The 57,671-nt window shown below is 47.9% G+C and carries 52 protein-coding genes and 1 tRNA gene (2 of these 53 running past the window's edge); 28 read left to right on the forward strand and 25 right to left on the reverse strand.

Annotated elements, in window-relative coordinates; translation table 11 throughout:
- Window positions 1-447: the beginning of an asparagine--tRNA ligase gene (asnS, locus tag P2H89_RS21150; RefSeq protein WP_275830602.1), read on the reverse strand. The gene continues 993 nt to the left of window position 1, outside the view; 447 of the gene's 1,440 nt are visible here — the first part of the coding sequence; the start codon lies at window positions 445-447; its stop codon lies beyond the left edge, outside the window.
- 137 nt (window positions 448-584) lie between these two features.
- Here asnS and P2H89_RS21155 point away from each other — a divergent pair, with 137 nt between their 5' ends.
- The 3 genes from P2H89_RS21155 (at window position 585) to P2H89_RS21165 (ending at window position 4,536) form a co-directional block, all read left to right on the forward strand.
- Window positions 585-1,568 (forward strand): 2-hydroxyacid dehydrogenase, encoded by a 984-nt coding sequence (locus P2H89_RS21155; protein WP_275830604.1) that lies wholly within the window; start codon window positions 585-587, stop codon window positions 1,566-1,568.
- Between the two features lie 111 nt (window positions 1,569-1,679).
- Window positions 1,680-3,800 (forward strand): ferrous iron transport protein B, encoded by a 2,121-nt coding sequence (feoB, locus tag P2H89_RS21160; protein ID WP_275830607.1) that lies wholly within the window; start codon window positions 1,680-1,682, stop codon window positions 3,798-3,800.
- A gap of 127 nt (window positions 3,801-3,927) precedes the next feature.
- Window positions 3,928-4,536: a hypothetical protein gene (locus P2H89_RS21165; protein ID WP_275830609.1), complete on the forward strand. Its 609-nt coding sequence runs from the start codon at window positions 3,928-3,930 to the stop codon at window positions 4,534-4,536.
- Window positions 4,537-4,772: 236 nt separating this feature from the next.
- Here the strand turns inward: P2H89_RS21165 and P2H89_RS21170 are convergent, their stop codons facing one another.
- On the reverse strand, window positions 4,773-5,918 hold the full coding sequence (locus P2H89_RS21170; protein ID WP_275830611.1) for a hypothetical protein: 1,146 nt from the start codon (window positions 5,916-5,918) through the stop codon (window positions 4,773-4,775).
- Between the two features lie 252 nt (window positions 5,919-6,170).
- Here P2H89_RS21170 and P2H89_RS21175 point away from each other — a divergent pair, with 252 nt between their 5' ends.
- Window positions 6,171-6,713, forward strand: a complete 543-nt coding sequence (locus P2H89_RS21175) for a hypothetical protein (protein ID WP_275830613.1) — start codon at window positions 6,171-6,173, stop codon at window positions 6,711-6,713.
- A gap of 21 nt (window positions 6,714-6,734) precedes the next feature.
- Here the strand turns inward: P2H89_RS21175 and P2H89_RS21180 are convergent, their stop codons facing one another.
- The 3 genes from P2H89_RS21180 to P2H89_RS21190 are packed head-to-tail and all read right to left on the reverse strand — an operon-like array spanning window position 6,735 to window position 8,919.
- Window positions 6,735-7,352 carry an HAD family phosphatase gene (locus P2H89_RS21180; protein WP_275830615.1) on the reverse strand — a complete coding sequence of 206 codons (618 nt, stop codon included), beginning with the start codon at window positions 7,350-7,352 and terminating at the stop codon, window positions 6,735-6,737.
- Between the two features lie 58 nt (window positions 7,353-7,410).
- Window positions 7,411-8,367, reverse strand: a complete 957-nt coding sequence (locus tag P2H89_RS21185; protein ID WP_275830617.1) for a hypothetical protein — start codon at window positions 8,365-8,367, stop codon at window positions 7,411-7,413.
- 60 nt (window positions 8,368-8,427) lie between these two features.
- Window positions 8,428-8,919, reverse strand: a complete 492-nt coding sequence (locus P2H89_RS21190) for a GNAT family N-acetyltransferase (protein ID WP_275830620.1) — start codon at window positions 8,917-8,919, stop codon at window positions 8,428-8,430.
- A 497-nt stretch (window positions 8,920-9,416) separates the two neighbouring features.
- Between P2H89_RS21190 and P2H89_RS21195 the strand changes: the two genes are divergently transcribed.
- The gene (locus P2H89_RS21195; RefSeq protein WP_275830622.1) at window positions 9,417-11,000 is read left to right on the forward strand and encodes a hypothetical protein; all 1,584 of its coding nucleotides are present in this window, start codon (window positions 9,417-9,419) and stop codon (window positions 10,998-11,000) included.
- Between the two features lie 89 nt (window positions 11,001-11,089).
- Here P2H89_RS21195 and P2H89_RS21200 read toward each other — a convergent pair whose 3' ends face one another.
- The 5 genes from P2H89_RS21200 to P2H89_RS21220 form a co-directional block, all read right to left on the reverse strand.
- Window positions 11,090-12,232: a methionine aminotransferase gene (locus P2H89_RS21200; RefSeq protein WP_275830624.1), complete on the reverse strand. Its 1,143-nt coding sequence runs from the start codon at window positions 12,230-12,232 to the stop codon at window positions 11,090-11,092.
- A gap of 48 nt (window positions 12,233-12,280) precedes the next feature.
- Window positions 12,281-12,673, reverse strand: a complete 393-nt coding sequence (locus tag P2H89_RS21205) for a RidA family protein (RefSeq protein ID WP_275830626.1) — start codon at window positions 12,671-12,673, stop codon at window positions 12,281-12,283.
- 18 nt (window positions 12,674-12,691) lie between these two features.
- A complete protein-coding gene (locus P2H89_RS21210; RefSeq protein WP_275830627.1) occupies window positions 12,692-13,426 on the reverse strand; it encodes a 3'-5' exonuclease in 735 nt (244 codons plus the stop codon).
- 110 nt (window positions 13,427-13,536) lie between these two features.
- Window positions 13,537-14,649: a mannose-1-phosphate guanylyltransferase gene (locus tag P2H89_RS21215; protein ID WP_275830629.1), complete on the reverse strand. Its 1,113-nt coding sequence runs from the start codon at window positions 14,647-14,649 to the stop codon at window positions 13,537-13,539.
- A gap of 12 nt (window positions 14,650-14,661) precedes the next feature.
- Window positions 14,662-15,642: a KpsF/GutQ family sugar-phosphate isomerase gene (locus P2H89_RS21220; protein WP_275830631.1), complete on the reverse strand. Its 981-nt coding sequence runs from the start codon at window positions 15,640-15,642 to the stop codon at window positions 14,662-14,664.
- A 472-nt stretch (window positions 15,643-16,114) separates the two neighbouring features.
- Here P2H89_RS21220 and recQ point away from each other — a divergent pair, with 472 nt between their 5' ends.
- Together recQ and P2H89_RS21230 are read left to right on the forward strand one after the other, a co-directional pair.
- Entirely contained in the window at window positions 16,115-18,409 is a 2,295-nt protein-coding gene (gene recQ / locus P2H89_RS21225) for a DNA helicase RecQ (RefSeq protein ID WP_275830633.1), read from the forward strand.
- A 284-nt stretch (window positions 18,410-18,693) separates the two neighbouring features.
- Window positions 18,694-18,769 (forward strand) — tRNA-Phe (locus tag P2H89_RS21230).
- Between the two features lie 56 nt (window positions 18,770-18,825).
- On the opposite strand, the gene P2H89_RS21235 is transcribed toward P2H89_RS21230, so the two are convergent.
- Window positions 18,826-19,944, reverse strand: a complete 1,119-nt coding sequence (locus P2H89_RS21235; RefSeq protein WP_275830635.1) for an acyltransferase — start codon at window positions 19,942-19,944, stop codon at window positions 18,826-18,828.
- A gap of 145 nt (window positions 19,945-20,089) precedes the next feature.
- Between P2H89_RS21235 and P2H89_RS21240 the strand changes: the two genes are divergently transcribed.
- Entirely contained in the window at window positions 20,090-21,487 is a 1,398-nt protein-coding gene (locus P2H89_RS21240) for an aminopeptidase P family protein (RefSeq protein ID WP_275830636.1), read from the forward strand.
- A gap of 85 nt (window positions 21,488-21,572) precedes the next feature.
- Here the strand turns inward: P2H89_RS21240 and P2H89_RS21245 are convergent, their stop codons facing one another.
- Both P2H89_RS21245 and P2H89_RS21250 read right to left on the reverse strand, forming a co-directional pair.
- A complete protein-coding gene (locus P2H89_RS21245) occupies window positions 21,573-22,628 on the reverse strand; it encodes an NADH:flavin oxidoreductase/NADH oxidase (protein WP_275830638.1) in 1,056 nt (351 codons plus the stop codon).
- 88 nt (window positions 22,629-22,716) lie between these two features.
- A complete protein-coding gene (locus P2H89_RS21250) occupies window positions 22,717-23,505 on the reverse strand; it encodes a hypothetical protein (RefSeq protein ID WP_275830640.1) in 789 nt (262 codons plus the stop codon).
- A gap of 514 nt (window positions 23,506-24,019) precedes the next feature.
- Between P2H89_RS21250 and P2H89_RS21255 the strand changes: the two genes are divergently transcribed.
- Together P2H89_RS21255 and P2H89_RS21260 are read left to right on the forward strand one after the other, a co-directional pair.
- Window positions 24,020-26,581 carry a hypothetical protein gene (locus tag P2H89_RS21255; protein WP_275830642.1) on the forward strand — a complete coding sequence of 854 codons (2,562 nt, stop codon included), beginning with the start codon at window positions 24,020-24,022 and terminating at the stop codon, window positions 26,579-26,581.
- Window positions 26,582-26,774: 193 nt separating this feature from the next.
- A complete protein-coding gene (locus P2H89_RS21260; protein WP_275830644.1) occupies window positions 26,775-26,966 on the forward strand; it encodes a YtxH domain-containing protein in 192 nt (63 codons plus the stop codon).
- Between the two features lie 199 nt (window positions 26,967-27,165).
- Here the strand turns inward: P2H89_RS21260 and P2H89_RS21265 are convergent, their stop codons facing one another.
- The 3 genes from P2H89_RS21265 to P2H89_RS21275 are packed head-to-tail and all read right to left on the reverse strand — an operon-like array spanning window position 27,166 to window position 32,866.
- On the reverse strand, window positions 27,166-28,767 hold the full coding sequence (locus P2H89_RS21265) for a T9SS type A sorting domain-containing protein (RefSeq protein WP_275830646.1): 1,602 nt from the start codon (window positions 28,765-28,767) through the stop codon (window positions 27,166-27,168).
- Between the two features lie 27 nt (window positions 28,768-28,794).
- The gene (locus tag P2H89_RS21270; RefSeq protein WP_275830648.1) at window positions 28,795-31,212 is read right to left on the reverse strand and encodes a hypothetical protein; all 2,418 of its coding nucleotides are present in this window, start codon (window positions 31,210-31,212) and stop codon (window positions 28,795-28,797) included.
- 1 nt (window position 31,213) lies between these two features.
- Window positions 31,214-32,866: a hypothetical protein gene (locus tag P2H89_RS21275; protein ID WP_275830650.1), complete on the reverse strand. Its 1,653-nt coding sequence runs from the start codon at window positions 32,864-32,866 to the stop codon at window positions 31,214-31,216.
- Window positions 32,867-33,180: 314 nt separating this feature from the next.
- On the opposite strand from P2H89_RS21275, the gene P2H89_RS21280 reads away from it, so the two are divergent.
- The 3 genes from P2H89_RS21280 (at window position 33,181) to P2H89_RS21290 (ending at window position 35,859) form a co-directional block, all read left to right on the forward strand.
- A complete protein-coding gene (locus P2H89_RS21280) occupies window positions 33,181-33,834 on the forward strand; it encodes a DsbA family protein (RefSeq protein ID WP_275830652.1) in 654 nt (217 codons plus the stop codon).
- A 111-nt stretch (window positions 33,835-33,945) separates the two neighbouring features.
- Complete coding sequence (locus P2H89_RS21285; RefSeq protein WP_275830654.1) at window positions 33,946-35,037, forward strand: amidohydrolase family protein; 1,092 nt, start codon at window positions 33,946-33,948, stop codon at window positions 35,035-35,037.
- 156 nt (window positions 35,038-35,193) lie between these two features.
- On the forward strand, window positions 35,194-35,859 hold the full coding sequence (locus P2H89_RS21290) for a DUF1579 domain-containing protein (RefSeq protein WP_275830656.1): 666 nt from the start codon (window positions 35,194-35,196) through the stop codon (window positions 35,857-35,859).
- Between the two features lie 213 nt (window positions 35,860-36,072).
- Here the strand turns inward: P2H89_RS21290 and P2H89_RS21295 are convergent, their stop codons facing one another.
- Window positions 36,073-36,495 (reverse strand): DUF1761 domain-containing protein, encoded by a 423-nt coding sequence (locus P2H89_RS21295; RefSeq protein ID WP_275830658.1) that lies wholly within the window; start codon window positions 36,493-36,495, stop codon window positions 36,073-36,075.
- A gap of 134 nt (window positions 36,496-36,629) precedes the next feature.
- On the opposite strand from P2H89_RS21295, the gene P2H89_RS21300 reads away from it, so the two are divergent.
- Together P2H89_RS21300 and P2H89_RS21305 are read left to right on the forward strand one after the other, a co-directional pair.
- Window positions 36,630-37,664: a histidine kinase gene (locus P2H89_RS21300; RefSeq protein WP_275830660.1), complete on the forward strand. Its 1,035-nt coding sequence runs from the start codon at window positions 36,630-36,632 to the stop codon at window positions 37,662-37,664.
- A 1-nt stretch (window position 37,665) separates the two neighbouring features.
- Window positions 37,666-38,421 carry a LytTR family DNA-binding domain-containing protein gene (locus P2H89_RS21305; protein WP_275830662.1) on the forward strand — a complete coding sequence of 252 codons (756 nt, stop codon included), beginning with the start codon at window positions 37,666-37,668 and terminating at the stop codon, window positions 38,419-38,421.
- Between the two features lie 57 nt (window positions 38,422-38,478).
- Here the strand turns inward: P2H89_RS21305 and P2H89_RS21310 are convergent, their stop codons facing one another.
- On the reverse strand, window positions 38,479-38,886 hold the full coding sequence (locus P2H89_RS21310) for a hypothetical protein (RefSeq protein ID WP_275830664.1): 408 nt from the start codon (window positions 38,884-38,886) through the stop codon (window positions 38,479-38,481).
- A 254-nt stretch (window positions 38,887-39,140) separates the two neighbouring features.
- Between P2H89_RS21310 and P2H89_RS21315 the strand changes: the two genes are divergently transcribed.
- Window positions 39,141-39,779, forward strand: a complete 639-nt coding sequence (locus P2H89_RS21315) for a DUF5606 domain-containing protein (RefSeq protein ID WP_275830666.1) — start codon at window positions 39,141-39,143, stop codon at window positions 39,777-39,779.
- 88 nt (window positions 39,780-39,867) lie between these two features.
- On the forward strand, window positions 39,868-41,592 hold the full coding sequence (locus tag P2H89_RS21320; RefSeq protein ID WP_275830667.1) for a M3 family oligoendopeptidase: 1,725 nt from the start codon (window positions 39,868-39,870) through the stop codon (window positions 41,590-41,592).
- Between the two features lie 289 nt (window positions 41,593-41,881).
- On the opposite strand, the gene P2H89_RS21325 is transcribed toward P2H89_RS21320, so the two are convergent.
- Together P2H89_RS21325 and P2H89_RS21330 are read right to left on the reverse strand one after the other, a co-directional pair.
- Window positions 41,882-42,301, reverse strand: a complete 420-nt coding sequence (locus P2H89_RS21325; protein WP_275830669.1) for a transcriptional repressor — start codon at window positions 42,299-42,301, stop codon at window positions 41,882-41,884.
- Between the two features lie 31 nt (window positions 42,302-42,332).
- Window positions 42,333-42,983, reverse strand: coding sequence for an SCO family protein (locus P2H89_RS21330; RefSeq protein WP_275830671.1), 651 nt, complete (start codon window positions 42,981-42,983; stop codon window positions 42,333-42,335).
- A gap of 126 nt (window positions 42,984-43,109) precedes the next feature.
- Between P2H89_RS21330 and P2H89_RS21335 the strand changes: the two genes are divergently transcribed.
- The 6 genes from P2H89_RS21335 (at window position 43,110) to P2H89_RS21360 (ending at window position 47,911) form a co-directional block, all read left to right on the forward strand.
- On the forward strand, window positions 43,110-43,502 hold the full coding sequence (locus P2H89_RS21335) for a MerC domain-containing protein (RefSeq protein ID WP_275830673.1): 393 nt from the start codon (window positions 43,110-43,112) through the stop codon (window positions 43,500-43,502).
- Between the two features lie 71 nt (window positions 43,503-43,573).
- Entirely contained in the window at window positions 43,574-44,170 is a 597-nt protein-coding gene (locus tag P2H89_RS21340; RefSeq protein WP_275830675.1) for a NifU family protein, read from the forward strand.
- A 293-nt stretch (window positions 44,171-44,463) separates the two neighbouring features.
- On the forward strand, window positions 44,464-45,000 hold the full coding sequence (locus tag P2H89_RS21345) for an SRPBCC family protein (RefSeq protein WP_275830677.1): 537 nt from the start codon (window positions 44,464-44,466) through the stop codon (window positions 44,998-45,000).
- Window positions 44,997-45,638: a nicotinamide riboside transporter PnuC gene (pnuC, locus tag P2H89_RS21350; protein ID WP_275830679.1), complete on the forward strand. Its 642-nt coding sequence runs from the start codon at window positions 44,997-44,999 to the stop codon at window positions 45,636-45,638. The genes P2H89_RS21345 and pnuC overlap by 4 nt, the downstream gene beginning before the upstream one ends.
- Window positions 45,639-45,667: 29 nt before the next feature.
- Window positions 45,668-46,207 (forward strand): ATP-binding protein, encoded by a 540-nt coding sequence (locus P2H89_RS21355; protein WP_275831087.1) that lies wholly within the window; start codon window positions 45,668-45,670, stop codon window positions 46,205-46,207.
- 36 nt (window positions 46,208-46,243) lie between these two features.
- Window positions 46,244-47,911 (forward strand): glycosyltransferase family 39 protein, encoded by a 1,668-nt coding sequence (locus tag P2H89_RS21360; protein ID WP_275830681.1) that lies wholly within the window; start codon window positions 46,244-46,246, stop codon window positions 47,909-47,911.
- Window positions 47,912-47,941: 30 nt separating this feature from the next.
- On the opposite strand, the gene mtgA is transcribed toward P2H89_RS21360, so the two are convergent.
- The 4 genes from mtgA to P2H89_RS21380 all read right to left on the reverse strand — a co-directional run bounded on the left by mtgA (window position 47,942) and on the right by P2H89_RS21380 (window position 51,744).
- Window positions 47,942-48,646 (reverse strand): monofunctional biosynthetic peptidoglycan transglycosylase, encoded by a 705-nt coding sequence (gene mtgA, locus P2H89_RS21365; protein WP_275830684.1) that lies wholly within the window; start codon window positions 48,644-48,646, stop codon window positions 47,942-47,944.
- A gap of 108 nt (window positions 48,647-48,754) precedes the next feature.
- Window positions 48,755-49,345 (reverse strand): hypothetical protein, encoded by a 591-nt coding sequence (locus P2H89_RS21370; RefSeq protein ID WP_275830686.1) that lies wholly within the window; start codon window positions 49,343-49,345, stop codon window positions 48,755-48,757.
- 107 nt (window positions 49,346-49,452) lie between these two features.
- Entirely contained in the window at window positions 49,453-50,094 is a 642-nt protein-coding gene (locus P2H89_RS21375; protein WP_275830688.1) for a LysE family transporter, read from the reverse strand.
- A gap of 123 nt (window positions 50,095-50,217) precedes the next feature.
- The gene (locus P2H89_RS21380) at window positions 50,218-51,744 is read right to left on the reverse strand and encodes a GH3 auxin-responsive promoter family protein (RefSeq protein WP_275830690.1); all 1,527 of its coding nucleotides are present in this window, start codon (window positions 51,742-51,744) and stop codon (window positions 50,218-50,220) included.
- A 181-nt stretch (window positions 51,745-51,925) separates the two neighbouring features.
- On the opposite strand from P2H89_RS21380, the gene P2H89_RS21385 reads away from it, so the two are divergent.
- Window positions 51,926-52,489, forward strand: coding sequence for a M23 family metallopeptidase (locus P2H89_RS21385; protein WP_275830692.1), 564 nt, complete (start codon window positions 51,926-51,928; stop codon window positions 52,487-52,489).
- Window positions 52,490-52,777: 288 nt separating this feature from the next.
- Window positions 52,778-53,587: a hypothetical protein gene (locus P2H89_RS21390; protein WP_275830694.1), complete on the forward strand. Its 810-nt coding sequence runs from the start codon at window positions 52,778-52,780 to the stop codon at window positions 53,585-53,587.
- Window positions 53,588-53,702: 115 nt separating this feature from the next.
- On the opposite strand, the gene P2H89_RS21395 is transcribed toward P2H89_RS21390, so the two are convergent.
- A complete protein-coding gene (locus P2H89_RS21395; protein ID WP_275830696.1) occupies window positions 53,703-54,869 on the reverse strand; it encodes a glycosyltransferase family 2 protein in 1,167 nt (388 codons plus the stop codon).
- A gap of 340 nt (window positions 54,870-55,209) precedes the next feature.
- Between P2H89_RS21395 and dnaN the strand changes: the two genes are divergently transcribed.
- The 3 genes from dnaN to P2H89_RS21410 all read left to right on the forward strand — a co-directional run.
- Window positions 55,210-56,325: a DNA polymerase III subunit beta gene (dnaN, locus tag P2H89_RS21400; RefSeq protein ID WP_275830698.1), complete on the forward strand. Its 1,116-nt coding sequence runs from the start codon at window positions 55,210-55,212 to the stop codon at window positions 56,323-56,325.
- 125 nt (window positions 56,326-56,450) lie between these two features.
- Window positions 56,451-56,861 (forward strand): DUF2007 domain-containing protein, encoded by a 411-nt coding sequence (locus P2H89_RS21405; protein WP_275830700.1) that lies wholly within the window; start codon window positions 56,451-56,453, stop codon window positions 56,859-56,861.
- An 87-nt stretch (window positions 56,862-56,948) separates the two neighbouring features.
- Window positions 56,949-57,671 carry the 5' portion of a sterol desaturase family protein gene (locus P2H89_RS21410; protein WP_275830702.1) on the forward strand. It continues 96 nt past the right edge of the window, so only the first 723 of its 819 coding nucleotides appear in the window; the start codon lies at window positions 56,949-56,951; the stop codon falls past the right edge of the window.

Below are 57,671 nucleotides of genomic sequence, written 5' to 3' on the forward strand. Positions count from 1 at the left end.
CTCGTGGTAGAATTTGTGAACGGCATAGGCGAGGGAGTGGCGTAAACGAAATACGGCGCCAAAGGTATTGGTGCGGAAACGCAGGTGGGCGATCTCGCGGAGAAATTCGAGGCTATGTTTTTTAGGCTGTAGGGGATATTTTTCAGCATCACTGTCTCCTAACACTTCAACGGCAGTTGCCTTTACCTCAACCTTTTGGCCCTTACCCTGCGAAGCGATCAACTGACCGACAATTTTCAGAGACGCACTGGTCGTAATACGTTTGAGGGTGGCTTCATCCAGCAAGCCCAACTCAACCACGATCTGGATATTATTATTGGTAGATCCGTCATTAAGCGCTATAAACTGGTTGTTACGGAAAGTGCGTACCCAACCCATTACTATCACTTCCTGGCCCGTTGCTTCGGTGGCCAATAACTCTTTGATCTTTACCCGTTTGTTAAACATGATTTTTTGCTTAATACGATTACCAATAGTGCCAATTTTTGGCAGTTGGCAAAGATAAGGATTGGGCGGACAATCTTATATCAGATAACTTTGGCTATACCTGAATCAGCTTTATCCATCAACCTGAGGATCAAATCATGAGAATAGCTTTCTTTTCCACCCAATCGTACGACCGGACCTTTTTCAGCCGCTATAATAATGGACACGAATTGGTGTTTTTCGATGCTCCCCTGAATGAGCAAACGGTGAGTCTGGCCACAGGTTTCGGCGCTGTTTGCGCTTTTGTGAACGATGTGCTCTCGGCCCCGGTGATTGCTCAACTGGCTGCCCAGGAGGTAAAGCTGATCGCGCTCCGGTGCGCCGGCTATAATAATGTGGACCTGCATGCCGCTTCCCAACATCAGCTTCCGGTAGTGCGGGTACCCGCCTATTCGCCTTATGCCGTGGCGGAACATGCGGTAGCTATGATCCTGACGCTGAACCGAAAAATACACAAAGCCTACAACCGGGTGCGCGAAGGCAATTTTTCGTTGGAGAGGTTAACCGGATTCGATCTCCACGGCAAGACAGTGGGGGTTATCGGCACGGGCAAGATCGGGCAGGTTTTTATCGACATCATGTTGGGTTTTGGCTGCCGGGTGCTGGCTTTTGATGTGGTCGCCAACCGCGACCTGGAAGCAAAAGGCGTTGAATACCGCCCCCTGGTAACGCTGTTGCCCGACTGTGATATTATTTCCCTGCACTGCCCCATGAATGAACAGACAAAGCAGATCATAGGTGCCCAAACCCTTGGCATGATGAAAAAAGGCGTTATGCTGATCAACACCAGCCGCGGCGGTCTGGTGGACACCCGGGCTGCCATCGATGCCTTGAAAAGCGGCCAACTGGGCTATTTGGGCATCGATGTGTATGAGCAGGAAGAAAAGCTGTTCTTCCACAACCTCTCGGAAGTGATCATTGAGGACGAGGTGATCATGCGGCTGATGAGTTTCCCCAATGTACTGGTGACTGCCCACCAGGGCTTTTTCACCGAAGAGGCGTTGACTCAGATCGCCCAAACTACCTTGCAGAGTATCAATGACTTCGAAGCGGGTAAACCTTTAGCGTTTAAAATTGGTTAATTGTAGGCAGCCAGGGGGCTTTTTTACTCAATTCGTAAAGACCCTCACCTGCAATTCGGTAATTTCGCGGCCTTGTGCGCTCCGGCTTGGAGTGCCAGGTTATTATTTATCATGAGGGATACGATTCAAATTGCATTGGTAGGCAACCCCAACAGCGGCAAAAGTTCGCTGTTCAATGCCCTGACGGGGATGAACCAGAAAGTGGGCAACTTTCCCGGGGTGACCGTAGATAAGAAATCGGGCAAAACAGCCCTTTCCGACGCTATGACTGCCACCATTATCGACCTGCCGGGTACTTATAGTTTGTATCCGCGCCGGGAGGATGAATGGGTAGCTTACCGGGTACTCATGAACCAGGATAAGGAGGTGCAACCCGAAATGGTGTTGCTGATCGCCGATGCCAGCAACCTGAAGCGTAACCTGCTTTTTGCCTCGCAGATCATCGACCTCAAAATACCTGTGGTGATCGGGTTAACCATGATGGACCTGGCCAAACAAAAAGACATCAAGATCGATGTGGCCGAACTGGAGCGTGAACTGGGCGTACCCATCATTCCCATCAACCCCCGCAAGAATAAAGGTATTCCCCAGCTTAAAAAAGCGCTCGAGCAAACGGCCCAACACCTGTACAAGGCACCGGTCCGCGATTTTATCAATAATGAGGCGTTGGCCCCCGCTGCCGTGAAGGAGGTTAAAGAGGTGGTGGCCGACCTGAGTGATTACGAAGCGATCCATTATCTCATCAACCATGAATCTTTTGCGCTCGACAGCGGGATGCAGGAAAAGATCGAATCGATCGAGGTTTCGAACAAATTCAACCATACCAAAACGCAGGCTGAAGAAATCCTGCAGCGGTATCAGCGCATAGGGGCCATCCTAAAACAATCTGTTTCGGAACCCACGGCGCTTCAAAAGACGTTGTTTACCGAGAAACTGGATGATATTTTATTGCACCGCCGCTGGGGATATCTGATCCTGATATCGGTGCTGTTCCTGCTGTTCCAGAGCGTTTTCTGGCTGGCCGAGTACCCGATGACCTTTATCGAGTGGTCGTTTGCCGAGATCAGCGGCTTCTTCAGCCGCGTGTTGCCGGAGGGCTGGTGGAGCGACCTCTTCATCAATGGCCTCATTGCCGGCATTGGGGGTATCGTTGTGTTCATACCCCAGATCATGATCCTTTTTGGCCTGATCACTATTTTGGAAGACACCGGATATATGGCCCGGATCAGCTTTCTTACCGACAAACTCATGCGCAAGGTGGGCCTTAACGGTAAAAGCGTGATGCCGATGATCAGTGGTTTTGCCTGTGCGGTGCCAGCCATTATGAGCGCCCGGAACATCGAAAACAAAAAAGAGCGGCTACTAACCATTTTTGTTACTCCTTTAATGAGTTGCAGTGCCCGACTACCTGTGTATACGATCCTGATCGGCCTGGTGATTCCCAAACAAACCTTATTGGGTTTTATCGGCTTACAAGGCCTGGTGATGATGGGCTTATACCTGCTGGGACTGGTGATGGCGCTGGTAACGGCTTATATCGCCAAATGGTTTATTAAGATCAAAGAGAAAAGCTATTTTATCCTGGAATTGCCGATCTACCGTGCGCCGCGCTGGAAGAACGTCGTGGTGACCATGGTGAGCAAGGCGAAAATCTTCGTGGTGGATGCGGGTAAAGTGATCATCGTGATAAGCCTTATTTTATGGGCATTGAGCTCTTACGGACCCAAGGATCGTATGGCTGCTGTACATACTAAATATGAGCAACTGGCGCAGCAACAACCGGAAAAGGCCGATGAGCTGGAGCGCGAGAAAGGCACCGAACTGCTCGAAAACTCCTATGCCGGTATTCTGGGCAAAAGCATCGAACCGGCTATTAAGCCGCTGGGCTACGACTGGAAGATCGGGATTGCGCTGATCACTTCTTTTGCGGCGCGGGAAGTATTTGTGGGCACCATGGCTACCTTATATAGTGTTGAAGGGGGAGCCGATGCCGATGAATCGACGCTTACTGAAAAGCTTCATGCTGCCACCCGTTCTGATGGCAGTAAGGTATATACTTTGGCTACGGGCCTTTCGCTGATGATATTTTATGTTTTTGCCATGCAATGTATGAGTACGCTGGCAATCGTAAAACGCGAAACGCAGAGCTGGAAATGGCCCATTCTACAGCTGGTGTACATGACGGGCCTGGCCTATGTTATGAGTTTGCTCGCTTTTCATCTCTTCAATTAGAGCGTTCTATACATTACGGATTGACTTAAGGGGTTTGCGTTATGTCAATAACCCCTAATGGCTTGTTGTTCCATACAACATTCATTTGGCGCCTGCCGTTAATATGGCTACCCTAAATCCCGTCCTTATGAAAAAGATAGTTTGTATCTTTTTTGCATGTGTGTGCGCTTTTGTTTCTCCTGCACAAACTCCGGCCGCCTGGTTTCATTATGCGGAGGAGTTCCATTTCGTTAAAGAAGTACCTGCAACTTCCATGCAGGGCAAGAATTTCCGGTATGAGATCGCGGTAAAATCAAACCCCTCCGATTCGCTTTCCAAAGTGCGGATCCATGGCATTGGTGTGGGCAGTAGCGGCGAGCCATTGACTGGAAATGAGTTTACCATTGAGACGCGTGAAGAACAGGATTGGACGGTCTATACCGTGGTGGGCACGGTACGTGCCGATGCTCAGCAATTATGGTTCTATGCTTCGGTAAATGGTAATGGCAATTTTTACTTCGACGACATCAGTTTTTACCTGGAAGAGTCGCCCGGCAAATGGAAGCAGCTCACTTTATTCAATCCTTCGTTTGAGGAAAAGCAGGCAGATATTTTTGCCGGATACCAAGTGAACAAGCGAAGATCGGCTACGGTGCAAACGATGCTGAGCGCAGAAGTGGTGAAAACCGGTCATCATTCTTTGCTGGTGAAAACCCGCGGCGCTGCCCCTGCTATGGCCACTGCGCTTAGTGAATAAATTATCATCAACGAGACTTTATTGATATTCCAAACCCAACAATCAACATGAAAGGAGCCCACCTGGAGCTCCTTTCTCTTTTCTACCCATTCAAACTTTGATGAAAAACAAACCAACCGCGTCCATAATATTTTGAAAATGCCTGGCAAGTGGTGCGTGTTTCAACACCGCTTAAGGCAGGCTTTGGCCGGAACTGCAAGTCAGATGCCGGTTTCAGCGGCCCCCTGGCCGAAGGATTAACTAGCGGCCTGCTCGATCCTCCGGCGTAGATCGGGATACATCCTGCGCATCAGGTTATTGAGGACTTCTTCTTTCGACGGACCGAAATTGCTGTTCCGATTGCGCACCAGTAACCAGTCATTGTCGTCGAGGGCGCGTGAATCGCCGGTGTAAGTTGCATAACTATCGTCCCAGCTAAGGTTTTGGGTCAACAGCCCCTGGTCTACATTCTTGTTGTTGACGATATCGCTTACCCGGTAATCGAGGGCGCCATTGACGGTAAAGGTGCGGCGAGTTACATGCAGGGTGGCATTCACGGTTTTATACACCGGCTTACCGGCTGAGTCCTTACCGATCTCGATGCTGCGCGATACGTTACGACTAAATTTATAGGGTAGGGATCCGTTGGCATCAATATTCCTCCACCTTACATCCACCACCCAATCGGCTTCGATGTTTTCACGGTCGGCATCGCGGTCGGTATAAAAACGGGCGGGTACGATATTGGCATTCCGTCCGCCCAGTTCACGCACCAGTGATTCCTGGTAATCTTCGGGACGGTAGCGGAAGCCGGTATTGCCCCAGGTATTGAAAAAGAGGTTATCGTTCTCAATGCGGTTCACGACTACATTCACCACGCTTTGTTCGTATGAGCGGGCCATCAACTCTTTGGCATCCTTGTATCCATTTACATACCTGTTGGTTTTGCCGAAGGCTTCATTGGCCTGTAAACTCTGTTCGCGCGTATTACCGGCAAGCAGGTTATTCCCTTTTTCATAATAATAGGCGGCAGCGTCTTCGCGCACGTCCTGCATTTGTTGCAGATAGCTGCGGGGTTGAACAAAGTTCAACAATACCGGGGCCGATTGGGCGCTGGTATACATCTGTTGCAAGGCATCGTACTCGCGCAGTATCTTATCCCAACGGTTTTCGTCGGTTCCGGTGCGATATACTGCCGCGGCCTGTTCGTGCCTTTCAACGGAAAGGGCATACAGACTTTTCACGTCCTGCTGAGCCTTGGTATTATCGGGATGCTTGATCAATTCGTTCACGGCTGCAAACAATGGTTTGTCTTCTGTAAAGGAAGCGTGGAATTTCAACGTACTGCGGCAAGCTGTAAACAGCACTGCGGCAACGGATATAGCGGTTATCAGGCGTATCATAATTTGGTTCTCCTTCCCTACTATGACCGGAAACGGGCTCAAAAGATTGTTAGGGGTTTCTTAAAAGCAAAAGATGTTGTTGAGGTGATTGAAACTCAGCAGATTATTAATTCCCGGGAGCAGGGCAGGTTTTTAAGGTGAGAGGCTCCGGGTAAAAAAATGCCGGGTTAGGCGGTGGTTTTGACCATTGGTAGAATTGGGCGGTGTGGGATTCGGCGAATGGAGTAGTTTGGTAGTAATATGAAACCGATTATGAAAAAGATCGCCTTTGTTTGCCTGTTGGCTTTTGCGGGCTCCTCTTCTTTTGCGAACCATACCGTTGCTGCTGCCGATAGTATCCCCGCCAATGATAAAGATGTGCAATCGATCGACGCCATCCTGGGTGCTTTGTATGATGTGATCTCCGGGCCTGCGGGTCAAAAGCGCAACTGGGATCGGATGCGTACTTTATTTCTGCCCGAAGGAAGGCTGGTAGCTACGGGTGTGAGGGCAGATGGCAGCATTGGAAAAAGGATAATGAGTGTGGAGGATTATATCAACTCTTCGGGGCCTGTGCTGGAAAAGAATGGTTTCTTTGAGCAAGAGATCGGTCGTAAAACAGATCAGTTTGGCGGTGTTGCCCAGGTTTTCAGCACCTATGAGTCGAGAAAAACCTTGGCGGATGAAAAGCCGTTCATGCGGGGCATCAACAGCATTCAATTGTGGTTTGACGGCAAGCGCTGGTGGGTGCTGTCTGTTTTCTGGCAATCTGAAACTCCTCAACTACCCATACCGGCTCAGTATCTGAAACAGTAATTCTTGCAGGGTGAGTTATCCTCAACCCAGCTTTACTCCTAACATTTTAAGTTCGGCTTTAAACTGTTCCGGCGACCTGAAGTGGATGACGTTCATGCCAAGGTCTTTGGCGGGATGCAGGTTGCGCAGGTTATCGTCGATATAGATTGCTTTTGAGGGCTCGATTTCAAAACGGCTCAGCAACGTTTCATAGATGGGCAGGTAGGGCTTGCGTGTTTTTTCATCGCCCGAGACTACGATGCCTTCAAACCAGTGCAGGAATTCGTAGCGACTGAGTGCTACGGGAAAGGTTTCGGCACTCCAATTGGTCAATGCATACAGCCGGTAACCGGTATGGTTCTTCAGGTAGTGGAGCACATCTACGGTTCCCTGGATGGCGCCACCCAGCATTTCTTCCCAACGGCCATAGTATGCCCGGATATTCGCTTCATGCTCCGGATGTTGTTTTACGAGCAGCTCGGTTCCTTCGGCGAGTGAGCGGCCAGCATCCTGTTCTTCGTTCCAGTCGCTGGTGGTGATGTTTTGGAAGAACCAACGCATATCTTCTTCCTTATCGAAGAGGGTCTTGTAAACGTATTCCGGATTCCAGTCTATCAATACTCCGCCGAGATCAAATACGATCGTGTTAATGCTGCTCATAGTTGCCATCATTGAGCAGCGAATTTAATTGATTCAATGCAATGGCCGGACAAGGGCATTATTTATCATGGGGATATAATATTCTATTAAACCATGTTACGCACTCATCGGCATCGAGGAGCGAAAATGCATGGGGATGGCGTGTTCCATTTGACAGGTACCCTTTGCCCAATGCGGTGACCAGCTCTGCTTTTTTGTTGCCCATCTTATTCAGAGCAACGATACAACCGGTGAGGTCGGCGAGATTGAGCCAGGCCACACTGGTTTGCCGCTCCCTGATAAACCAATTTATGTCGGGATCGCAGTACAAGCGTACGGGCATATTTTTCAGGTAATGGGTGTTGCCTCCCTGCGCAGCATCTGCCGTATAGGCCGACTCCTTTTCATAGTTGGCTGCCTCCTGCTGGGGTGTGCCGCCAAATATCTTCCTGAAGCGTTCGGTGATCATGGTCGCTTCACTATTGAGACCAACCCCTTCCTTCATCGCACGGTCGTACCCATTGTAAAGTCGTTTAAGGTCAAGCGGCGGATCGACCCCAAAAACGGCTGCTGGCTTTACCAGCGAATCGCGCCCGGGCTTTTGTGTTGTCTCTGCATAGCACATCGCATAGAGGCCACCAATGGAATGCCCGCCGATCACCAGTTTGCCATCCGGGATCCTGTACTTTTTCATGGCTTTCGTAACGATGATTTCCAGCCTGCGCTGCACCAGGCCCATGGTTTCGGTTGCGTTGGGAAGTATAAGAAAGGGGATCAATACGGTATATCCTTTGGCAACGGCTGCGTCGTGTAGCCTGGTTTCTTTCATCATTTCCTGCGGCGGGGTCATGAATCCCGGGATTATCACCAATAAGCCTTTGGATGGCTGTAGCGGTTGAAGCGTGAAATAGAAACTCTCCAGCTTGTCATTGGCCCCGGTGGTTGCTACAGTATCGATGCTATAGGCCGTAGACTGTGCGGTGCTTCGGGTAAAAACCAGCAGTAAGACAAGTGCGGTCAGTACTTTGATTTTCATGTGAAGGCCTGGTTGGTTAAGGCGATTTACGGCAACACCCATCAATTGGTTGGCCACGTGCTACAAACCAACCCTGTCGCTGCGTCTTTCCAGCATTACAGTGGTTCGCCAGATGCCATCGAGCTGTGCGATACGCTCGCGGTAGCCGATGTAGCGAAAGCCACATTGTTCATGAAGGTGTATACTGGCCTTGTTTTCTTCATGGATCACGCTCAATAGCGACCAGATGCCATTGCGTTCGCTTTTGCGGATCAGTTCCATCAGGAGAACCCGGCCAATTCCCTGTCGTTGGTGGGCGTGGGCGACATACACGCTCACTTCGGCGACTCCCTCGTAACAGGACCGGTTTGAAACGGGTGAAAGGGCAGCCCATCCGGTAATTTCATCTCCTTGCCTGGCGATAATGCGTGAATGAGGGTGGTATTTATCATCGAACTCCGGCCATTCGGGAACGGAGGTCTCAAAAGTGGCCATACCGGAAAGGATGCCCTGGCGATAAATATCCAGGAGTATTGCGGCCTGACTGGCAAGCATCGGTTCAATAGTGATCATGCTCCTAAATTAGAATTCCGGCCACAAATAACCGTCGGTCCGAAGCATTTTTGATGACGATTTAATGTGTTGGAGGCAATGTAATTGACGGAAAACGAAGAAGTGGGACTGCAGAAAATACGATATGGCCAAGCATTTTTGCTGATTTTAAAGAAAAGTTAACATGGGATTTAATTATTCCCCTATATTCGCGGGGCCTTAAAAGAAAAAAGGTCCACTGTAGAAACAGCTGACCTCTAACGATTGCTTGCCATATGAAAAAAGGTAATAAAATCTATCTCAATTTGTAAGGGTGAATGTATTTTTGCTCAATTTCACCCCGGCCTCTAACTCACTTGCCTGCGATACTCAAAGCCTCATCTTGTTCTTTGTTGATACAAAAATAAGATGAGGTTTTACTTAATTCAAAACATCTTAAGAGGGATTTGATTATGCCTACGGGGTGATGTTAGCGCAGAAGCCGTACTGGCGCTGTGTTTCAGGAAAATTACATGATGATGGCCAACAGATTAACAGATACCTTATTCCAGTTAGTTCATTCTTTGGAGAAATCGGAGAAGCGACATTTCAAGCTCTATATAAAAAGGAGTTCGGGCAATGAAGACCTGAAAATCATACAGTTATTTGACGCCTTAGATAAACTGAACGAATATGATGAGAAACTCCTCCTGAAAAAAATTCCCTCGATCCAGAAACCTCAGCTCAATAATCTCAAGACGCATTTATACAAACAACTGTTAGCAAGCTTGCGCCTGTTGAAGACTGCGGATAATGTGGATCTGCAGTTGACAGAACAGTTAGATTATGCCCGTATCCTCTACACCAAGGGTCTCAAGATCCAAGCACTGAAAATACTGGAGCGTGTAAAGGAAATTGCACGCACCAACCAGAAGTTCAACTTCCTGGCCCAAGTGATTTCGCTAGAGAAGAAGATCGAAACGTTGCACATTACACGAAGCTCGCAGGAGAAGACGGATGAGTTGGTGGAAGAGTCGCTGGAAATTGCAGGTCATATTGACCGGGTGACGCGACTGAGCAATCTTGCATTGAAACTTTATCGCTGGTATATCAGAAACGGTCACGTTCGCAACGAGGCCGACGAAAAAGACATCAAAGAGTTCTTCGTTAAAAACCTTCCTCCCAGCGACGAGATCACTGGTTTCTACGAAAAGCTGTACCTATATCAAAGCTATTGCTGGTATGCTTTCGTACGGCAAGACTTTCTGATGTATTACCGCTATAGCCAGAAATGGATTGATCTGTTCGACGCCGACCCCTTCATGATCACGGTTGAGACCGGTCACTACATCAAGGGCATGCACAACCTGTTGAATGCACATTTCGACCTACGCAATTTTGAGCTGTTCGAGATCACCCTGCGTAAGTTCAGGGAGTATTCAAAAACAGATGTGGCGAATATTCACGACAATTTCAGAACGCACACTTCAATTTATATCAACAGTGCGATCCTGAACTGGAACCTGATGCGCGGTACCTTCAAAGAAGGTTTGACGGAAGTGCCCCAGATCGAACAAGACCTGGAGACCTATCAGCTTTACGTCGATGGTCACCGTATCATGGTGTTCACTTACAAGATCGCTACTCTTTATTTTGGCAGCGGCGACTACGACCGTTCGATCGATTACCTGCAAAAGATCATTCACGGCAATACCGAGATCCGCAGCGACCTTCAATGTTATGCACGCTTGCTGCACCTGATGGCACATTACGAACTTGGCAACTTTGAATTGATGGAATCTTTGACGAAATCGGTGTACCGGTTTATGGCCAAGATGGGCAACCTGACCGTTGTTGAGGAAGAGATGTTCCGTTTCCTTCGTCACTCATTTGGCGTATCGCCGCGTCAACTGAAGCCCGAGCTGGAGAAGTTCCTGGACAAGATCAAGCACCTTGAGAAAGATCGCTACGAAACCAGGGCTTTTGCCTACCTGGATGTTATTTCCTGGGTGGAAAGCAAGGTATCGGGCAAACCCATGAGTGAGATCATTTACAACAAATACCTCCAGCGCCGTAAGCGCCGCTATGTAACACTGAATGCAGATCAAAAGAAGACTGCTTAAGTTTCAGCCGGTTGCCTGATCACCGTGCTCTTCTTCCCGGCACGATTGCCTGCTATTACTTTTACCGTAACTGGCCTCTATCGATTGCTCTATATCTTCCTCAACCTTTCTACTGCCTGCTCCAACGTGGCTTCCTTCTTGGCAAAGCAGAAGCGAATCACTTTATTATCTTTTCCTGACTGGTAAAATGCAGAGACCGGTATGGTGGCGATGCCGAATTCCTTTGTTATGCGAATGGCAAAATCCTTATCGCTTTCATCGCTGATCCGATCGTACTGGTAACACTGGAAATAGCTGCCGTAGCTCGGTAATGGCGTAAAACGAGTCTTTTTCATGAGGGAAGCAAAATAGTCGCGTTTATGTTGCATTTCGGAAGAAAGCCGCAGGTAAGTACCGCTGTTCTTCAGGTAGTCGGCCAGGGCCACCTGCGACGGAGTGTGACAGCTGAAGCAGTTGAACTGGTGTACTTTCCGGAACTCTTTGGTGAAAGCAGCAGGCGCTACACAATAGCCCAGTTTCCAACCGGTGCAGTGGTACACCTTCCCGAAGGAGAAACATACAAAGCTGCGCTGCAACAGGTCGGGATAGCGTAATATGCTTTGATGCGGTATGTTATCGAAGATCAGGTGTTCGTATACTTCATCGGACAGGATCAGGATATTGGTGTCTTTTACCAGTGCCTGCAGCTGATGCATGTCCTCCTCCCGTAGCACCGCCCCCGTGGGGTTGTGGGGAGAGTTGATCATGATCATTCGTGTGCGTGCAGTGATCTTGCTGCGTACCGCATCCCAATCAATGCGGTAGTCGGGAAATTGCAGGTCGACCAGCACCGCCCGGGCGCCATTTACCTCGATATTGGGAATATAACTATCATATCCCGGCTCAAACACGATCACTTCATCACCGGGTTGCAATACGGTCGTCAGTGCCGTGTAAATGGCATACGTACCACCGGGTGTGATAGTAATTTCTGTATCGGGATTTACTTTGGTATTGTAGAGGAGCTGTATTTTCTCAGCAATGGATTCGCGCAGGGGCATCCAACCCGGCATAGGCGCATACTGGTTAAATCCATTGTGCATGGCCTTGTTAACAAGTGCGGTGAGTTCTTCGGGCATGGGGTAATCGGGAAACCCCTGTCCGAGGTTTACTGCCTTATGTTCTGTTGCCAGGGCACTCATGACCGTAAATATAGTAGTGCCTACATTGGGTAGCTTAGATTGGATATGCAAGGTACCAGGTGAATTGAAGTGATAGGTAATGCGGTGCTGCTGCTTTGTTTATTCGCTCAATATGGCTGTGGCTTCGATCTCGATCAGGTATTCCGGATCAATCAACCCTTTTACCTCGATCATTGATGTGCAGGGCTTGATGGTGCTGAAAAACTCTCCATGTGCCTTTCCATATTCTTCCCAACGGCTGATGTCCGTGACGAACATGCGGGTACGCACTACATCTTTGAGGCCTGCGCCTGCCTGCTGCAGCACTTTTTCGATCTTGCTCAATATGAAATAGGTTTGTGCGTAAGCATCTCCTTTGCCAATGAGCTGGCTATTTTCATCAACCGCTACAGTGCCTGTTACTTCGACAATGTTGCCCATCTTTACGGCACGACTGTATCCTACAATATCTTCCCATTTAGCGCCGGAAGATATGTTGATTCGTTTTGACATGGTATACTAATGGTTTGGTTACGCGGTGACCTGAGTTTGCTTGATCTCGACATTTTCCGGTTGGATGAGGCTTTCGCCATTGAAGCGTAGGTAGACCTGAGCTACGGTGATCACATCCTTTTGGCAGTATGTTGCGATGCGTTCGAGATCATTCTGTTTCCAATAAACCTCGCCCACCATTTTACCATCAATATCGTCCTTGGGAGTAGGGATACCGAGGGCATGGGCCAGCAGGTTTAAGGAGGTAAAGCTTTTGAAATCGCCGAACTTCCACAGCTCCATGGTATCGAGGTGGGCTATTTCCCAGGGCTTTTTACCGCTGATATTAAGTACCGGGGGAATTTGAAGTCCATTAATGATGAGGCGTCGGCAGAGATAGGGGAAATCGAATTCCTTTCCGTTGTGGGCGCACATGTATTTTTGCTGGTCAACTGCCCAGCGGCGCAACATATCTGTAAACTGTTGCAGGAGTTCCTTTTCATTGTGGCCGTAAAAGGACTTCAGGATAATTTTCTTCGTTTCGCCATCGCCATGGATGATGCCCACACTGATGCAAACGATCTTACCGAACTCGGCATAGATGGCCGCCCGGTTATAGACCGACTCTACCGTTTCCTCCTCTTTATTACGGATGAGATAATTGGCTTTGATCTCCCACAATTCTTTCCAGTCGTGCGGCACGTCGTCGTACGAGCGGTATTGGGAAACCGTTTCGATATCGAGGAATAGAATGTTATTGATCGCTGTGAGCATGGTAATTACTATGCAAATATCGGTGAAAAGGTAATCAACTTTAGTGAAGTTACAATTCACCCATTCTGCACATGCTGTGTAGCGGAATCAATATGGCTGTGGAGGCAGATTTACAGGAACTTGTCGCCCTTGTTTCGTTTTACTTCGGCCACGTATTCCTTGATCTCCTGTTCTTTGTCTTTTTTACAGATAAGGAGCACATCTTTGGTGTCTACCACGATAAAATCTTCGATGCCCTGCAACACTACCAGCTTGTCGTTCCTGGAGTGCACCATATTGTTGTGGGCGTCGAATACCATTACCTGGTCGCCGGCCACTGCATTGCCGAGATAATCTTTTTCGAGGTTCTCGTAGGCACTGTTCCAGGTGCCGAGATCGCTCCAGCCAAAGGAGGAAGGAATGAGGTAAACGTTATCAGCCTTTTCCATGATACCATGATCTATGGAAATATTGGTACAAAGCGGGTATATATTATTAAGCGCAGGTATTTCCTGTGTTGTATTGAACTTTTCTTTTTCCGCCGCAAAGACTTCATACATCTCCGGCAGGTGTTTTTCGAATGCTGCAATGATGTTCTTCACCTGCCATACGAAGATGCCGGCATTCCAGAGAAACTCTCCACTGGACAGGAAGGTTTTGGCCATTTCCAATTTGGGTTTCTCTGTAAAGGTTTTCACTTTATACACATTATCCGACACGGCATGTTGTTCATATTGGATATAACCATATCCTGTGTTGGGATAGGTGGGCTTTATGCCCAGCGTGATGAAAGCGTTGTGCTTATTAACAAAACTGAGTGCCTCAAGACATACTTTAGTGAAACCGATTTGATCCAGTATCAGGTGATCGGAAGGAGCTACGATGAGCGATGCCTGGGGGTCAAGTTGCTGCAGCTTGAAGGAAATATAAGCAATACAGGGGGCTGTATTTTTTCTGGAAGGCTCACCGAGTATATTTTGCAAGGACATCTCGGGCAACTGGTGCTTAACAATATTGATGTATTCGTTGGAAGTAACAACGAAAATATTCTCTTTGGGAATGAATGTGGCAAAACGCTCGTAGGTAGACTGGATCAGTGTTTTACCGGTATTCAGAATATCCAGGAACTGTTTGGGAAAGTTGGTACGGCTCATGGGCCAGAAACGGCTACCAATTCCCCCTGCCATTATTGCTACATAGTGATGCTTATTGCCACCCACTGCGGGTGATTGTGTCTTTGTCATAGTTTCAAAAGTCTAAATAAGGCCCTCTCTTACGAGGTCGTGCAAGTGAATAAATCCAAGGTAGGTGGACCCTTCGGTCACTACCAGTTGTGTTATATCGTACTGTCTCAAAAGGTCCAGAGCCTCCACTGCCAGTGCGTCGGGACTGACTGTTTTCGGGTGTCCGGTCATGATGTCGGCTGCTTTTATCTCCTCTAACTGGATCGTTATGCTTTTTTCCAGCATACGACGCAAGTCGCCGTCCGTAACAACGCCAAGTAGTTGATCATTAGTATCAACTACCGCTGTGGCGCCCAATCTTTTTTTAGAGATCTCAACGATGACCTGCTTTAAGGAAGCAGTGGATAGTACTTTGGGGCATTCGTTGTTGGGATATAGGTCCGACACGCGCAGGTATAACTTCTTTCCAAGGGTACCGCCAGGATGGAAGCGGGCGAAATCATCCGACCCAAATCCCTTCATCTCCATCAATACGACTGCCAATGCATCTCCCATCACGAGCTGCGCAGTTGTACTGGAAGTGGGAGCCAGGTTATTGGGACAAGCTTCCTGCGATACGGTGGTATTGAGTATCATATCGGCCTGCCTGGCGAGGTAGGCATCTAAATTACCCACCATTGCGATAAGCGGGTTACCAAAATTGCGCACCAGTGGCACCAGTACTTTTATTTCGGGACTTTCTCCGCTTTTACTGATAATCATCACTACATCGTCCTGTTGGATCATGCCCAGGTCGCCATGTATCGCATCGGCCGCGTGTAGAAAGATGGAGGGGGTTCCGGTTGAGTTGAGCGTTGCAACGATCTTCTGGGCAATAATGGCGCTTTTGCCGATGCCGCTGATCACGAGCCGTCCTTTGGATTCATAGATCACCCGAACTGCTTTCTCGAAATCGTCGTTGATCATGGGCTTCAGGGAGGCTACAGCCTCGGCTTCGCGGATGATCGTTCTTGTTGCAACTGCTTTAATATCAAGGGTAGACACTACAGACATAGTTAATAAATGACAAACCTACTTGAAAATTGTTGGCCTGCAAAACCATTACAATAAGGTAAAAGACAGGCTGCGGCGGTTTTGACCCTTATCCGCAACCGCTAAACAGTTGTTAGTCACGGAATCACTAAAATTCAGTATTTTATATGATTTACAAAGGAGTAGGGCTGAAAAAACTAAACTTAGGGAATATATCATATTTGTTAAAGCGGGCGTTATCTATTGACGATCGGGCAAAATGAGTTAAATTCGCCACCCTTTGAAACAAACCCGGTCCCCATTGTATGCAGGGGACAATTCTAACCAACGCTAACCACCGATCTGACGACCTGGCCAAACATGAGACGTTACTATTCCATCCGCCCATAGCGGGTGTATTGTGTTTATCTGAGAGCTACCATTAACATTAAAACCTTACGCCTTATTCTATGCATAATTACGTCACTTATTGTGTGAAGGAAATCATATGAGCATGGGAACAACAACCAAGAAAACGGCATCGAAGGCTGAGAAAGCATCAAAAAGCGGCGCTGTTAAAAAAAATGGGACTGCCAAGTCCAAAGAGACCATTTCAACTTCTTACCTACTCGAAGCCCTGCAGGAACACTTCGGCTTCAGCGTTTTCAAAGGAAACCAGGAAGCAATCATCAAAAGTTTATTGAGCGGGAAAGATACTTTTGTTATCAAGCCCACCGGCGGAGGCAAAAGCTTGTGTTATCAACTGCCGGCTATGATCAGCGAAGGGGTGGCTATTATTGTAAGCCCTTTGATCGCATTGATGAAGAATCAGGTAGATCTGGTACGTGGCTACAGCAGCAAAGATGATGTGGCACACTTTCTCAACTCCACGTTAAGTAAAAAAGAGATCCGGGAAGTGCAGGATGACCTTACCAGTGGTCGAACCAAAATGCTGTACGTTGCTCCGGAAACACTCACCAAGCAAGAAAATCTCGAGTTCTTTGCGGAACTCAAAATATCTTTTTTCGCCGTCGACGAAGCACACTGTATTTCCGAATGGGGGCATGATTTCCGTCCGGAATACCGCCGCCTGCGGGAAATGATGACGCAAATTAATCCCGATATTCCGGTGATTGCACTCACTGCTACTGCAACGCCCAAAGTGCAGAGTGATATCATCAAAAATCTCGACCTTCGATCCCCATCGATCTATATATCCTCGTTCAATCGTCCGAATCTCAACTATGAGATTCAACCCAAGATCAAGAAAGATCAGACGATCAAGAGCATGGTGCGTTTCATCGTGTCGATGAAAGGCAAGAGTGGAATCATTTATACGCTCAACCGCAAAACAACGGAAGAGCTGGCCGATATGCTGATGGCCAATGGCATCAAGGCGGTTGCATACCATGCCGGGCTCGATAGCAAATTACGCGCTGAACGCCAGGACCTGTTCTTGACAGAAGAGGTTCAGGTGATCGTTGCCACCATCGCTTTTGGCATGGGTATCGATAAGCCGGACATCCGTTTCGTGATCCACTACAATATTCCGAAGAGTATCGAGAACTACTATCAGGAGACCGGCCGCGCCGGTCGTGATGGCCTCGAAGGCAAATGTATTCTCTACTACTCGCACAAGGACGTGGCCAAACTGGAGCACCTGATGCGTGATAAGCCTTTAAGCGAACGTGAAGTAGGTGCACAGCTGATCAATGAGACCGTTGCGTATGCCGAAAGTGGTGTATGCCGCAGAAAGGTGTTGATGAGCTATTTTGGTGAAGAGTATACCGAGAAGAATTGCGGGGAATGCGACAACTGTCTGCATCCCAAAGAAGAGGTGGAGGCAAAGGACAATGCCGTAAAAGTGTTGAAGGCGGTAAAGGCACTGGACGAACGTTTTGCAACTGATTATACTGTTAATATTATCATCGGCCGACTTACTCCCAATATCAGCATGTTCCGTCATGAGGGCATTGCGGAATTTGGTATAGGTAAAGACGAGCCCGATCATTACTGGAGCACGCTGATCAGGCAATTGCTGTTGGCTGGCTTGCTGAGCAAGGAGATTGAAGATTATGGTGTGTTGAAGATCACCAAAGCCGGTGAGGCTTTTGCCAAGAAGCCAAAATCCTTTAAGATCATTCTCAACAACCTGTATGAGGAGGCGAATGCCGATGATGATGAGGGAGCTGAAAGTCCAACGGGTACCGGAGCAACCGATGAGAAGTTGTTTGAAATGCTGAAAGAACTGCGTCAAAAGGAAGCCAAAAAGAAGGCCCTGCCTCCTTTTGTGATCTTCCTGGAGACTTCTTTACAGGACATGGCAACACTTTACCCAACCAATTTACAGGAGTTGGAAAAATGTTCTGGTGTAAGTAAGGGTAAGGCCATTCGCTATGGCAAACCTTTCATCGAAATGGTGGCGAAATATGTGGCAGACAACAATATCGAGCGGCCCGATGATTTTGTGATGAAGAGCGTTGTGAACAAGAGCGGCAACAAAGTTTATATTATTCAACAAACGGATAAAAAGATACCGCTCGAAACCATTGCCCGCAATAAGAGCTGGCGGATGGATGAGATGCTGGAAGAAATGGAGACCATTGCGGCGAGTGGTACCAAGCTGAACCTCGATTATGCCATCGACGAAATGTTGGACGAGCATGAACAGGAGGAAATCCTTGAGTACTTCAAGGGTTGCGAAACCTCGTCACTGCAAGTTGCCGGGGAAGAATTAAGCGACGGTAACTATACCTGGGAGCAGTTGAAGATCATGCGGATCAAGTTCCTCGCACAGTATGGCATGTAATGCCATTTCAAATCAGGAGATTGATGATTAGTATAAAGTTGTGGCTTTGCCGGCCACAACTTTTTTTATTTAATAATGTGCTATTCCGTACGTGTAGTACGATTTGATTGTTTAGCTGTATAGCGTCAGAAGAGGTTATTTCAGCGTATGCAGGGTGACTAAATTTTCGAAACAAAAGCAGAAAAAATCAATAATTAATTTTTTGATTTACACAGAATTGCTATTTTTGCAACCCCAATCAAGCAAATGGATGACAAATCCCCAAGTTTGAAAAAGGCAAAGGAGGTGCGGTAGCTCAGTCGGTAGAGCAAAGGACTGAAAATCCTTGTGTCGGCGGTTCGATCCCGCCCCACACCACCAACAGAATCAAGCGATTACAGCGAAAGCGGTAATCGCTTTTTTGTTTGTGAAATGTATTAATTGTTTGTCTCTGAGGAAATTGTGGCGGGCTTTGATGTAGGTAACCTGGAGGATAACCTGTCATGTTCAAAGTATTTCTTCAATGCTATGAATTTTGCTTCAAATAGATAAAAGCTCACTGCAGCTACGATGTAGGTGATTCCAAAACTTATCAGAAAGAATACAGGTACGGGTATGGTTGGCTTAAAGTACGTTTGAATCAGAAAAAAGCAAAGCGGATGATATACATATAAGCCATAACTTATTTTACCGGAAAACTGAAAAAACCTGCTGGTCAGTATACGACTAACCCATGAAGTGCCCTGCAGTGCAATAACATATCCTACAAGACAAAAGCAGCTTAAAGAAAGCAGGTTATACTTCACCACCTGCACAACGACCATCGCCTGACCCGTAACTTTTACCCACAGTACAATCGCAGGCAGCAGCACAAGGACAAGGCCAACGATAAACTTTTTGGCATTACCCTTAAGCTTTCCTTCCAGCTCCCATACCGCCAACAGAGCGCCCATGGCTAGCTCATCCATACGGGTAAACGTAAAGTAAAAGACTTCAAACCCTTTATTTATCAATACAAGGCGACATATGAATGCTATGATCAATATGCCGGCAATAGCAATCTTGAGACCCTTTTTGTTAAAAAAATAAACCAGGCAGGGCCACAGAAAATAAAAATGTTCCTCCACCGCAAGCGACCAATAATGCGAGGGCACAACAGCGTCCCAGTTAAACGTCATGGCAAAGTTCTGCAGATACACCCAGGCATAAAATTGCTTCCCTGCAGGAGCAATGGGTATATTTTGCAACAGTGGCACCAGAAAATAAAAGAGGAAAAGAAATAAATAGTACAGCGGAAAAATTCGCAATGCCCTCCTGATGTAAAAATCAGAAAAAAAGCGGGCCGATCCCTTTGTCGCCATTAATATGCGGGTAATAAGGAAGCCGGACAATACAAAGAAAATAGAAACACCGGTTTGCCCAAACGAAGCGTATTTGGCAATCGCCTGGTAAATCGCACTATCTGATTTGAAAGCTACTACAAAGTGCATGTACATTACCATCAGCGCCGCTACCGCCCTAATGCCATCCAGTTGTCGATAATATTGAATTTTCATCTGCTGTTGCCCGAAGATAGATAAAAATACCTCGAAGATAAAGGTAATGGGGCAGGGAAAACCTGAACAAATAATTGACAATAATGGCCTATCAGGGGTTAATTACCAGGCACACGAAATCAAAAAAAACTCAATAAATTGCCGCATGCATTTCAAATTATTCGAACAAGCGGTATACAGCAACCGGCGCCAGGCGCTGATGCAGCAAGTGGGCAATGGCCTCATTGTATTGATGGGCAATGAAGAGACGGGCATGAACTATAAGGATAACTGGTACCCCTTCCGGCAGGACAGCAGTTTCCTTTACTACTTTGGGCTGGACGTGGCCGGACTGGTAGCAATCCTTGATCCTGAAAGCAGTGAGATCGTGATCTTTGGCAACGAACTTAGCATTGACGACATCGTATGGACCGGCCCTTTACCCTCTTTAAAAGAAATGGCAGGCTCCGTTGGCGTAAATAAAACAGCTCCTTATAATGATGTGGCAGTGTGGATCCGCAAAGCGCAGGCGTTGGGCCGGGCAATACACATCCTTCCCCCCTACCGGGCGGAAAACAGGATCCGACTGGGTGAATGGTTGCAGGTGCCGGTACAGGATGTAGACCGCCAGGTTTCTATAAAACTGATCAAAGCGGTGATTGGGCAAAGGGTGATCAAAGAAGCGATCGAGGTGGGAGAAATTGAAAAGGCCGTTACCATTAGCGCCGACATGCACCTGGCAGGCATTCAGTATGCCAAACCGGGTATGAAGGAGTTCGAAGTGGCCGCCAAAGTACAGGAAGTTGCTTATGCCGCAGGCGGCCGCCTTTCGTACCCGATCATTTGTACCATCAACGGTGAAACTTTGCACAACCATTATTATGGCAACACCATTGCCGAAGGGCAAATGCTATTGCTGGATGCCGGCGCGGAGAATGATCTGCACTATGCGGGCGACCTTACCCGCACTTTCCCCGTTGGCAATAAGTTTACTACCGAGCAAAAGGAGGTGTACAATATTGTTATCAACTCTATGGACCATGCTATCAGTTTGCTGAAACCCGGCGTACGTTTCCGCGACGTACATGCGGGTGCCTGCGAAAAGCTGGTTGAAGGCCTCGCGGCCATGGGTATCATGAAAGGCAATGCTGCCGAGGCAGTAGCCGCCGGTGCACACACTTTATTCTTTCAATGCGGCCTTGGCCATATGATGGGCATGGATGTGCACGATATGGAAGATCTGGGAGAACAATATGTGGGCTATTCCGACGACCTGCAAAAAAGCAAAGAGTTTGGCTGGAAGTCCCTGCGCCTGGGCCGTGCTGTTGAACCCGGTTATGTGTTGACCATCGAACCCGGTGTATATGTTATCCCTTCGCTGATCGATCAATGGGCGGCTGAGAAAAAGCACAGCAGCTTTATTAATTATAAGGCACTGGAGTCGTTCCGGAACTTCAGCGGTATCCGCGTCGAGGATAACTTCCTCGTTACTGCTGAAGGTAGCCGTAAATTAGGAAAGTACTTACCCAAAACAGCCGACGAGATAGAAGCACTTCGTCAATAATAAAGTGGGTTGGGCAATGCCTCATTAATTTTATCATACGCCTGGTAAGAGAATAATAGTTCTTTACCGGGCGTTTTGCTGTTGGTTAGTTCTTTGCCCGCAGGTATTGCGAAGGCCAGTCGATTTCCACACCCAACTCCTTCGCTGCGTGGAGCGGAAAATATGGATCTCGTAAGGATTGGCGTGCTATGATAACAAGATCGGCCTGCTCGGCGCCAATTATGTCTTCGGCCTGTTGTGCCGTTGTGATCATGCCCACTGCGCCGGTCGGTATACGGGCCTCTCTTCTTAGTTTTTCTGCGAAGCGTACCTGGTAACCGGGCGCTGTTGGTATGGTAATACCGGGTACAATGCCACCTGTTGAGCAATCGATCAGGTCAACTCCCCGCTCCTTCAATATCCCCGCCAATACAACTGAATCCAACTCATTCCACCCTCCATCGGCCCAATCGGTAGCAGATATGCGTACGAGTAAGGGCAATTGAGGCGGCCAAACTTCTTTCACAGTCTCCACCACTTCAAGTAGAAAACGAATCCGGTTCTCGAAACTTCCACCATATCGGTCGGTTCTTTGATTGGCTAACGGGGACAGGAACTCATGGATAAGATATCCATGGGCTGCGTGTAACTCCAAAACCTGGTAGCCAGCCTCCGCAGCCCGTGCCGCGGCAACCTTGAAATCACGGATCACTTTGTTGATTCCGTCGAAGTCCAGGGCAAGCGGCACTGGGTCGGTTGGTCGAAAGGGTATGGCAGATGGTGCCACTGTTTGCCATCCGCCCGCTTCGGGAGAGATCTGTTGGCCACCCTTCCACGGACTTTGCGAGCTCGCCTTTCTCCCCGCATGCGCAAGCTGTATCCCCGGCACAGCGCCCTGCTCCCGGATGAAAGCAGTGATCGATCGTAACTTTTCAAGATGTTCCTGCTTCCAGATCGTCGGGACTGATCCGTCCTTCGGGCGATATGGCAGATGCCTCCTGGATGATGAGGCCGGCCCCACCAACTGCCCGGCGCCCAAGTGCACCAGGTGCCAATCGGTAGCAAAACCGTCAACAGAAGAGTATTGGCACATCGGCGATATCACTATCCTGTTGCGAAAAGTGATGCTCTTTAATGTGAAGGGTGAAAAAAGTGCTGCCATGGCGTACGTGTGTGCCGCCAAAGGTATTACAAATAAAAAAGCCCCTTCCGTTTTCGGAAAGGGGCCTCTCTTTATAAAAATACGTTCCTTATTGGTATTCGTACTTAACCTGGGTTGTACCATCGGTTGAGGTAAGTGGGTAACCGCTTCCATCGTAAGTATAGGTATTGCTGAAGCCGAAATCGCCTACCTGACCGGGCCAGTCGTAAGTGGCCGTTTTCAATTCATTCTTCGAGCTGAACATTACTGAGAAACCTGCTTCGTCCAGAATATACTTAGACAATTGGGGGAAAGGAGACTTTTTATCACCAAATGTAAATACAGCGCTATATTCCAAGATGCTTCCTGTTTCTGTTTGAATCTTGGTGACATTGCCGTTGGTATAAGTAAGGTTCAGGTTCATTACATATTCTTCATCGTCTTCTTTGATAACACGTTTCATCTTGGTTACCTGACCATTCGCCACAGTGTAAGTAACGCTGTTATCGGTTATCAGTTCATCGGGCTGCGCTCCATGGAGCTCCCATGTTTTCATAGTGCCGCTTACCGGTACATTGTTTGAATAAGCATACGTATACTCAATTTTAGATTCTTCGTCGATAATCTCGAGCTTCGTGAGATTACCAGCTGCATCGTAGGTAAACTTCGTTTGCTCTTTTCCATCTGCACTGCCATAGTTGGTAAGCCTTTTGTTGCCGTCATAGGTAAAATTATAGACGGTGGTTGTTCCATTTTCCGTTTCTGTGAGCTTTTTGATCAGCTTGGTAGAAGGGTTGTTGCCGCCGCCACCGGTGTTATCGTCGTTGTCCTTGTCTTTCTTACAAGAGGTGAAAACCAGCGTCGCCAACATACCTGCTACTACGAATAATTTCTTCATGATTTTTTGTTTTAAATGGTTGTACTTATAAGGTCATTTGCATTGAAGCAATTGGAGCGCAATATTAGCTGGCATTTGTAGCCTCCAAAAGTCATTTAGGTATGAGCTGTGAAAAACCGGTACTCAACTGGCATATTTCCCGACCATACTTCGCAGTTTTAATCTTTGCCGGTAATTGTGTTGGAGGATCATCTCCAAAATAAATGCTAAACCGGCGTCAAAGCATTGTAATAAGCAAGCCAGTTCATTATCTTGTTGACAGTTGCCCCACTTAATAATTCCAAGCTGCTGGTTATGAAACGAATAGAGCTGAAGGGGGGCCATGGTGTTCGTGCCCTATTGAAGTCAGGATAGTTTATCCATTGCATTTTCCACGTTAACACCGCTTTTTGCTAATGTTTTGCAAACATTTGCAACTTTGATAAACCCCTAACAGCTTGCATCGTCTAACCAATGTAACTTGATCTTAATAATTAAACCCAACGGGGATTTTTCACACGAAAACTGCCTCTTTATGAAATCTTTTTTTACCTATTTATGCGTGCTGGGCGGATTGGTTCTGTCTGGTTTTTCCGCGAATGCCCAGGACGCTTGGCCCAAGACCTTCACCACGGCCGAAGGCTCCGTGATAAAAATGTATCAATGGCAGCCAGAATCTTATACTGGAAATAATCTTCAGGCCAAAGCCGCGGTATCGGTGCTGGAAAGCGGCAAAACCGATCCTGTTTTCGGGATGACCTGGATCAAAGCCAGTACCTCCAACAACGGTAGCCGGGTACAGGTGGAAAAGGCATCCGTAGAAAACCTTAAGCTGCCCGGTGATATCAGCGATGACCGGCTCGACAGCTACACGGAGGCCCTCGAGCAGCAGATCAATCGTGGCAATATTAATTTTGCCCAAACTGATCTTCAATCCTCTCTCGATCTGAACAACCAGCAAACGCAGCTGTCGCAGCAGATCAGTAATAATCCTCCGAAGGTGGTGTACAGTAATACGCCCGCCATCCTGGTTTCGATCGATGGAGCACCTAAACTTCAACGCAATAATGATTGGGATGTTGAAGCAGTTGTGAACACCCCTTTTACGATCGTCAAAAACAATGACGGCCGGTTTTATCTCTATGGCGGAAAGCATTGGTATGCTGGATCAGCGGCTACCGGCCCTTATTCGCTGACCACGCAGATTCCGCAGCATTTCAATAAAATCGCACAACAGGTAAATGATGCGGATAAAGACAATAACACCGAAAAAGAAACCGACGCAAATACGATGTACAAGATCGTCGTGAGCACCGAACCGGCCGAGCTGATCCAATCGAATGGCGAAGCCAATTTTGCACCGGTATCCGGCACCGATCTCCTGTACGTTTCTAACTCGGGCGATGACATCTTTATGGATGTGCAGTCGCAACAATACTATGTACTGATCTCGGGAAGGTGGTTCAAATCGAAAACACTAAGCGGCCAATGGCAGTTTGTGCCCTCTGATAAACTCCCGCAGGATTTTGCCAAGATCCCCGAAGGGTCTGCGAAAGATAATGTGCTCGCCAGTGTAGCAGGTACCGCGGCGTCCCAGGATGCCCTGCAGGATGCGGAAGTACCACAAACCGCTAAAGTAGACCGCCAGCAGGCCAAAGCTGATGTAGCATACGATGGAGATCCTCAGTTTGAGGACATCGATGGCACCGAAATGGAGTATGCCATCAATACATCGGCTTCTGTGATCCGTTGGAGAGGCAGATATTACTCTGTAGATAATGGCATATGGTTCGAATCGTACAGCGCGGCAGGTCCCTGGTCAGTCGCTGTGGTGAGGCCTTCTGTTGTTGCCCTCATCCCGCCCCGCTATCCTGTATATCATATGAAGTATGTATATATCTATGATTATACTCCCGACTATGTTTGGATGGGCTATACCCCAGGATACCTGAATAACTATATCTGTGGCTCCAGCGTCGTGTATGGTACAGGTTATTACTACAACCCGTGGTATGGTCACAATTATTATGCACGTCCCTATACCTGGGGCTTCAATATTCGGTACAATCCCTGGTTTGGCTGGGGCTTTGGATTCAACTATAACAGTGGTTGGTTCCATAGCAACGTAGGCTGGGGCAACTCGTGGGGTTATGGTTATGGTGGCTGGTGGGGCCCACGCGTATACCGTCCGTCTTATTGTTATGCGCCTTACCGCAGTCATGGCGGTTATTATAGCGGTGGATATTATGGTAACGGATACCGCAGTCGCACCAATGTGAATGTAGTGCAGATCAACCGTACCAATAATATCTACAACTACTACGGTGGCCGTGGGGTTGTGAGCCGTGATAATCGCCGTGTAGACCCCAATACGGGACGCACGTTCAACAGAGGAGGGTATGCCAACAGGAATTACAATAACGGCAACTATAGTCGCGGTGGTGCTAGGTATGATAACAACAACAATTACAATCGTCCCAATAACGATAGCAGGTTCACCAGCAGGCCGCGTGTTTCAGATCGCTCTACTGCCGGCCCGCGTGGTGATGACCGCAATGGCAACAATACACCTGGACGCAGTATCGATAACGGATCACAACGTCCTTCGAGGGAATGGAGACCAACCACATCCGACCGTAATGGTTCCTTCGGTGGACGTCCTGGTGCCGTAGCCGATCAGCCTTCGAGAGAAAGGGTTATCCGGGACAACAATTCACGCAGCGAGAACAGGCCCGATCCAGGCACCAGCAGGCCATCACCTGTTACGCGTGAGCCAAGAGCTTCTCAGTCTCCTGTCCGCGGCAATGATGAGGGCCGCCAATGGCAAAGCAGACCAAATTCCGGCGGCGGCGAACGCAGCTTCCCCGGCAGGTCGGCGCAACCACAGCCCGCGCCACAGCGCGAAGCATCAGCCCCGCCACAAAGAACTTTTGATCGTCCCAGCGTAGGCGGAGGCGGAAGGAGTGGTGGTGACCAGGGTGGTAGCCGTCCCAGCTTTGGTGGAGGCGGTAGGAGCGGTGGTGAACAAGGTGGAGCTCGCCCCAGCAGAGGTGGAGAAGGCGGCGGTGGCAGCGAACGCCCCGGTAGAAGAGGATAGTGTAAAATTTCTTACTCACTATACACAGAGATTCCCGCCTGAATGGCGGGGATCTTTGATTTTACAACCAGCTGTAATACAATCGATGTTAACAAAGTCACCGCAACGACTCCTGATCGCAACCATTCGTTTGGCACAGTCTTGGTATTTGTAATGCGGAAGACACGAATTATTCACAGTTAAATTGATTATCATGAAAGCAAAACATATTCTGGTAGGGATGATTGCTGCAGCTGCTGTTGGCGCATTGGTGGGCACATTATTTGCACCAGATAAAGGAAAAGAAACAAGAAGAAAGATCCGTGATACAGCCGACGACCTGATGAATAAAATGAGTAAGGGTCTTCGCAAAAACAGCGTTACAGGAAATATGGAAGTCGGATAATAACCAAAGGGTACATTTACTCAATATATATCGGTTCATTAGTTATCGTACGGAAACTGTCTTACAAGTCCAGGATAGGATGCCGGAATAGCATTTCGGTGTGTGATAGAGAAGTATACCACCAAGGTGGGTATTTCAACCTGACGCGACTTGTAAGGCAGTTTCTTTTTTGTGCTACTTCACGCACGACAGTTACCACTCAATAGTAGCCTCTAACCAGTAGTTTCTTTGAATCAACGATCCTGCCTGTCGGAGATATAAAACTAACAACATAAGTGCCTGGAATGGGCAGGTACATTTCGATGATATTTCTATCCCGCACAAGTTCTTCTTTTACTTTTCTGCCAACAGCGTCCCAGATCACAATCGTTTTGATCGATGAGGCAATACCTATACCGACAAAGAATCTGCCCGTGCTTGGGTTGGGCCATACCAACAATTGGTTGTCGGGGGTTCTGCCAACTGCGACGATATTCGAATATGAAAGCCGGCCACTGAAGTCTACCAGCTGCAACCGGTAATAGGTAATGCCGGTGTAGCTGTTGGGATCGATCATTTCATAATTGAGGAAGTCGATGCTGTAGCCGTTAAGCGCTTTTGATGTGACCGTATCTATATTGGTAAACTCGTTCTGATTGCTGAACCTGCGTTGTACCACAAAATAATTATTGTTGATTTCGGGATTGGTGGTCCAGAACACTTTCACCTGGTGGTAATCGATACGCACGCCACTCAGCCATACCAGCGTTCTATTGATGCCCCGGTCTCCTTTTCCGGTAAATTTAGTATAGTAAGCGCTATTTGGCATCCCGTTCCTGAGCGGCCTGTAATTGAGGCCCGAGTTCAGCAGAAACGCACCAGTGGTAAGTATACCCGGAGAAGGCGTGATCAAGGGGGCTGCAGTATCCCACATGCCATTGCCGTATTTTGAAATGTAGGCCAGCTTTCGGCCCGCGTTAAAAAACGCCCCTTCGTCTTCGATGAGGTGCTGCAAAGCAATTTCCACATCACCTTCATTGGGGTGGAGTAATTTGCCGATCTCCCAGGTCTTGTTCACCGATTCTGATCGTAGATTGTTTCCTGAAGTGGCATTACTTCTAACGCTGTCGAACACAGAGACATAAAAATCATCTCCATTGTTGGTTTTATTCACAATAGCTGCGGGGGTGTATTGATGCGTACGGCTTCCAACCGGAAATACGACCACATTGTCGGTAGCCCTGATATTTTCACGGATCAATAAACCCGAACCCGGTGCATTGCCTGTAACGATAAATCGGGAAGAATCATAATTTGTAATAAGACCTGGATAATTGTTGCCTACCACCAGGATGTGATTGTCAAGGAACAAATGGCCCGCTGTGAGTCTAAGTTCATTACGCACTTTGGCCGAACTGCCGATCAATCGAACGCCATTCCGGTTAAGTATCTGCAGATTGGGGAAGCCCGGACCCGTACGGGTAGCCGCATTGTAACCTCCATTAAGGAGTTGACGGGTAGTGTCAGTAGCGAGAAAGCGCACCATGCCTCCAATGCCGATGGCCCCTTCCCCACCATTGGTTTCGTCGGTTAGCAATGATTGCGGATCGTTGTGCCAGACGTGGCCCTTAAAGTTTAATACAGCTTTTATGCCAAGGCCCAATTTGCCTTCGTTGGTGACGTTGGAGAAGATTGTAGCCGTGTCGCCCACAAAAAACACCTTGCCCTGGTTAGGAACATAGAATCCCTGTTGCGCTACACCGCTATTGAAAAACAGCAGGAGCGCAATAGCGAAAATGACGATATGAGATCCTCTATACAAATCAGTGCTGCCTGTTAATTATATAACCTAATTCCCTTCTACACGCACATATATACGTGTGTTGGTATCAGTATGCGGCTCCAGCCCCTCGGCAGTGCCACCCAGGAAGGCAATGGTACTTGTTCTGCTTTCCATAACGCGAACGATAATGGCGCTGGTGGTAAAGCTGGTTACGCACACCACCGGCGCATTGGTGATGGCAGACCCTCCACGAGCGGTTACCTGTATACTCAGAATATTGGTGAATCCAACATTGGCAGGAATGTTCAGCGTAGGTGTACCCGATCCGTTATTGGAAAATTCCGCCACCCAGATCTTTGTTACTTCATCTACATTCGCGTTGCCGGTACCGGAATAGTAGGTCGGTCGTTTGGCGAGGACTACTTTTCCATTGGCATCCACACCCAGCAGTGCCGCCCCGGCGGTTGTGGTTGAAGCATTAGTAAGGTTCTCCATGCGGAGTCCACCATCATTGGCTACGCCTGTTTTGATATGCAGGCTGGTAGAAGGGGTAGTAGTGCCAATGCCCACACTTCCTGTACCGGTGATCCGCAACCGTTCATTGGTAAGCGCAAAACCGCCCGTAAAAAAGGAAAGGTTCTTACTGCCCGTTCCGTTACCGATCACGAAATCATTTCCTGTGCTATAGAGATAAGCGTTGTTGGCCCCTCCAATGATCGGATAGGCAGTATTGGTGAACCCGCTCGAGTTGATGCCCAGGTCAACATAGTTGCTCGTTTCCGTGCCGTTATTGGCCGTAGCCACCAGGTCGCTGCTGGCTACATCGCCAGCAGAACGGTTTTGTATATTGAGCTGAAGGTAGTTGTTCACATTTCCCTTTCCGCTGATGACATTATAAGAATTGCTGGTGCCCGCATCTACCAGTAATTTTTCGCGTGCACCGCTGGTAAAGCTCTCCGACCCTATACCCACCGAAAGTCCGCTATTCGATAGATCGCCGAGGATGACTGCATCAGCGGCTGTTACATCAGTATTATATCCTACAGCAGTAGAATTATTGCCCGTCACCGATGAATTGGCGCCCAGTGCGGTTCCATTCGTTACGGTCGACACGAATGCATCGGTACCCATTGCAATACCATTCGACCCATTCACCAGGGCTTTTCTGCCAATGGCTATGCCTGGGTTGGAAACAAACGCAACGATGGCCGAATCACCTACCGAAACACTGTAGCCCGCATTGGCAGTCGCCGATCGGCCAATAGCGATACCACCTATGCCACCAACTGTAGTTTTGAAAGCAGCATTGGTGTTACTCCCGATCGCTATGCCGTTATTAGCATTGGCAGCTGCATTGGTGCCCAGGGCCATGGCATCCTGTACGCCAAATGGTACCGTAGCTGCGCTACCCAATGAAAAAGAAGCCGCACTGTTGGTTGTTGCTCCCGTTCCAATGGCAAATGCGTTGGATGCGCCTACGGTGGCGCTGCTTCCGATCGCATAGGCGTTAGAAATACTGAACGCCGTTGTTGCGCTGTTGCCAATGGCAAAAGAATGCGTGGCATTGTTCACATTGGCATTGATCCCAAGCGCGAGAGAATTCTGATCGAATTTCGCCACCTGCGTATTGACTGTTTTTACCACCAGCGACTGGTTGTCGGTAGTACCGATAAATTGGGTGCCCGCCGTTGTGCCGGTATTGCCTGTGAGCAGCCAGCCACTACCCGAACCAGTCAATAACGAAGGATGTATCTTCTTCACCACCCCGTTGAGGATCGTGACGATACTATCTGTAGCGGCACCTGTTGCCAGGCCTCCAATGGTGAGCGGACTGCTACCGGTAATATGTAGGGTGGAGGAAGGCGTTGCCGTGCCCACACCCAGCCGGCTATTGGTGGCATCCCAGAAAAAAGCTGCATTGTTCTGTGAAAGCAGTCCGCCGCTACCCATAAAGGGAACGGCCCCCTGCGTGAAGGACGAAAAGAGTGGCGCACTACTAAATGTTTTGCTGCCTGCTATTGTTTGGGCTGTGATTGTAATAAGCCCTCTTGCGGTGGCAGAAGCGTTGGGCAAGTTAAAGGTGTGCGTGGTACCGGTCGACACAATATTGAAGTCGGTGCCGGTTGTACCGGTGGCGAAGGTTTGCGTACCGTTGGTGAGTCCGTTCAAACTGGTAATACCACTGGTATTCTGCAATATCCTCCATCCGCCATTGGCTCTGACCATCAGTTGCTTCAGTGTATTGAAAAATATGACCATGCCATCGGGCGGATTGAGCACATTGATGAGCGCTGTATCGGCAATACGGGGAAACAGCAAACCCTGGTTGTTCGACTGCAATTCAAGTACGGCCGACTTTTCGACGGTAAAAGGATTATTGCCCAGCCTCAGTTGCTGGGTGTATCCCTTTTGGAAAAGCAATAAAATTGCCAGTGCTGCACCAAATCTTTTGGCACCTTGCATAACGACCTCCTTTCTATCCATGCTATTTCTTGATCACATACCAGTTGCTGCCATCTGTTTGCAGGGTTACATAAGTCCAATCATTGTAGATCGTGTATGAAGAACCTCCATCGATGGTACCACCGGTTGGGTTGATGGTAAGTTGATTATCGATGCCTCCCGAACCTACTTTTTTGATGGTGTAAATACGCCCTTTTATGGCACCCGGACTGGGCAAGGTAATGGTGATGGCGCTGCTGGTGGTATTGGCCAGTATCGTATTATCGGTGGCGGCGGCGGTGTAGTTGGCCGTGGTAGTGATGATCGCCAGGGATAACGAACCCTCTACCTGAACGGTGGAGTTGGCCGCACCGGAACCTCCTACCAGTACGGCTTTGGCTGCCGTGACACTATCCAGGAATGTTTTGGTGCCTGCAAAACTTTGTGAAGCAGTTGATACAACACCCCTCGCCGTGCCGCTTGCACTGGGCACGTTCAGAAAAATACTATCGGCGCCATTGGTCGATATAGTAAGGTCGGTACCTGTTGTTTTGAACGCAATATGCTGGGCTGAGTCGCGGTTGCCGTTTATACTGCGGATGGCGTTCCCAAATGCCGATGCACTCACCTGCCTCTTTTGTACTACGCCATTATTAACCACGAGCACAGAGTCGGCCGAAGTGTTGTTGGTTAATGTATTCAGTTGAAGTGTTCCGTTTACCGTTACATTGTTATTGAAGGTCTTATCGCCGCCAAATGTCTGTGCACCGGCAGTTACGATACCGGGGTTGGTAGCGTCGGCCGGATGCAGGATCAGTGTGCGTGAAGTAGAATCGGCCACGATGGAGGCTCCGTTCAAATTGGGTGTTGTTGCCACGGCACCTACCGCCAGGGTTTGAATGCCACTTTGTATTTTTTGCCAGTCGGCATAAGTGAGAAAGCCATAAGGCTTCGAAGCGCCTGCCGATCCATTTTGTACTGGTAAGAATAAGGCGATAGTACTATCGGCATCACGATTCTGGATCAAAACATTATTAGAAGTATCGCTGGCTGCGGCAGTAATGGATAATGCCTGCCTTTGTATACCGTTGATGGCCCTGATCGCATTTTCAAAAGCCGAGGACGAGATGGTTTTCTTATACACCGAACCATCTGCGCCGATCACCAGCACATCTTGTTCTGTAGTGCCCGTAGCAAGGTTCTGTAACTTAACGGTACCATCTACATTTAATTTCGCCGTAGGGTTATTGGTGCCGATTCCTACATTGCCCGCTGCATCTACACGCAAACGCTCGGTATTGCTGGTGCGTACTACCAGGGGCTGCCCATCAATGGTTCCGATAAAGTTTGTTGCCGGATTGGTGCCGCTATTGCCGGTGAGCGACCAGTTGGCGCTGGCCTCCGACAGATCGGCTATTTTTTTCCAGCTGCCGTTACTGCGTAAACGAAGGCTCTTATCCGAATTGAGGTAAATGATCATCCCGTCGGGCGGTGTTAGCGCATTGATCGCTGTAGTGTCCGCCAGTCTTGGCAGCAACAAACCCTGGCGCGAACTTTCCAGCTCGAGGATCGATGATTTCTGAATGGTTGTTGGATTGTCTCCAATCTTTAATTGTGCCTGCGTGGTGATAGCTGTGGTCATGATGATCAATACAAACATGACAGCCCTGCAGAATAGAGTAAGCGTGCTTCTCATAAGAAACAGTTTAACAGATATTGAATGTTGTTTCAGTTGTCGATCAAAAAAGTCGGGAGTCAAACCTAAACAAAAATCACATGTTCACTTACTTCTATTTAAACATTTTTGCTGTTTCTACAATAGTTATTTAACAAACACTATTACTAAATGTAACTTATACCCGAAACCGATCATTACATGGCCATTTATGCCCGAATAAGTTCGGCGCCAGTGGAGTAGCATGACCCTTCAATTGCTTGACCCTATCCGGGCATCTTTAATCCCGCATATGGGTATTTGGATGTAATTTTGCCGGCTTAGGAATTATTGATATGATGACGATCTACTATTGTTACGACGCTTATTGCGGCTGGTGCTATGGATTCAGTCCGGTGATCAAAAAGATCGCGGAGGAGTATAAAGACAAGTTCTTTTTTGAAGTATTGTCGGGAGGTATGATCATATCAGAGCAGCCACACCCCATCGGCGCCATGGCCGGCTATATCCGGCAGGCTTACAAAGTAGTAGAAGAAAGAACCGGCATACGGTTCGGGTCCGATTTTCTGTGGCATATCAATAACCCCGATGATAGCGACTGGTTTCCCGATTCAGAAAAGCCCGCCATCGCGATGTGCATTTTTAAAGAGCTTTATCCCGACAGGCAGGTTGAGTTTGCGGCCGATCTGCAATATGCCCTCAACTACGAAGGGCGCGATCTCTGCGATGACGAAGCCTATCGTCACTTGCTGGAGAAATACCAGATTCCGGCTGAAGAGTTTTACAAGTCCCTTCACAGCGAAGCTTATAAAGAAAAGGCCTACTATGAATTTGCCTTATGCAAACAGCTGCAGGTAACCGGGTTTCCGGCCGTGTTGCTCCAGGCATCCCCATCAAAATTCTACCTCCTGGGCCGTGGGTTTACGGAGTATGACGACCTGAAGGCCCGGGTCGAGAATGTACTGGCGGAGATCAGCCAGGCTTCCTGAAACCTTTCATCCAAAACAGGCCAGCCTCAATTCTAAAGGTTCGTTAAGTTTGACTACCGGTTTCTTGTATATGCCGGCATACGGTAGCTTTCCCTAACCAAAACCTTTTGCATGCAAAAACTATCCTTTTTATGCTGTTCCCTGCTCGCCGTTTTGGCCACCAATGCCCAGTCGGGCCGGGGAATGGACTTTGAGCAATACAATCCCGTATCTACGCTGGTGGTACCCGAACATCCGCTAAGCCGTTCAAAATTTCCCTTTATAGACGTACACAATCACCAGAACAACCTGAGCGCAAACAGTATTCGGCAGCTGCTCCAGGACATGGATAAGCTGAACATGAAAGTAATGGTCAATTTGAGCGGCGGGTACGGATCATCCCTGCAGAATATGACCAGTTCGGTAAAATCGACCGCTCCCACCCGATTCATCGTGTTTGCCAATATCAACTTTTCCGGCATCGGCGAACCAGGCTGGACAGAAAAGGCCGTTCAACAACTGGAAGAAGATGTAAAAGCAGGCGCCAATGGACTGAAGATCTTCAAGAACCTCGGCTTTTCAGTAAGAGACAACCAGGGAAAGCGGGTGCCGGTAGACGATCCGCGCCTCGATGCCATCTGGGCAAAATGCGGAGCCTTAAAGATTCCCGTACTCATTCACACAGCCGATCCCAAACCTTTCTGGGACGAACAGGATGAAAAAAATGAGCGCTGGCTCGAGCTGGCCACTCACCCGGGCCGCAAGCGCAGCGACACCAACCCCGAACCCTGGGAAGCTTTGATCGAAGAGCAGCACCTTATGTTTAAAAAGCATCCCAAAACAACTTTTATCGCCGCACATTTTGGCTGGTACCCCAACGATCTTGCCAAGCTGAGCAAGTTGCTGGCCGACATGCCCAATGTGGTCGTTGAGTTTGGGGCTGTCATTGCTGAGCTGGGCCGCCAGCCCAAAGCTGCCCGCCGGTTCTTCGAACAATTCCAGGACCGTATCCTCTTTGGCAAGGACAGCTGGGTGCCCGAAGAATATGCCACTTACTTCCGCGTATTGGAAACGGAAGATGAATATTTCCCCTACCACAAAAAATACCACGCGTTCTGGCGCATGTACGGACTAGGACTGCCCGATAGCATCTTGAAAAAGGTCTATTACAAAAACGCTTTGCGGATTATTCCCAACATAGACAAAACCCAGTTTCCCGATTAATGGCTGACCATCGGCGGGCGGAAAATCGCTTCGTTGGTGCATAATTGTCTATTACGCAATCCTTCATCCTGAAAATTTCCGGTGTCGTCGTTTTTTTGAAGTCAGAAGATAAGGGCAGGCAGCTAATTTGATTACCTTTTCTGAAATACTTCTAATATGAAAAGGCTAACCGTCATTTTCTGTTCAACGATCGCACTGGCCATTGCCGGATGCGGTGATGCGCCTACCACCAATAGCGCTGCCAAAGAAGATTCAGCGACAGCTGCAAAGACCGATGCGCCAGCCGCGGCAACCGAAACACCAGCCGCACCTCCCGACACAGCAGCCATGCGTAAAGCCATGATGGAATACGCTACACCCGGAGAGATGCATAAAATGCTCGCTGCTGCCGATGGCAAGTGGGATGCTGAGGTAAGCTCGTGGTGGGCACCTGATGGACCGCCCCAGAAGAGCAAAGGCACATCTACCAATAAAATGGTTTTGGGTGGCAGGTACCAGGAAACGACTTTCAGTGGAAATTTTGACGGGATGCCATTTGAAGGAAGGGGTACGGTAGGTTTCGATAATACAAAGAAAGTATTTGTAAGCACCTGGACCGATAATATGGGAACCGGCGTCATGGTCATGGAAGGACCTTATGACCCTGCTACCAAGACTATTTCTTTCAGCGGAACGATGACGGATCCCACTACCGGCAAGGAATGTAAGGTAAGAGAGATCATGACCTTTATCGACGACAAACACCAGAAAATGGAAATGTTTGCCGCGCCAGCCGGTATGAAGGAATACAAGAACATGGAGATCCACTTCACCAGGAAATAAATGAAACTGACTTCCGGTCATGCTTTTGTAAAACAAAACTGCCGGAATAAGGAACTGCCCGCAACCGATCGTCACCGATCATGGAGCGGGCAGTTTTGTTTTTGATGGCTATAGTATCCTGTTTCGAAAAGTTTTGTTGTGCCGTTGCACATTTGCATTCAATCGCAGAAAACAAAACCTTCCTGTTCCCTAAAAAAAGATGCTTAAAGATGCCTATCGCCAGGCCCCGATAATGGCGCCCATCAATACCAGCGCGAGTACACAATAACCTCCATTGATAAAGATGTATCTGGCCGATTTATGTTCAAACAGCCCTACAATAGCGATACTGCAAAACACCCAGAAACCTGCCAGGAAGCCTGCCGTAGAGCCCCAGGATATATTTACTACTGGTGCGCCTGGGCAGGGTTGGGCTGGCTCGGCCAAAAACATAGCCAGGTTGGCAGCCATTAATAGCGACAGTACGAAAGCCCACCCGAATATTTTAGCTTTGTTGCCCTTCTGTACCGTTTCCACAGTAAATTGATTCTCTTTCATCCATGCCTTCCCAAACAAGGCAGGAGAGTACCATACGCCACCCAGAACAAAGGCCGAAATGCCGGCTACGAGTACGGCTAGCCAATTGATAGAATTCATGTCCATGTGATTACACTTTAAGGGTTTAAATAGATTATGATTAATCGAATCTAATTCACTAATTTTTCCGTGCCAACGAAAAGCGAACCGGCATGGAAAACGGGGCGACGAAACCAAAACAACCGGCGACGAAAATGACCGCCGCCAACGAAGTGAACGATATCGGCTTCCGCCTGATATTGATTCCTTTTTTTGGCATTGCCATTCCCCTGGTAACGCGCATGGTCGATCACGAAACACTTTCCAACTGGCAAATCAAGCTCAGCTATGCTTACACCATCGGTTTATCTTTCCTGATTTGGGAAGGCAACCGGTATTTGCTGTTCACACTCCGCAGCTATTTCAACTGGTTCAACCATCCCATCCGTAAACTCGCCGTGCTGATCTTTTCGGTTTCTTTCTATACCATCCCGGTAAGTGTGCTGCTATTGGTAGGCTGGTATCATATATTTAACGAAGGGGTGGTAAACTGGAACGTAGTCACAGAAGCTACGCTCATTATCATGGTTTGCGTCGTGTTCATCGTACATGTATATGAAACGTTTTTCCTGGTAAAGGAGTCGGAGAATGAAATGGTCAAAAACGCTCAATTGGCCCGTGCTAAAGTCGAAGCCGAACTCGAAGCGCTCAAAAACCAGATCGATCCTCATTTCATTTTCAACTCACTCAACACACTCTCGCACCTCATTGAAGAAAGGCCGCAAAAAGCCAGGCAGTTCAACGATAACCTGGCCGATGTTTACCGGTACATATTACAAAACAAACGGCGTGAGCTGGTTTTACTCCGTGAGGAGATGGAGTTCCTGTATGATTATTTCTCGCTGCTGGTAATTCGGTTCGATACAGCCGTTCAACTGCAATCGAATGTAGACGAGCAGTATCTCGACCAATACCTTATCCCGCCTATTTCGTTGCAGGTACTTGTTGAGAATGCTATTAAACACAATGAATTTTCTGCCGGGTCGCCACTTGTTGTACAGTTAACACTACACAACGACCTATTGGTGATCAGCAACCTGGTACGGAGGAAGGAGTTGCGCAAACCTTCGTCCCGCATCGGTCTCAACAACCTCGACGAGCGATATAAACTTACAACCGGCAAAGATATCCAGGTGGAAGCCACCGATAGGGATTTCACAGTATCCTTGCCCATACTTAAAATTGGCTGATATGCAAGTATTGATCATTGAGGACGAAAAACCCGCTGTAGAAAAATTACAGAAAGCCCTGCAGGCTGCCGATCCTGCTATCCAGGTGGTAGACGTTGTAGATAGTGTGCATCAGGCCGTAGACTGGCTTACCGCCAACAACGCCCCTTCGCTGATATTTATGGATATTGAACTTAGCGACGGTTTATCCTTTAAGATATTCGAACAGGTAAACATTAACTGCCCGGTCATATTTGTTACAGCCTATGATGAATACTGGCAGGAAGCATTTGAGCACAACAGCATCGATTACCTGTTGAAACCTATCAAGCAGGTTAAACTGGAAGCTGCACTTCGGAAATACGATAAGCTGAAGCAGCACTTTTCCGCCAGTTATCAAAACCTGGCCAACTGGCAGCAAAAGACTGGAGATAATGGTTACAAGAAGAGATTCCTGGTAAAGCGCGGGTCGGACTTTATCAGCATCAAAACCGATGACATTGCCTATTTCTATGCCACCCATAAGCTGGTATGCATGGTTGATCATAAGGGGCAAAAATTCATCCTCGACCAGTCATTGAGCGATATAGAAACGCAGCTCGATGCAACCGTATTCTACCGGGTAAACCGTAAATACCTGGTCAATATGAGCGCCATCAAACGCATCAAAACTTATCCCAAAAGCAAACTGCTGATAGAACTGGAGCCCGCATTACAGGAAGAGATCGTGATCAGTCAGGAAAATGTAACTGCTTTTAAAGAATGGATGGGGCAATAAGAAACCCCGGCTAAAAGCCGGGGTCTCACTACTGATCAATATGGTACGGTTAACCAATTAATTGTTACCGCCACCGCCGCCCTGGCGACGTTGAGGGCGCAAAGAGGGTTCTATTTCATCTTTCCATTTCTTGAATTGGGCTTCGTCGAAGATTTTCTTCAACTCATCATCCCGGTCGGCCATCATTTTCTGATTCTTTTCGCGCATCGCGTCACGATCACCGCCACCGCCGCTGGCACGCATTTCTTCGAACGCTTTTTCACGTGTTCTGAAATATTTCACGAAAACACTGTCCGACTTGGTTGTTTGGTCGCCAGACAGCTTGAGGTCAACTAGTTTTTCCTTAACCGCCTTCAATTGTTCTTCGGGGGTACGGCGTTGAAAACCGCCACCGCCGCCCTGGGCATTGGCAGTGTAAATGCCCGCAATTGCTACAGTTATCAATAAAAAGAACGCTTTTTTCATTGCAATAAATGTTTATGTGAGTGAATAGTGACAGTAATAGATTGGATGGCAACGGCAGCAAAAACCTGCGCCCATATGCGCTAAAATTAACCGGTGGTTAACAAGGATTTTACGCGGTCGGAGTGCTGCAAACGGGTGTCAAAAGGCTAATTCCAGGTCAAAAAACCTTGGTATTTGGGGAGTCGGGGCAATTTTTGGAACAAGGTTTGCCGAATTCCGTTTATCTTGCATATCCTTTAAAATTTCAGCCCGATATGGAATATGGTAAAATCATAGCGGTAACAGGATTACCCGGATTGTTTGAGTTAGTAAGCAGTAAAAGCGATGGTGCTATTGTCCGTTCGCTGGATGATAAGACGACCCGGTTCGTATCCAGCCGGGTACACAACTTTTCACACCTGGAAAGCATTGAGATCTATACTGTACGTGATAATGTAAACCTGGCTGAGATCTTCCAGGCAATGCAAGGCAGCGGCGAGAAGCTTCCTGACGGGAAGGACAACGGCGCGCTGAAGAAATATTTTGAGAAAGTATACCCCGATCTCGATTTTGAGCGTGTGTATGCCAGCGACATGAAGAAAATGGTGAAATGGCTTACCATTTTGGGTGCTAACGATGTGGAAATCAAGCTTCGCGAATACGCAGAAGAAGGTGCCGAACCGGTAGCCACCGAAGAAGTAACGGCAACGCCTGAGGCTGAAGAGCCGGCGAAAGCTCCCGCCAAGAAGGCAGCAACCAAAGCGGCCAAGAAAGAAAAGCCTGCGGTAGAAGAAGGCGCAGAAGAAGCTGAAAAGCCTAAAAAGAAGGCAGCTCCCAAAGCAAAGAAAGCCGAGGAAGGTGGCGAAGAAGCAGCTCCGAAGAAGAAGGCGGCGGCCAAGAAAACTAAAGAATAGTTTCTTTAAATTACATAACCGAAGCTACAACCATCCGGAACCAGTTTTTGATACCGGGGTTGTAGCTTTATTATTTAAACAATGATCCATGAACTATAGCGCTGATATCAGGAAATTACCCCGGCATTTTTTGCCTTCCGATTTTATAGTAACTGATTGGAATACGCTCGAGCCCTTCTTTAAAGATCTCTTGGATAGACCCATTGGCAATTATGCCGATCTGGAAAAATGGCTGCTCGATATGAGCGAGCTGGAAGCAGTAGTGAGCGAAGATGCTTGCTGGCGCCAGATCAAAATGACCTGCGACACGGAGAATAAATCGCTCGAGGAAGCCTTCGTATTTTTTGTCACCAACCTGCAACCTCAGATTCAGTTGTATGGTGATAAGCTGAATCGCAAACTCGTTGAGAGTCCTTATGCAGAGCAGCTCGACAAACAGAAATATTTTACCTATCTGCGCGGCGTAAGGAAAAACATCGAACTCTTCCGGGAAGAGAATATTCCCCTGCAATCCGAGCTCAGTGTGCTGCAGCAACAATATGGAGTTATCTCCGGGAAGATGACCGTAGAGGTGAACGGCCAGGAGTACACCCTGCAACAGGCAGCCAAATTATTGGAAAGCCCCGATCGTACATTGCGCGAAACCGTTTACCGCAAGGTGAACGACCGGCGTGTGCAGGACAAAGAACCACTGAATGAACTCTATACTAAACTGATAGAAAAACGCCACCAGGTAGCAAATAATGCCGGCTTCGACAATTATCGTGATTATAAGTTCAAGGAACTCGGTCGCTTTGATTATACCAAGGAAGATTGTTATCAATTTCACGATGCGGTGAAGCAGCATGTGCTGCCACTGGTGAATGAGATCTACCGGAGGAAAAAGGAAAAGCTTGGACTGGATGTGCTGAAGCCCTGGGACCTCGAGGCACAACCAGCAGGCATCAAGCCACTGACACCCTTTAAATCGGGCGATGAGCTGCTGCAGAAAAGCATCCGCTGCTTCCAGGAAATACGGCCCTTTTTCGCCGATTGCCTCCGGAAAATGAATGAGATGAAGCGCTTCGACCTCGACAGCCGCAAAGGAAAAGCGCCGGGCGGTTATAACTGTCCGCTGGCCGAAACAGGCGCCCCCTTCATTTTCATGAATGCCGCCGGACAAATGAGCGACGTTACCACGATGGTGCACGAAGGCGGCCACGCAGTGCACTCCTTCCTGGCCCATCCCCTCGAGCTAAGCTCTTTCAAGGAATATCCCATGGAGATTGCTGAGGTGGCCAGCATGGCCATGGAGCTTTTCAGCATGGATGCCTGGGAGGTTTTTTTCGACAATGCTGAAGATCTGTTGCGAGCCAAGGAACATCAGCTGGAACGGGTAATTACGATCTTTCCGTGGATTGCTACTATCGATAAATTCCAGCACTGGATCTATGAGCATCCCCAACATACAGAAGCAGAACGCGCAACCCGCTGGATGCAGATACTGAATGAGTTTTCTTCTGATGTAATCGATTTCAGTGGACTTGACAATTATCGAACTTACAGCTGGCAACGGCAGCTGCACCTCTTCGAGGTACCATTGTACTATATCGAGTACGGCATAGCACAATTGGGAGCCATTGGATTGTGGATGCAATTCAGGAAAAACAAAGAAGCAGCGTTAGACAACTATATGAAGTCTTTAAGTTTAGGCGGAACCCGGACTTTACCCGAGCTGTACAAGGCAGCCGGATTGGAATTCAACTTCTCGCCTGAGCGTATAAAAATCCTGATGCAGTTTGTGCAGGAAGAAATGGAAACAATAAAACGTTGAGCAATAGTCGGTAAAAAAATACCCAGTTAGTGGTATATGGTTTTTTCGATGTAACAATTATCTTTGTAAGGAAACTTTGCATGCGATAGTAGGATGATTATCATCCGAACATCATAAAATAGCTACTAATCAGAGCCTTAACCAAAAGTCCCGGTGTTTCTACATCGGGGCTTTCTTTTTTATGCCCGTATGTGGTCAAGGAAGATTGGTTAACCAATCAATTACCCGCTGCTAAATCAGTCCAGGAAAGCATCATACGCGCAACAACTGGCTGATTTTGTGCGTGCGACTAGTGGCATTCTCTACAAACGCCTGTTACGACCATTTGAAATTCTTCGGGCTGAAATCCTTCGGGAAGTTTTACTTCAGGTATCAATACGGTTTCCAGGCAGGTAGTTGTACCACAGGCGCTGCAAACAAAATGCACATGGTTATCGTGGTGATGGCCGCCGGCGCAGGTCTCTTTACACATGGCATACCTTACCGAATTATCGACCGTAGGAATACTATGAATAATGCCCTTTTCGAGGAATGTTTGCAGCGTGCGGTATACAGTTACCCGGTCAAACTTTTCGCCTGTTTTTTTCTCTATATCGCCATGAGCCAGCGCACCGCCTTTTGATGATAAGAACAATTCGAGGATCCTCTTTCGACTACCGGTTACGCTCAATTGATTTCTCTTCAGAATATTGTCAATTTGTGCATCCATAACAAAATATTTAGGCGTTATCGAGGGATCTTTAATTGCCGAAAAGGTTATTACTAAATCGTTTTTGAGTCACTGGTTCATCCAGCAAACCTTGTATATCTATCTTCAGTTCTTCCAACTCATCTTTCTTCAAACCGTCGTAAATTTTCCGCACCCTACCGCTTTTATCCACCAACGCAAAGAACTGTGTGTGCAGGAATTGGTCGTCGATACTTTGCAAATTGTTTTTCGGATCGTCTAACAGATAACTGGTTCGCGCAGTGGTATAGAGGCTATCCTTGCGGCCGGTCAAAAACCACCAATGCCGTGTATCGGCTTTAATGGAATCGGCATATACTTTAAGCCGGGCACTATTATCGGTTTCGGGGTCGCAGGTATGCGAAACGATCAGGAAACGCGGCTCGTTGATATAGGCTTTATGAATGGGCTGTAGATTGGTATTCATAATGGGGCAAATACTCTTACAGGTCGTAAAAAAATATTCGGCCACATATACCTTACCATCCAGATCGTGCTCTGAAATGGTTTTGCCATCCTGATTAACGAATTGAAAAGGAAGAACATAGCTCAAAACCGGTAGCTTAACCTTGCCATAGCCGGGGATCACTCTCGTCAACACAAAATAAAAACCAACTACCAGTACCAGGAAAAATCCTATATAAAATACGAATTTTTTACTCATGGCTGCAAAGTTAGGGAACAAAGCGCTTGGGGTATCGTTCGATGAACCCTTCAGGGGGTATATCAGTCATTTTAAGAATTCGTTTGCAACTAAGTTGCATATGAAAATTTCCCTTATCTTCGCGCCATGAATTTCAGGTTTAACTGGGACGCCCTTGGGATAGCTACCTCTGTAGCCTGTGCTATTCATTGCGCCATCTTACCGCTGCTGCTCACCAGCCTGCCGGTATTTGGCATCAACATCATTGAAAATGTTGCGCTCGAATACCTGATGATCTTCATCGCTTTTGCAATTGGTATGTATTCCTTTTGGCACGGCTACCGCAAACATCACCATAGCTTTTTGCCCGCCATTGTATTCAGCCTTGGCATTATCTTGTTGATTGCCAAACAAATATGGCACGACTACCAATTCTGGTTACTCCCCTTTGCCGTGGTTTTTATTGTCTCGGCGCACGTTATCAACTACCGCGCCTGCCGCATCCACGATCACGCACATGCCGACGATTGTGATCATTAAAAACAGCGAGGGTAAAAAGAACAATTGCTGGCCGGGGTTTGTTACTTTTGTACTATAAAATACTGGAAATTATGATTAAAACAGGCAGTCCGGTTATCAGTATCTATACGGAGATGACTCCCAATCCGGAAACCATGAAGTTTGTGGCGAACAAGTTATTGTACCCGGGCAAAAGCATTGATTTTCCAGATGTTGAAAGCGCAAAACCTTCTCCCCTGGCCATTGAATTGTTCGGTTTTCCTTTTATAAGGGCCGTATTCATTGCCAGCAATTTCGTAACCCTCACAAAAACTTCCGAAACTGAGTGGACCGATGTGATCCCTACCATCCGTCAGTTCCTGAAAGAATACCTTGAAGAAGGAAAACCAGTTATCAACGAAGATGAAGTAGCTGTCATCGTTCCCCAAAGCAGCAATGCCGTTTCTGCCGACGACGACGATGTGGTTAAACGTATCAAAGAACTGTTGGAAAACTATGTAAAGCCAGCCGTTGAAATGGACGGCGGTGCTATCCAGTTTAAGAGCTACGATGAAGGCGTGGTGAACCTGATGTTGCAGGGATCCTGCAGTGGTTGTCCATCTTCAATGATCACCCTCAAAGCGGGCATCGAGAGCATGATGAAGCGCATGATCCCCGAGGTGAAGGAAGTAGTAGCAGAAGCTGAATAATAGCTCCCGGATCATTAGATCGTCACATTATAACGACCCTTCCGCCGCACAGGCAGGAGGGTTTTTTTATTTCGCAGCCTGTAGCTTCCGGCATGGAAGCGATGAGCGCCTTCTTATTCTCCTGCGATCTTTTTCGGTTTGTTGACAGCTTATGCGCTCATTTGCAGTACCAGGCTACCTACCAACAACCATCGTTGGCTAACGCCATCCCGATCGCAGCCACCAATAATTGTAGCAATGGCTTGACTTTATTGCAGCGTTGCTGTAAATTACAGTTAAACTGCACCCACCGAATGCTGGCTCTGTACATCATATCTGTAATCATCGGCATCATCGTTATCCTGTTGGTGATAGCCTTGTACTTGCCCGGCAAGTATCACATCGAGAAATCGCTGGTTATACTCAGGCCGGTAAGAGAAGTCATGTCGCGGGTAGCCGATCTTAATTACTATGCCCGGTGGAACCCCTGGCAAATGAAAGAACCTGGCAGTAAAATGGAGATCAAAGGCACTCCCGAAACGCCGGGACACGCTTATTGGTGGAGCGGAAAAAAGATCGGCGAAGGGCGGCTTGTATTGCACAGCATCGATCAAAAACATGTACACTTCAACCTCGAATTCATAAAGCCATGGAAGAGCCTCGCCAGCGACAACTGGGTATTTGAAGAATGGGGTAATGGCGAAACCAAGGTTACCTGGCAAAATCACGGATATTTGCCCTATCCATTAGCCCGTTTGATGGGCCCCTTCCTCAGTAAAACGCTCAACAAGCAATTTGAAGAAGGCTTACGCAACCTTAAAAACCTTTGTGAGGGATTAAAACCGGCATGAGTTTATCCGAAGTCTGGCAGCAACTTGTATATGGAATTTTAAACACCAAACCGCTCGAATACATCGCCGTATTCACCGGCATTGCCAGCGTGTGGTTTTCCCGCATCGAGAACATTTGGGTATATCCCGTTGGCCTTATAAGCACAATTATCTATACCTACCTTAGCCTGGATGCTCACCTTCCCGGTGAAGCCAGCGTTAATATCTATTACTCGGTTATGAGCGTCTACGGCTGGATTTTGTGGGCAAAAAAAGACGCAGCTCATCACCATGTGGTCGTAATACAACACGCAACTAAAAAAGAATGGGGCCAGCATTTCCTGTTCTTTGGTTTCTTCTACGTGGCGCTCTTCAGTTCGCTTACCTGGCTGCGTACGATCTTTTCTCCGGAGATCATTCCCTGGGCCGATGCACTTGCCTCTGCCACCGCCTTCACTGGCATGTGGTTGATGGCCAAGAAGAAGGTGGAAAGCTGGTTTTGGTGGATCGCCACCAATATAGCTTCCATCCCACTCTACTTCGTAAAAGGCTACGTTCTCACCAGTGTTTTCTATTTCATATTGCTTTGTATGGCCGGTTTTGGCTGGGCCGAATGGAATAGACGCGCACAACAGGCCAGGCAATCGCCCGCTTCGTGATTGCGTAGTATATTTGGCGTTTGTTAAACATGATCAAAAAAGTGGTGGTAATAGGCCCCGAATCGACGGGCAAAAGCACGCTGTGCGAACAACTGGCCAATCATTTCGGTACCAGTTGGGTGCCTGAATATGCCCGTGAATACCTGATCACGAATGGTGCCCGCTATACCTATGAAGACCTGCTGGTGATCGCGCAGCAACAGGTAGCCCAGGAAGACCGGTTGGCAGCTACCCTCGAAGCCAGCGGAACGTCAAACCTGTTGTTCATCGACACCGATCTCTATGTAATGAAAGTGTGGTGCGAATATGTGTTCGGAAAATGCCATCCATGGATACTTGAACAAATAGCCCTGCGACCCTATGACCTGTACCTGCTCTGCGATACCGACCTTCCCTGGGTAAAAGACGAACTAAGGGAATACCCCGATCTGGAAAGCCGTCGGGAGCTTTATCATATATACAAAGATATTATGTTGAACCAGGGCGTGCCCTGGACAATTATTTCGGGCAACTACGAACAACGTCTGGAGAAAGCTGTTAAGATTGTTAACGAATTTCTGAACCATTGAGTGCGTGCCATTGTTTTGCGCCTTCGCATGTAGAATATGCTTAGTTTTATTAAGAAGAATCATCAACTGGTATTTTATATTGGCTGGTGCGTACTGAACCTCATCCAGGCCGGTTTTACCGAGCTTTTCGATGATGAAGCATATTATTGGGTTTACACGCAGTTTCCCGATTGGGGCTATTTCGATCATCCGCCCATGGTAGCCCTGCTCATCAAAGCCGGGTATGCGATCTTTCACAACGAACTGGGCGTTCGCTTTTTTATCGTCTTACTCAATACCGCCACGATCTTTATTACCCAACAACTATTGGCAAAAAAGGATCCTTACCTTTTCTACGCCATCGTGTGTTCCATTGCCATCGTGCAAATAGGCGGCATTATTGCGGTGCCCGACATCCCCCTGTTGTTTTTTGTAGCACTCTACTTCTGGATCTACAAGCGTTTCCTGGAATATATGAATCTGTGGTGGACCCTCCTGCTGGGTATCAGCGTTGCGCTGATGATGTACAGTAAATATCACGGCGTACTCATTGTGTTGGCCACATTGGCTTCTAACCCGAAATTATTTACCCGGTATCAAACCTATTTGGTTACGCTCATTGCGCTGCTGGCTTTTACTCCTCACCTTTACTGGCAGTATACCCATGGCTTTCCATCGGTACAATTTCATTTGTTCGAAAGGGTGGCCCCGTCCTACCACACCAAGTACACCATCGAATACCTGGTTGGTCAAGTGGCAATGGCAGGACCACTGATGGGTTGGTTGCTGATGAAGTCGGCGTTAGACTACAAGCCACAGGAGGCATTGGAGCGGGCCCTGAAGTTTACGTTGATTACTTTTTATGGTTTTTTTCTGCTCAGCAGTTTCAGGGGTCGGGTAGAAGCCAACTGGACGGTCCCTGCCTTTATCGCACTGATCGTGTTGAGTCATCAATTTCTCGTTAAGCAATTCGCCTGGCAAACCTGGTTGTATAAAAGTTTGCCCATCACCCTCGGGTTGATCTTGTTGGCGCGCATTTATATGCTGCCCGTAGTACCAAGGGCTTCCTGGATACGAAAAGACGAGTTCCATAACAACAAAGATTGGGTAAATGAAATACGGGATAGAGCGCAGGGTTTACCCGTTGTTTTCATTGGCACCTATCAAAAGGCATCTAAATATTGGTTTTATAGCCAAAGGCCTGCCTTGTCCATGAACAATATCGAATACCGCAGAAACAATTATAACTACTGGCCCATAGAAGATTCGTTGATCGGCAGGCGGGTAATGGTGGTAGGTAATTACGACGGGTTGACCCAGTTGGAGCGCTTCGAAAAGTCGGCGAACCTGGCCAGTCATGTCTATACGCCGTATTATTCTTTCAGCCGGGTCAATATTAAATGTGAAAACAAACCGGTACTTGTTAACAAGCAGCTGTCGGTAAGCGGTACCATCGTGTCGCCGGCAAATTACCTGTCCCATTATCAACAGGCGCCCTACGATACCGTAGCCATCCTGTTGGCTTTTGAAAATGAAAACGACAAGGTGCTCACATTCCCTTCGGGATTGTGCCTGCGCGACCTCAAAGAAGTTGTACAGCCTTTTACACTCCAAACCAGCGCCCCATTGCCGCAGGGAAAATACACCTTCCGCTTCGCGATCGGCAGTTGCATAGCCAACAGCCCTTCCATGAATAGTACAGGAACCAAATTAACCTGTGAGTAATTGGCTGGCAGGTGCCGTTGACAAGATAGTTTATTGAATGAGTTGTTGAATATCCTCGTCTTCCTGCAGGTTATTCATTTGGCGAAGCACCCAGGGGTATTTCCAGGCCACATAACGCGACATGGGTTTTACGGTATATTCTTTGGGATTGGGTAAAGAGGCGGCGATCATGGCAGCTTCCATACGAGTAAGTTTCGAGGCCGGCTTTTTAAAATAGGCTTGTGCCGCTGCTTCGATACCAAACACACCCTTCCCCATCTCGGCAACATTGAGGTACATTTCGAGGATGCGCTTTTTACCCCATATCAATTCGATCATGAACGTGAAGTAAACTTCCAACCCTTTTCTAAACCAGCTGCGACCTTGCCATAGGAACACATTTTTGGCCACCTGCTGGCTGATGGTCGAAGCGCCCTTGATCCGGTTGGGGCGTTTTTCGTTGTTCTTCATCGCCTTTTCAATATGCTTCCAGTCGAAGCCATTGTGGTCGGGAAAAAGCTGGTCTTCCGAGCAAATCACAGCCAGGCGGGCATAGGGCGACATTTCTTTGATGTCCACATAATCCCGCTTCAATCCCTTACCCGTGATGAAGCTACCCAGCTGGGTAAGCGTAAAAGGAGGATCTACCCACTTGAGCAGGAGGATATAGAATAGCTGAAATATGAACAGGAAAATGAAGACTCGTTTAAGGATACGCCAAATACGAAGACCCAATCCTTTGGTTTTGATGGCCATGCCGGGTTAAATTGCTTGGGCTGCAAGATAACCCGAAAGTATAGAACGTGAAAGCCTCCAGGGAGGGATTTGCCGTTTCAATGGCCTCAACAGGCAACTCCGGAGTTATCAGAACCCCTTCTTCACATCAGCCGCTTTCACATAAACCACCTTATACCTTCGGCCGGCATCGCGGTTTCTATCCTGGTAATGCTGCATGAGGTATCCGGCAACCGCTATGCCGGCAGCAATGCCCATACCCAATAATTTACCGTCATCACTAAATGACTCTTTCCGGTAAATAGTGTTGACCGATTCCAGGATAATATAGCCAACGCCGCCAATCATCATGATCTTGGGAAGGGCCACCTGTACAAATCCCTTTTTTCCTCCCCAAACGTATTTGTCGGAATAGTTGTAGCGCTTGATCTCCCGGTAATCGATACCGAGGTGATACACTACAGTATCGAGCGTTGTCCCAAAGTCGGTACCCACCTGCTGTCTTTCTTCCTGGCGAAAGAAAACAGAATCGTTTCGTATGTCGGTAATAAAACCATTAATGCGGAAACCGTTGTGGGTTTCGCCCGAAATAAAGGCACCCGTGTAATAGGTTTTTATCGTTCGGTTATTGCGCTTTTTGAGCACCAGGAAATCAGACTGCTGGGAAAATAAGGAGAAGGTAGAAACAAGAATTGTTATGAGGAGTATAAATGTCTTCATGTGAGGCCAAGTTACTGCTGTATGATAATTAATTCATCTAAGGATTTGTTAAGACTAATGGCACTGCCTCTCTATGAACACCCGGATACCGGCAACGGTTGACCGGTTTACTGAATTTCCTTTGCCAAAAATATTGTGCCGTACAGTAGCGCCATTCCAAAACCTACGAGGATAACCCCCGACACCTTATTGATGACACTGATGGTATGCAGCGTAAGTCTTTTGCGGAGTTTGCCGGCCAGTAGAACCTTAAAGCTATCGGCGGCTATATTTAAAGCTATACAAACACCAAAGATAATCAGCCTTTGCTCGAAATTGAATTTGGCGGCCATAGTGGTAGCTGTGGCCAGCCAGAATATAAAAACGCTGGGGTTAAGGGTATTGATCAAAAAGCCGCTGGAAATGATCTGTAAAATATCCCGTTTTCGAACGCGCGCAATGTTTCCATCGGCATCGGTGCGTAGCGTAACTTTCTTAAAGAACAGATAGTAAACACCCATGCCCATCAGGAAAGCGCTGCCGATAAAGCCAATAATACTTTTGTATTCGAGCAGTTCCGCAACGAGAGAAGAGAACGCGTTGCTGATCACGACGAGGAGTATATCGCTGATCCAAACGCCCGCTACAAAGCTAAAGCCACCGGTGTGTCCGTTGTTGAGGCTTTGTTTGATGACAGTAAAGATCACGGGTCCTACCGATAAGGCAAGGATACATCCAAGCATTAACCCGTTGATGATGGCTTGCCACATGCGCTCTCTGGAGTGGTAGGTTAATAAAGCGACAATTTACAAATAATCAGACTTGTGAAAAAGAACAGATTACATAGCTGCGCTTTTTTTATATAAGCAGGTAGTGCCGTAAGAGCAGGATCGCTACAGCGTGCCGGTTTCCAGAAATTTTACCCAGTCTTCATACATTTTGCCCTTCATCACACGGGGAAATTTATGTTGTCCGCCAATCTTTCCTTTGAGGCGCATAAATTCCATGAAGCTGGATTCGGGGAGTATTTTAAGGTAAACATCTTTCAGGGCGCTGTTCCTTTCTACCGCATAGTCGTCGTTCAGGTCTTTTAATTTTTCATCGATCTTCTGCCGCACAATCTCGGCATCCAGCTGGTCGTCGCAGGCAATATACCATTGGTGCGCAAAGAAAAGACCATGGGGTACGCCGGCCACGGTGTACTCCGGAATGCAGAGGTTCATTTCATCGGCCACCAGCTGAACCGCTTTGTTCATATTATCAACGCTCAGGTGCTCGCCTACGAGACTGAGGAAGTGTTTGGTGCGGCCGGTGATGATGATCTCGCATTTTTCTTTGTCTACAAAACGAACGGTATCGCCGATCAGGTAACGCCAGGCGCCGGCGGTGGTGCTGATCAGGATGGCGTAGTCCTTTCCTTCCTCCACCTCGTGGATCATAAGTGCTTCGGCATCTTCGGCGATATTGCCGTCGCTGTCGAAATTCTTATCGTTGAAGGGAACAAACTCGAAAAAGATATGATCGTTCAACGACAGGTGCATGCCTTTGGCAAACTGCCTGTCCTGGTAGGCGATAAATCCTTCTGAGGCGAGGTACGTTTCAATATAGGTGAGTGGCTTGGCCACCAGTTTCTCGAATCCTTTTTTATACGGTTCGAACGATACGCCGCCATGCACGAAGAAGGCCAGGTTGGGCCACATATCGTGAATGGATTTGAGGTTGTAACGTTCAATGATCTTTTCCATGCACATCTGGATCCAGGCGGGCACACCCACTACAAAGCCGATATCCCAGTTGGGGGCCTCTTCCACGATGGCCTCGATCTTACTGTTCCAGTCTTTGGTACGGGCGATCTTTTTGCCGGGCTTATAGAAAGGCGAGAACCAGAAAGGTACTTTCTTGGCGGTAATGCCGCTAAGGTCGCCGGCATAGTAGCCCGGGCCTTTTTGCAGATCGGTGCTGCCGCCGAGCATCAACCATCCCTTACCAATGCTTTTTACGGAGATATCGTGATAAGTACGCAGGCTCAATAGCTGCTTGATCATCACGATCTTGTTACCGCGCATCAGGTCATTGGTGATGGGGAGGTATTTACTGGCCGATTCGGAGGTACCGGAGCTGAGGGCAAAGAATTTGATCTTGCCTGGCCAGCAGATATCGGGTCGGCCTTCGAGGGTTTTATGCCACCAGGCGTCGTATATTTTATTATAGTCGTAAGTGGGAACGAGTTGTTGAAATTTCTTACCGGCATGTTTGCTCAGCAGGATCTCATCAAAGCGGTACTTCTGCCCGAATTCGGTAAAGCGGGCTTTCTTGAGCAATTTCCTCAATACCCTAATCTGTTGCCTGCGGGGTGAACGTGCAGGCAATCGCAAGGCTTTTGCTATCGAGGGGGGTAAGGAAATATCAATTAATGCCATTAGGTTCTTAGCCGGTTTGGTCAGGCAAATTCAAAATTAAGGGATTACAGGGAATTGTAATGCTTAAATGGCCATGGCAGGGGGTGCAACTGTCAAAAAGTCGGCTATACTTTAACTTTTTAGAGGGAAATATGGGGTGCTACGCGGTCGTTTAACCGCAAAAACCTGCAACTCTATCAAAATGAAAGGGATCAGCACGAAACTAAACCCGATAACTGACGGCTGGTTGGCCCTCCTCTTTCTCTTGATTATTTGTTTTACACAGCTGAGTGCAATCGGCCAAAGTGGAAAGGGACGGCTAAAGGGTCTGGATTCTTTAAAAGGTAAGTTGCCGCTGCCGGTGGATCGATTTTGTGAGCTGGACACTTATGAGCGCCGGAACGGGCGGCTTTCTTCCGAGTTGAACATAGCCTGCCCGCCACATTACGGACTAATTTTCTATTCCGACAGTGTAATGCTGTTAAAAGCATCGGGGCCGGGCAAAGTGTTGTCCGTTTTTGAGGTCGATGGAACGCGGGCCGTTTTCATTCAAACAGAAGGTTACTTCTTTTCCTACGCGAATTTGGATACTGCTTTTGTAAAGCGGGGCGATCTAATTCAGACTGCTCAACCGATAGGAAAAATAACATCGACAAACAGTGATGGCTTATATGAATTAGAGGTCTGGATGTCCGACCTCGATAAACAGATCGATCCCTATCCCTGGTTCAACTTCGCAACGGCAAAGCGTCGACTCCGCCAGTGATGCATTTAGACCTCGTACTTTTATGCCGGCGATTTTCCCTTTCCACTATTACAAGTAACTATTTATAGTATTTCTAAATCCATTTCTCCTCATTTCCCGTAGATATCCCCTATATGCCCCGATATTATCCCGATGATATCAGGTTATTTAAAGGATCGGGATATCTGCGGGGAACCAACCAAAAATGCTTTGCTTACCTGTCCGGGGTCAGGCAAATGTTTTTTCTACCAGCCAGCCACATGCAGATCGTGACTATGTATTTGCACATCAATTAAAACCTTCTGTCTCATGGCTAAAATTGTAGCCGGGCTTGGCCTCGGCATCCTCGGAACCATCGACGGTCTTTCTATCTACAAAATGCGCGGAGTTGAACATCCCGTTATCCGGCGTAAAGGCGGTCCTTCGAAAGAAAAGATCAGGACCGATCCCAAACTTCACCAGGTACGCAATAATATCTCGGAGTTTGCAGGACGCGCCAAAGCTGCGAAGTACATTATGCGCGCATTACAGGATCAAAAACCGCTGGCCGATCACAATATCGCCGGGCGGTTGAACGCGATGATGATGCCTATCCAGGTTTTGGATGGCGAAAATGACTGGGCCAAAAGAAGCGTTCGGTTATCGGCCTATCCGCAGCTGTTAAATGGCTTTTCACTGAACCGGAATAATCCTTTCGATTCAACGATCCGGTTTCCACTCGATTTTTACTTAAGCCGCGAAACGGGAGCTGCGACAGTGCAAATACCCGATCTGCTGCCGGGGATCAGCTTTTTCGCGCCAGATATCTATCCATGGTTCCGCGTCATCGTATCGCTGGGTTTGGTGCCCGATGTGGTATTTGCCGAAGAGGGAAAAAAGTACATGCCCGTAGATTTCCTGTATGAAAAGATCCCTGTTGTTACAGCAAAAACCTCCTGGTACCCGGTAGCTGAAGGAAGTATTGGGACTGTATTGGACCTCGCCATTCCTTCTTTGCCCGGTAAAAGTGACTATACCTTAGTACTAAGTGCCGGTATATCCTACGGGAAGCAACAAACAAATGAACTTATCATACAAGCACGGCATGCAGGATGTGCAAAGGTTTTGGTGGCCTGTTAACCTGCCTGCTAAAAAAAGGATCGCCGGGCCCCAACGCCCGGCGATCCTAATAATATTTTATCGACTGTGCCAGCCCAGTTTTAAAGTGGTGATTAATTACGCCTATCCATAGTTGTCACGATAAGGTTGTGCCCCGCCGATCCTTCCTGGTACTGGCGACAGCACTACGGGTTCGAAATCCATGGATAAAGATCTTACCCGAACCATTTGAAGCGGAAAGTTTCCCGATAAGAGATGTATAAGAAAATGTTGCGCCTTCACAGAGAACTTGAGCTGCACCGTTCACCGGATCACCGGCTACTTGTACGAGGTTGCCAGCCGCAATGGCCTTTATTTCATTGGCAGAGTTTTCATCGCCCACATAGGATAGTTTTGATACCTGGCTTACACCTTCCGGATCATTGGCTGCTATTGCGCCCGGCCCTGCCAGGTTCCTGAGCTTAATAAAACCCCGCAGCAACTGTTTGTACCACCAGGCTCCGATTCCTTTAAAATGCTTATCCACAAAAAGGATCATGGCCGTATAAAATAACCGGGTGTAACGGGCATCGCGGCGGGTACTTTCGCCCTTGAAATGAATGATAACCGGAGCGGGTAAAAAATAATTCGTGTATCCGGCCTGCTGGATCCGGTAGCTCAGGTCGATGTCTTCGGCGTACATGAAAAAACGTTCGTCGAATCCACCTGTCTGGTCGAGTACTTCTTTGCGCACCCACATAAAAGCGCCCGATATCACATCTATTTCGTGCACGGAAGCAGGCGACAAATGGCCTGCATAATAGCGTGCAAACAGTTTTGATGTAGGGAAACCGGCTGTGAGGCCAGTCATTTTACAAAACGACACCCAGGGTGTAGGAAACGCCCGTTTCGATTCGGGCAGGTATTTTCCACTGCCGTCGATCATGTACACACCCAGCGCACCAGCCCGCGGATGGTCTTCCATGAATTGGAGGCATTGGTGAAATGCCGCTTCCGGTACGATCGTGTCGGGATTCAGGTACAACACATATTTTCCGGTGCAATGCTGCAGTGCCTGGTTATTGGCCCGCGCAAAGCCTTTATTCTCCGTGTTGGTGATAAAACTTACAAAGGGAAATCGGGCCTGCAGGTATTCAACACTGCCATCTGTAGATTGGTTGTCGACCACCCAAACCTCTGTTTGCCCGCGTAAAATATTTTCTTCCTGACCAGCCCGGTGGCCTATTGCCTTTTCGACCGAACAAAGGCATTGTTCCAGAAAGTACTTTACATTATAATTTACAATAATTACAGACAGCAGCATAGCCGAACGAAAATACGGCCGATCATCGACTTTCTCAACCATCCCTACCCGACCCGCAAAGAATTCGGACCAACGCCGTTTTAAATGACAGCTATATCAAACATGTTGTTGGCGGTTTTGCTTTTCCCGACAGGGACCATGCAAAAAGTAAACTGCATTAAAAAGGGTCGTTTCCGACGCAATGGCGTGATTGCCAGAACACCGCGGTGTAAAGGGTGGCAAGGGCCTGTTTGCGCTTCTTATGCCCTCAAATAGATGTATTTGTGATTTATCTGTTTAAAAATATACGGTGGTGCGTATTGTTCATAATTCTATATTTGCTCAAATCTTTAACCAGCTTATGAAGTTCATCGTTTCTTCTTCGGCTTTATTGAAACAGTTACAGCAGATTAGTGGTGTTATCAACGCCAACACGGTTTTGCCCATTTTGGAAGATTTTTTGTTCGAGATCGATAAGAACAGACTCACTGTGGTGGCTACCGACCTCGAAACTGTGATGAAAGTGCAAATGGATGTTGAAGCCAAGGATACCGGCCGCGTTTGTATTCCTGCCAAGATCCTGATGGACTCGCTGAAAAATATTCCCGATCAGCCGCTCACCTTCAATATTGATAAAAATTACAGTGTAGAGATCACCAGTGATAACGGAAAGTACAAGGTGATGGGTGAAAATCCAGACAATTTCCCCAAAGAGCCCGTAGCTGATGATACATCGAACTTTACGATCAGTTCGGCCGCTTTGGTGACTGCCATTAACAAGACCCTGTTTGCCGTGAGCAGCGACGACCTTCGCCCTGCCATGACTGGTGTTTTCTTTGAGATGGATAAAAAAGGACTGCAGTTCGTTGCTACCGACGCACACCGCCTGGTTCGTTACAAACGCAAGGATGTAAGCTGCCCCAAGACCGATTCACTGATCGTTCCCAAAAAGCCGCTGAACCTGTTGAAGGGCGCCCTGCCGGTAAATGAAGATGAGCTGACTGTTAGCTACAACAGCAACCACCTTTTTGTAAAGCATGGTACCACCCAAATGAGCTGTCGCCTCATCGACGCCCGTTTTCCGGACTATAAAGTGGTTATCCCTGCCGACAATCCTTATAAACTGACCATCACCAAGAGCGATTTTCAAAGTGCCCTGCGCCGTGTTAGCGTGTTCAGTAACAAGAGCACCAACCAGGTAGTATTGAATATCAGCGGCAGCGAGCTGCAACTGGCCGCACAAGACGTTGATTTCTCATTCGAGGGTACTGAAAGAATGAAATGTCAATATGATGGCGAAGACCTGGCCATTGCTTTCAATGCCAAATTCCTCATCGAAATGCTGAATGCTGCAGAAAGTGATGATGTGGTGGTGGAGCTCTCCACACCTACCAAAGCAGGCATCATCAAGCCAACCGAGCAGGATGAAAATGAAGAGATGCTGATGCTGGTAATGCCATTGATGCTCAACAGCTAATAGACCGATCTTATTGGCCTGCCAGCTATTGTGGTAGCGGCGTTAAAACGATACAAGCCGGATAGTTTATCCGGCTTTTTCATTTACCTTTCAGGAGCGTTTTCAACACTCAAAACGGAATGCCTGTGTTTGTTGTTCTCCGATCGTTTGATAATTATATTCCGGCCAACCTGATGCTGCAACGCCTCGAAGCAGAACATATCCGCGCCTATTTGCAGGATGAACATACCCCCATCCTTACCAATCCGGTAGGGAGTATCCGGTTGATGGTGCATGAAGCGCAGGTGGGGCGCGCCCTGGATCTGCTTGACCGGTTTGACCAAACCTACCGGCAATCGCTTACTTGTCCCAAATGCAGCTCGACCAACGTGCATTATGTAACTCAGGGCGAACCACCGAAAAGCCTGCTCACCCTCATTTTTTCCTGGATCTCGGGCAAACAGCCCATCTCCCTGCACCAAGTGTACCATTGTTTCGACTGCAGGTTCGAATTTGAAGACCTGCCCAATAAACAAGAAGAACAATTATTGCCCTGATTGCCGGCCTGCGGCTGCGTAAACCCACATCCACCCTGCTTTTCCCGATTTTTACCGTAAATTACCATTGAAACGATGCAAGTGCCTATGGAGTCCTTCATGCAATTTTGGGAGCATATTGAAAGCTGGCAGCGGATGGCCATTCTGCTGGGCGGTATGGTGTTCTTCTGGCTGCTGGAAGGCTACTACCCCATGATCCGGTTCTCCTTCAAACGGTACAGGCATGCCGGCGTAAACCTGCTCTTTCTTCTTACCACGGTTATTTTGAATTTATTACTGGGCAGCATCACCATCGCCGTTTGCAGATGGGTTACTGTAAATGACATTGGCCTGTTAAACTGGCTTTCGCTTCCGTTGTGGGCCAATATGCTGTTGGGGCTTTTCTTTATGGATTTCTTTGGTCAGTATGCCCCTCATTATGCCATGCACAAGATAAAATGGATGTGGAAATTTCACATGATCCATCACAGCGACACCAAGGTCGATGTAACTACCGGTACCCGGCATCATCCCGGTGAATGGCTTTTCCGCGAAGCCACTACGATTGTTGGCGCCCTGGTGCTGGGGCTTCCGATCGGCATGTATTTTTTATACCGCAGTATGGCGGCGATCTTCACGCATTTCAACCATGCCAATATCCGGGTACCGGTATGGCTCGATAAGCCCATCAGCTGGATATTCGTATCGCCCAATATGCACAAGGTTCATCACCATTATAAACGCCCTTACACAGATACGAATTATGCTAATATTTTCTCCCTGTGGGATCGTATCTTTGGCACCTTCGCTTATGAAGATCCAAGGAACCTG

It is taken from the genome of Paraflavitalea sp. CAU 1676, from assembly GCF_029223285.1.
Taxonomy (GTDB): Bacteria; Bacteroidota; Bacteroidia; order Chitinophagales; family Chitinophagaceae; genus Paraflavitalea.

What these genes read in the sequence shown, in the direction of transcription:
- P2H89_RS21315 (WP_275830666.1), top strand. Translation starts at nt 39,141, where the DNA reads ATGGAATATGGTAAAATCATAGCGGTAACAGGATTACCCGGATTGTTT.
- P2H89_RS21165 (WP_275830609.1), top strand. Translation starts at nt 3,928, where the DNA reads ATGAAAAAGATAGTTTGTATCTTTTTTGCATGTGTGTGCGCTTTTGTT.
- P2H89_RS21260 (WP_275830644.1), top strand. Translation starts at nt 26,775, where the DNA reads ATGAAAGCAAAACATATTCTGGTAGGGATGATTGCTGCAGCTGCTGTT.
- P2H89_RS21205 (WP_275830626.1), bottom strand. Translation starts at nt 12,673, where the DNA reads ATGTCAAAACGAATCAACATATCTTCCGGCGCTAAATGGGAAGATATT.
- P2H89_RS21285 (WP_275830654.1), top strand. Translation starts at nt 33,946, where the DNA reads ATGCAAAAACTATCCTTTTTATGCTGTTCCCTGCTCGCCGTTTTGGCC.
- P2H89_RS21185 (WP_275830617.1), bottom strand. Translation starts at nt 8,367, where the DNA reads ATGAAAATCAAAGTACTGACCGCACTTGTCTTACTGCTGGTTTTTACC.
- P2H89_RS21355 (WP_275831087.1), top strand. Translation starts at nt 45,668, where the DNA reads ATGATCAAAAAAGTGGTGGTAATAGGCCCCGAATCGACGGGCAAAAGC.
- feoB (WP_275830607.1), top strand. Translation starts at nt 1,680, where the DNA reads ATGAGGGATACGATTCAAATTGCATTGGTAGGCAACCCCAACAGCGGC.
- mtgA (WP_275830684.1), bottom strand. Translation starts at nt 48,646, where the DNA reads ATGGCCATCAAAACCAAAGGATTGGGTCTTCGTATTTGGCGTATCCTT.
- P2H89_RS21190 (WP_275830620.1), bottom strand. Translation starts at nt 8,919, where the DNA reads ATGATCACTATTGAACCGATGCTTGCCAGTCAGGCCGCAATACTCCTG.
- P2H89_RS21250 (WP_275830640.1), bottom strand. Translation starts at nt 23,505, where the DNA reads ATGAAGAAATTATTCGTAGTAGCAGGTATGTTGGCGACGCTGGTTTTC.
- P2H89_RS21275 (WP_275830650.1), bottom strand. Translation starts at nt 32,866, where the DNA reads ATGAGAAGCACGCTTACTCTATTCTGCAGGGCTGTCATGTTTGTATTG.
- P2H89_RS21375 (WP_275830688.1), bottom strand. Translation starts at nt 50,094, where the DNA reads ATGTGGCAAGCCATCATCAACGGGTTAATGCTTGGATGTATCCTTGCC.
- P2H89_RS21305 (WP_275830662.1), top strand. Translation starts at nt 37,666, where the DNA reads ATGCAAGTATTGATCATTGAGGACGAAAAACCCGCTGTAGAAAAATTA.
- recQ (WP_275830633.1), top strand. Translation starts at nt 16,115, where the DNA reads ATGGGAACAACAACCAAGAAAACGGCATCGAAGGCTGAGAAAGCATCA.
- dnaN (WP_275830698.1), top strand. Translation starts at nt 55,210, where the DNA reads ATGAAGTTCATCGTTTCTTCTTCGGCTTTATTGAAACAGTTACAGCAG.
- P2H89_RS21245 (WP_275830638.1), bottom strand. Translation starts at nt 22,628, where the DNA reads ATGGCAGCACTTTTTTCACCCTTCACATTAAAGAGCATCACTTTTCGC.
- P2H89_RS21320 (WP_275830667.1), top strand. Translation starts at nt 39,868, where the DNA reads ATGAACTATAGCGCTGATATCAGGAAATTACCCCGGCATTTTTTGCCT.
- P2H89_RS21170 (WP_275830611.1), bottom strand. Translation starts at nt 5,918, where the DNA reads ATGATACGCCTGATAACCGCTATATCCGTTGCCGCAGTGCTGTTTACA.
- P2H89_RS21220 (WP_275830631.1), bottom strand. Translation starts at nt 15,642, where the DNA reads ATGTCTGTAGTGTCTACCCTTGATATTAAAGCAGTTGCAACAAGAACG.
- P2H89_RS21155 (WP_275830604.1), top strand. Translation starts at nt 585, where the DNA reads ATGAGAATAGCTTTCTTTTCCACCCAATCGTACGACCGGACCTTTTTC.
- P2H89_RS21380 (WP_275830690.1), bottom strand. Translation starts at nt 51,744, where the DNA reads ATGGCATTAATTGATATTTCCTTACCCCCCTCGATAGCAAAAGCCTTG.
- P2H89_RS21340 (WP_275830675.1), top strand. Translation starts at nt 43,574, where the DNA reads ATGATTAAAACAGGCAGTCCGGTTATCAGTATCTATACGGAGATGACT.
- P2H89_RS21330 (WP_275830671.1), bottom strand. Translation starts at nt 42,983, where the DNA reads ATGAGTAAAAAATTCGTATTTTATATAGGATTTTTCCTGGTACTGGTA.
- P2H89_RS21195 (WP_275830622.1), top strand. Translation starts at nt 9,417, where the DNA reads ATGGCCAACAGATTAACAGATACCTTATTCCAGTTAGTTCATTCTTTG.
- P2H89_RS21360 (WP_275830681.1), top strand. Translation starts at nt 46,244, where the DNA reads ATGCTTAGTTTTATTAAGAAGAATCATCAACTGGTATTTTATATTGGC.
- P2H89_RS21395 (WP_275830696.1), bottom strand. Translation starts at nt 54,869, where the DNA reads ATGCTGCTGTCTGTAATTATTGTAAATTATAATGTAAAGTACTTTCTG.
- P2H89_RS21385 (WP_275830692.1), top strand. Translation starts at nt 51,926, where the DNA reads ATGAAAGGGATCAGCACGAAACTAAACCCGATAACTGACGGCTGGTTG.
- P2H89_RS21175 (WP_275830613.1), top strand. Translation starts at nt 6,171, where the DNA reads ATGAAAAAGATCGCCTTTGTTTGCCTGTTGGCTTTTGCGGGCTCCTCT.
- P2H89_RS21280 (WP_275830652.1), top strand. Translation starts at nt 33,181, where the DNA reads ATGATGACGATCTACTATTGTTACGACGCTTATTGCGGCTGGTGCTAT.
- P2H89_RS21300 (WP_275830660.1), top strand. Translation starts at nt 36,630, where the DNA reads ATGACCGCCGCCAACGAAGTGAACGATATCGGCTTCCGCCTGATATTG.
- P2H89_RS21345 (WP_275830677.1), top strand. Translation starts at nt 44,464, where the DNA reads ATGCTGGCTCTGTACATCATATCTGTAATCATCGGCATCATCGTTATC.
- P2H89_RS21310 (WP_275830664.1), bottom strand. Translation starts at nt 38,886, where the DNA reads ATGAAAAAAGCGTTCTTTTTATTGATAACTGTAGCAATTGCGGGCATT.
- P2H89_RS21235 (WP_275830635.1), bottom strand. Translation starts at nt 19,944, where the DNA reads ATGAAAATTCAATATTATCGACAACTGGATGGCATTAGGGCGGTAGCG.
- P2H89_RS21325 (WP_275830669.1), bottom strand. Translation starts at nt 42,301, where the DNA reads ATGGATGCACAAATTGACAATATTCTGAAGAGAAATCAATTGAGCGTA.
- P2H89_RS21390 (WP_275830694.1), top strand. Translation starts at nt 52,778, where the DNA reads ATGGCTAAAATTGTAGCCGGGCTTGGCCTCGGCATCCTCGGAACCATC.
- pnuC (WP_275830679.1), top strand. Translation starts at nt 44,997, where the DNA reads ATGAGTTTATCCGAAGTCTGGCAGCAACTTGTATATGGAATTTTAAAC.
- P2H89_RS21290 (WP_275830656.1), top strand. Translation starts at nt 35,194, where the DNA reads ATGAAAAGGCTAACCGTCATTTTCTGTTCAACGATCGCACTGGCCATT.
- P2H89_RS21210 (WP_275830627.1), bottom strand. Translation starts at nt 13,426, where the DNA reads ATGCTCACAGCGATCAATAACATTCTATTCCTCGATATCGAAACGGTT.
- P2H89_RS21255 (WP_275830642.1), top strand. Translation starts at nt 24,020, where the DNA reads ATGAAATCTTTTTTTACCTATTTATGCGTGCTGGGCGGATTGGTTCTG.
- P2H89_RS21370 (WP_275830686.1), bottom strand. Translation starts at nt 49,345, where the DNA reads ATGAAGACATTTATACTCCTCATAACAATTCTTGTTTCTACCTTCTCC.
- P2H89_RS21335 (WP_275830673.1), top strand. Translation starts at nt 43,110, where the DNA reads ATGAATTTCAGGTTTAACTGGGACGCCCTTGGGATAGCTACCTCTGTA.
- P2H89_RS21240 (WP_275830636.1), top strand. Translation starts at nt 20,090, where the DNA reads ATGCATTTCAAATTATTCGAACAAGCGGTATACAGCAACCGGCGCCAG.
- P2H89_RS21180 (WP_275830615.1), bottom strand. Translation starts at nt 7,352, where the DNA reads ATGAGCAGCATTAACACGATCGTATTTGATCTCGGCGGAGTATTGATA.
- P2H89_RS21295 (WP_275830658.1), bottom strand. Translation starts at nt 36,495, where the DNA reads ATGAATTCTATCAATTGGCTAGCCGTACTCGTAGCCGGCATTTCGGCC.
- P2H89_RS21270 (WP_275830648.1), bottom strand. Translation starts at nt 31,212, where the DNA reads ATGGATAGAAAGGAGGTCGTTATGCAAGGTGCCAAAAGATTTGGTGCA.
- P2H89_RS21215 (WP_275830629.1), bottom strand. Translation starts at nt 14,649, where the DNA reads ATGACAAAGACACAATCACCCGCAGTGGGTGGCAATAAGCATCACTAT.